The sequence below is a fragment of the Gemmobacter nectariphilus DSM 15620 genome (assembly GCF_000429765.1).
GTDB classification, from domain to species: domain Bacteria; phylum Pseudomonadota; class Alphaproteobacteria; order Rhodobacterales; family Rhodobacteraceae; genus Wagnerdoeblera; species Wagnerdoeblera nectariphila.
Genome location: NZ_AUCM01000003.1, coordinates 565,946 through 621,505, shown reverse-complemented (window position 1 = coordinate 621,505; position 55,560 = coordinate 565,946). Strand labels below are relative to the sequence as shown.

General features: G+C 66.8%; 55 protein-coding genes and 1 tRNA gene (2 of these 56 only partly in view). 31 read left to right on the top strand and 25 right to left on the bottom strand.

Annotated features, from left to right (window positions below):
- A protein-coding gene (locus G481_RS0102980; protein ID WP_028028682.1) for an ABC transporter substrate-binding protein crosses the window boundary here: on the bottom strand, positions 1–716 show its start. 886 nt of this gene lie to the left of the window's left edge; 716 of the gene's 1,602 nt are visible here — the first part of the coding sequence; it begins with the start codon at positions 714–716; its stop codon lies off the left edge, out of view.
- A gap of 38 nt (positions 717–754) precedes the next feature.
- Positions 755–1,354, bottom strand: coding sequence for a helix-turn-helix domain-containing protein (locus tag G481_RS0102975; protein ID WP_028028681.1), 600 nt, complete (start codon positions 1,352–1,354; stop codon positions 755–757).
- Between the two features lie 97 nt (positions 1,355–1,451).
- Here G481_RS0102975 and G481_RS0102970 point away from each other — a divergent pair, with 97 nt between their 5' ends.
- From G481_RS0102970 to G481_RS0102955, 4 genes are read left to right on the top strand one after another with little or no spacing between them, the layout of a single operon-like run.
- Positions 1,452–2,474 (top strand): ABC transporter permease, encoded by a 1,023-nt coding sequence (locus tag G481_RS0102970; protein WP_051294257.1) that lies wholly within the window; start codon positions 1,452–1,454, stop codon positions 2,472–2,474.
- On the top strand, positions 2,471–3,373 hold the full coding sequence (locus G481_RS0102965; protein WP_028028679.1) for an ABC transporter permease: 903 nt from the start codon (positions 2,471–2,473) through the stop codon (positions 3,371–3,373). Before G481_RS0102970 ends, G481_RS0102965 begins: the two co-directional genes overlap by 4 nt.
- Positions 3,370–4,203, top strand: a complete 834-nt coding sequence (locus G481_RS0102960) for an ABC transporter ATP-binding protein (protein WP_028028678.1) — start codon at positions 3,370–3,372, stop codon at positions 4,201–4,203. Before G481_RS0102965 ends, G481_RS0102960 begins: the two co-directional genes overlap by 4 nt.
- Positions 4,194–4,925 (top strand): ABC transporter ATP-binding protein, encoded by a 732-nt coding sequence (locus G481_RS0102955; protein WP_028028677.1) that lies wholly within the window; start codon positions 4,194–4,196, stop codon positions 4,923–4,925. The genes G481_RS0102960 and G481_RS0102955 overlap by 10 nt, the downstream gene beginning before the upstream one ends.
- A 310-nt stretch (positions 4,926–5,235) precedes the next feature.
- On the opposite strand, the gene G481_RS0102950 is transcribed toward G481_RS0102955, so the two are convergent.
- Complete coding sequence (locus G481_RS0102950; protein ID WP_028028676.1) at positions 5,236–6,378, bottom strand: polysaccharide biosynthesis/export family protein; 1,143 nt, start codon at positions 6,376–6,378, stop codon at positions 5,236–5,238.
- 89 nt (positions 6,379–6,467) lie between these two features.
- Positions 6,468–7,769, bottom strand: coding sequence for a capsule biosynthesis protein (locus tag G481_RS0102945; protein WP_028028675.1), 1,302 nt, complete (start codon positions 7,767–7,769; stop codon positions 6,468–6,470).
- A 224-nt stretch (positions 7,770–7,993) separates the two neighbouring features.
- Here G481_RS0102945 and G481_RS0102940 point away from each other — a divergent pair, with 224 nt between their 5' ends.
- The 4 genes from G481_RS0102940 to G481_RS0102925 all read left to right on the top strand — a co-directional run bounded on the left by G481_RS0102940 (position 7,994) and on the right by G481_RS0102925 (position 11,504).
- Entirely contained in the window at positions 7,994–8,605 is a 612-nt protein-coding gene (locus G481_RS0102940; protein WP_028028674.1) for a riboflavin synthase, read from the top strand.
- The gene (prfA, locus tag G481_RS0102935; protein ID WP_028028673.1) at positions 8,605–9,660 is read left to right on the top strand and encodes a peptide chain release factor 1; all 1,056 of its coding nucleotides are present in this window, start codon (positions 8,605–8,607) and stop codon (positions 9,658–9,660) included. Before G481_RS0102940 ends, prfA begins: the two co-directional genes overlap by 1 nt.
- A complete protein-coding gene (prmC, locus tag G481_RS0102930) occupies positions 9,657–10,487 on the top strand; it encodes a peptide chain release factor N(5)-glutamine methyltransferase (RefSeq protein ID WP_028028672.1) in 831 nt (276 codons plus the stop codon). The genes prfA and prmC overlap by 4 nt, the downstream gene beginning before the upstream one ends.
- Before the next feature lie 228 nt (positions 10,488–10,715).
- Positions 10,716–11,504: a DUF4167 domain-containing protein gene (locus G481_RS0102925; protein ID WP_028028671.1), complete on the top strand. Its 789-nt coding sequence runs from the start codon at positions 10,716–10,718 to the stop codon at positions 11,502–11,504.
- Between the two features lie 55 nt (positions 11,505–11,559).
- Here G481_RS0102925 and rsmA read toward each other — a convergent pair whose 3' ends face one another.
- The 6 genes from rsmA to lptF form a co-directional block, all read right to left on the bottom strand.
- Positions 11,560–12,402, bottom strand: coding sequence for a 16S rRNA (adenine(1518)-N(6)/adenine(1519)-N(6))-dimethyltransferase RsmA (rsmA, locus tag G481_RS0102920; protein ID WP_028028670.1), 843 nt, complete (start codon positions 12,400–12,402; stop codon positions 11,560–11,562).
- A gap of 75 nt (positions 12,403–12,477) precedes the next feature.
- A complete protein-coding gene (gene pdxA / locus G481_RS0102915; RefSeq protein WP_028028669.1) occupies positions 12,478–13,455 on the bottom strand; it encodes a 4-hydroxythreonine-4-phosphate dehydrogenase PdxA in 978 nt (325 codons plus the stop codon).
- Between the two features lie 7 nt (positions 13,456–13,462).
- Entirely contained in the window at positions 13,463–14,656 is a 1,194-nt protein-coding gene (locus tag G481_RS0102910) for a peptidylprolyl isomerase (RefSeq protein ID WP_028028668.1), read from the bottom strand.
- A gap of 66 nt (positions 14,657–14,722) precedes the next feature.
- Positions 14,723–16,855 (bottom strand): LPS-assembly protein LptD, encoded by a 2,133-nt coding sequence (locus G481_RS0102905; RefSeq protein ID WP_051294256.1) that lies wholly within the window; start codon positions 16,853–16,855, stop codon positions 14,723–14,725.
- On the bottom strand, positions 16,855–17,955 hold the full coding sequence (lptG, locus tag G481_RS0102900) for an LPS export ABC transporter permease LptG (protein WP_028028666.1): 1,101 nt from the start codon (positions 17,953–17,955) through the stop codon (positions 16,855–16,857). Before lptG ends, G481_RS0102905 begins: the two co-directional genes overlap by 1 nt.
- Positions 17,952–19,073: an LPS export ABC transporter permease LptF gene (lptF, locus tag G481_RS0102895; RefSeq protein ID WP_028028665.1), complete on the bottom strand. Its 1,122-nt coding sequence runs from the start codon at positions 19,071–19,073 to the stop codon at positions 17,952–17,954. Before lptF ends, lptG begins: the two co-directional genes overlap by 4 nt.
- A 140-nt stretch (positions 19,074–19,213) precedes the next feature.
- On the opposite strand from lptF, the gene G481_RS0102890 reads away from it, so the two are divergent.
- Complete coding sequence (locus G481_RS0102890) at positions 19,214–20,677, top strand: leucyl aminopeptidase (RefSeq protein ID WP_028028664.1); 1,464 nt, start codon at positions 19,214–19,216, stop codon at positions 20,675–20,677.
- A complete protein-coding gene (locus G481_RS0102885; protein WP_028028663.1) occupies positions 20,677–21,144 on the top strand; it encodes a DNA polymerase III subunit chi in 468 nt (155 codons plus the stop codon). The genes G481_RS0102890 and G481_RS0102885 overlap by 1 nt, the downstream gene beginning before the upstream one ends.
- Before the next feature lie 195 nt (positions 21,145–21,339).
- On the opposite strand, the gene rpe is transcribed toward G481_RS0102885, so the two are convergent.
- From rpe to G481_RS0102870, 3 genes are all read right to left on the bottom strand, one after another.
- On the bottom strand, positions 21,340–22,032 hold the full coding sequence (gene rpe / locus G481_RS0102880; RefSeq protein WP_028028662.1) for a ribulose-phosphate 3-epimerase: 693 nt from the start codon (positions 22,030–22,032) through the stop codon (positions 21,340–21,342).
- 77 nt (positions 22,033–22,109) lie between these two features.
- Positions 22,110–22,826 carry a metallophosphoesterase gene (locus G481_RS22685; protein ID WP_211235172.1) on the bottom strand — a complete coding sequence of 239 codons (717 nt, stop codon included), beginning with the start codon at positions 22,824–22,826 and terminating at the stop codon, positions 22,110–22,112.
- A gap of 159 nt (positions 22,827–22,985) precedes the next feature.
- Positions 22,986–23,588, bottom strand: coding sequence for a superoxide dismutase (locus G481_RS0102870; protein ID WP_028028661.1), 603 nt, complete (start codon positions 23,586–23,588; stop codon positions 22,986–22,988).
- Positions 23,589–23,759: 171 nt separating this feature from the next.
- Here G481_RS0102870 and G481_RS0102865 point away from each other — a divergent pair, with 171 nt between their 5' ends.
- The 4 genes from G481_RS0102865 (at position 23,760) to G481_RS0102850 (ending at position 28,871) form a co-directional block, all read left to right on the top strand.
- On the top strand, positions 23,760–24,443 hold the full coding sequence (locus G481_RS0102865) for an NnrU family protein (RefSeq protein ID WP_028028660.1): 684 nt from the start codon (positions 23,760–23,762) through the stop codon (positions 24,441–24,443).
- Positions 24,444–24,500: 57 nt separating this feature from the next.
- Entirely contained in the window at positions 24,501–25,319 is an 819-nt protein-coding gene (locus G481_RS0102860; RefSeq protein ID WP_028028659.1) for a 2-keto-4-pentenoate hydratase, read from the top strand.
- Between the two features lie 27 nt (positions 25,320–25,346).
- Positions 25,347–26,324: a quinone oxidoreductase family protein gene (locus G481_RS0102855; RefSeq protein ID WP_028028658.1), complete on the top strand. Its 978-nt coding sequence runs from the start codon at positions 25,347–25,349 to the stop codon at positions 26,322–26,324.
- 684 nt (positions 26,325–27,008) lie between these two features.
- On the top strand, positions 27,009–28,871 hold the full coding sequence (locus G481_RS0102850; protein WP_028028657.1) for a Hint domain-containing protein: 1,863 nt from the start codon (positions 27,009–27,011) through the stop codon (positions 28,869–28,871).
- 49 nt (positions 28,872–28,920) lie between these two features.
- Here the strand turns inward: G481_RS0102850 and G481_RS0102845 are convergent, their stop codons facing one another.
- Positions 28,921–29,526: a nucleotidyltransferase family protein gene (locus G481_RS0102845; protein WP_028028656.1), complete on the bottom strand. Its 606-nt coding sequence runs from the start codon at positions 29,524–29,526 to the stop codon at positions 28,921–28,923.
- A 551-nt stretch (positions 29,527–30,077) separates the two neighbouring features.
- Between G481_RS0102845 and rpsB the strand changes: the two genes are divergently transcribed.
- Entirely contained in the window at positions 30,078–30,833 is a 756-nt protein-coding gene (rpsB, locus tag G481_RS0102840) for a 30S ribosomal protein S2 (protein WP_028028655.1), read from the top strand.
- A gap of 81 nt (positions 30,834–30,914) precedes the next feature.
- The gene (gene tsf, locus G481_RS0102835) at positions 30,915–31,823 is read left to right on the top strand and encodes a translation elongation factor Ts (RefSeq protein ID WP_028028654.1); all 909 of its coding nucleotides are present in this window, start codon (positions 30,915–30,917) and stop codon (positions 31,821–31,823) included.
- A 978-nt stretch (positions 31,824–32,801) separates the two neighbouring features.
- Here the strand turns inward: tsf and G481_RS22680 are convergent.
- A complete protein-coding gene (locus tag G481_RS22680) occupies positions 32,802–33,611 on the bottom strand; it encodes a helix-turn-helix transcriptional regulator (protein WP_161630503.1) in 810 nt (269 codons plus the stop codon).
- Positions 33,612–33,790: 179 nt separating this feature from the next.
- Between G481_RS22680 and G481_RS0102825 the strand changes: the two genes are divergently transcribed.
- On the top strand, positions 33,791–34,972 hold the full coding sequence (locus G481_RS0102825; RefSeq protein ID WP_245594912.1) for an NAD(P)/FAD-dependent oxidoreductase: 1,182 nt from the start codon (positions 33,791–33,793) through the stop codon (positions 34,970–34,972).
- A gap of 99 nt (positions 34,973–35,071) precedes the next feature.
- Here G481_RS0102825 and G481_RS0102820 read toward each other — a convergent pair whose 3' ends face one another.
- The 6 genes from G481_RS0102820 to G481_RS0102795 all read right to left on the bottom strand — a co-directional run bounded on the left by G481_RS0102820 (position 35,072) and on the right by G481_RS0102795 (position 40,748).
- Positions 35,072–35,278 carry a YgaP family membrane protein gene (locus tag G481_RS0102820; RefSeq protein ID WP_028028652.1) on the bottom strand — a complete coding sequence of 69 codons (207 nt, stop codon included), beginning with the start codon at positions 35,276–35,278 and terminating at the stop codon, positions 35,072–35,074.
- A gap of 83 nt (positions 35,279–35,361) precedes the next feature.
- A complete protein-coding gene (locus G481_RS0102815) occupies positions 35,362–36,006 on the bottom strand; it encodes a Crp/Fnr family transcriptional regulator (RefSeq protein WP_028028651.1) in 645 nt (214 codons plus the stop codon).
- Entirely contained in the window at positions 36,007–36,879 is an 873-nt protein-coding gene (mmsB, locus tag G481_RS0102810) for a 3-hydroxyisobutyrate dehydrogenase (RefSeq protein WP_028028650.1), read from the bottom strand. It lies immediately after the preceding gene.
- 37 nt (positions 36,880–36,916) lie between these two features.
- Positions 36,917–37,960 (bottom strand): enoyl-CoA hydratase/isomerase family protein, encoded by a 1,044-nt coding sequence (locus tag G481_RS0102805; protein ID WP_028028649.1) that lies wholly within the window; start codon positions 37,958–37,960, stop codon positions 36,917–36,919.
- Between the two features lies 1 nt (position 37,961).
- Positions 37,962–39,107, bottom strand: a complete 1,146-nt coding sequence (locus G481_RS0102800; RefSeq protein WP_028028648.1) for an acyl-CoA dehydrogenase family protein — start codon at positions 39,105–39,107, stop codon at positions 37,962–37,964.
- Positions 39,108–39,248: 141 nt separating this feature from the next.
- Positions 39,249–40,748 (bottom strand): CoA-acylating methylmalonate-semialdehyde dehydrogenase, encoded by a 1,500-nt coding sequence (locus G481_RS0102795; RefSeq protein WP_028028647.1) that lies wholly within the window; start codon positions 40,746–40,748, stop codon positions 39,249–39,251.
- 100 nt (positions 40,749–40,848) lie between these two features.
- On the opposite strand from G481_RS0102795, the gene G481_RS0102790 reads away from it, so the two are divergent.
- The 3 genes from G481_RS0102790 to coaD all read left to right on the top strand — a co-directional run bounded on the left by G481_RS0102790 (position 40,849) and on the right by coaD (position 42,892).
- Positions 40,849–41,757: a LysR family transcriptional regulator gene (locus tag G481_RS0102790; protein WP_028028646.1), complete on the top strand. Its 909-nt coding sequence runs from the start codon at positions 40,849–40,851 to the stop codon at positions 41,755–41,757.
- Positions 41,758–41,843: 86 nt separating this feature from the next.
- Entirely contained in the window at positions 41,844–42,278 is a 435-nt protein-coding gene (locus G481_RS0102785) for a CBS domain-containing protein (RefSeq protein WP_028028645.1), read from the top strand.
- Positions 42,279–42,385: 107 nt separating this feature from the next.
- Entirely contained in the window at positions 42,386–42,892 is a 507-nt protein-coding gene (gene coaD / locus G481_RS0102780) for a pantetheine-phosphate adenylyltransferase (protein WP_028028644.1), read from the top strand.
- Positions 42,893–43,529: 637 nt separating this feature from the next.
- Here coaD and G481_RS0102775 read toward each other — a convergent pair.
- Positions 43,530–43,604 (bottom strand) — tRNA-Gln (locus tag G481_RS0102775).
- 85 nt (positions 43,605–43,689) lie between these two features.
- Between G481_RS0102775 and G481_RS0102770 the strand changes: the two genes are divergently transcribed.
- On the top strand, positions 43,690–44,904 hold the full coding sequence (locus G481_RS0102770) for a BaiN/RdsA family NAD(P)/FAD-dependent oxidoreductase (RefSeq protein WP_281171635.1): 1,215 nt from the start codon (positions 43,690–43,692) through the stop codon (positions 44,902–44,904).
- Positions 44,905–44,907: 3 nt separating this feature from the next.
- Here G481_RS0102770 and G481_RS0102765 read toward each other — a convergent pair whose 3' ends face one another.
- A complete protein-coding gene (locus tag G481_RS0102765; RefSeq protein ID WP_035024815.1) occupies positions 44,908–45,342 on the bottom strand; it encodes a c-type cytochrome in 435 nt (144 codons plus the stop codon).
- A 285-nt stretch (positions 45,343–45,627) separates the two neighbouring features.
- On the opposite strand from G481_RS0102765, the gene G481_RS0102760 reads away from it, so the two are divergent.
- The 7 genes from G481_RS0102760 to G481_RS0102730 all read left to right on the top strand — a co-directional run bounded on the left by G481_RS0102760 (position 45,628) and on the right by G481_RS0102730 (position 51,735).
- Positions 45,628–46,497: an SPOR domain-containing protein gene (locus tag G481_RS0102760; protein ID WP_028028641.1), complete on the top strand. Its 870-nt coding sequence runs from the start codon at positions 45,628–45,630 to the stop codon at positions 46,495–46,497.
- 40 nt (positions 46,498–46,537) lie between these two features.
- Positions 46,538–47,701, top strand: a complete 1,164-nt coding sequence (locus tag G481_RS0102755; protein ID WP_028028640.1) for a D-alanyl-D-alanine carboxypeptidase family protein — start codon at positions 46,538–46,540, stop codon at positions 47,699–47,701.
- A 93-nt stretch (positions 47,702–47,794) separates the two neighbouring features.
- Positions 47,795–48,409 carry a dTMP kinase gene (gene tmk / locus G481_RS0102750; protein WP_154664505.1) on the top strand — a complete coding sequence of 205 codons (615 nt, stop codon included), beginning with the start codon at positions 47,795–47,797 and terminating at the stop codon, positions 48,407–48,409.
- Positions 48,410–48,458: 49 nt separating this feature from the next.
- The gene (msrA, locus tag G481_RS0102745) at positions 48,459–49,109 is read left to right on the top strand and encodes a peptide-methionine (S)-S-oxide reductase MsrA (protein WP_028028638.1); all 651 of its coding nucleotides are present in this window, start codon (positions 48,459–48,461) and stop codon (positions 49,107–49,109) included.
- Positions 49,110–49,117: 8 nt separating this feature from the next.
- Entirely contained in the window at positions 49,118–50,287 is a 1,170-nt protein-coding gene (locus G481_RS0102740) for a geranylgeranyl reductase family protein (RefSeq protein WP_035024964.1), read from the top strand.
- A 106-nt stretch (positions 50,288–50,393) separates the two neighbouring features.
- On the top strand, positions 50,394–51,266 hold the full coding sequence (locus tag G481_RS0102735) for a 50S ribosomal protein L11 methyltransferase (RefSeq protein ID WP_028028636.1): 873 nt from the start codon (positions 50,394–50,396) through the stop codon (positions 51,264–51,266).
- 130 nt (positions 51,267–51,396) lie between these two features.
- Positions 51,397–51,735: a hypothetical protein gene (locus G481_RS0102730; protein WP_028028635.1), complete on the top strand. Its 339-nt coding sequence runs from the start codon at positions 51,397–51,399 to the stop codon at positions 51,733–51,735.
- 88 nt (positions 51,736–51,823) lie between these two features.
- On the opposite strand, the gene G481_RS0102725 is transcribed toward G481_RS0102730, so the two are convergent.
- A complete protein-coding gene (locus G481_RS0102725) occupies positions 51,824–52,030 on the bottom strand; it encodes a DUF1127 domain-containing protein (protein ID WP_028028634.1) in 207 nt (68 codons plus the stop codon).
- A 311-nt stretch (positions 52,031–52,341) separates the two neighbouring features.
- Between G481_RS0102725 and ruvC the strand changes: the two genes are divergently transcribed.
- The 3 genes from ruvC (at position 52,342) to htpX (ending at position 54,530) form a co-directional block, all read left to right on the top strand.
- Positions 52,342–52,848 (top strand): crossover junction endodeoxyribonuclease RuvC, encoded by a 507-nt coding sequence (gene ruvC, locus G481_RS0102720; protein WP_028028633.1) that lies wholly within the window; start codon positions 52,342–52,344, stop codon positions 52,846–52,848.
- On the top strand, positions 52,845–53,528 hold the full coding sequence (gene ruvA, locus G481_RS0102715) for a Holliday junction branch migration protein RuvA (protein ID WP_028028632.1): 684 nt from the start codon (positions 52,845–52,847) through the stop codon (positions 53,526–53,528). The genes ruvC and ruvA overlap by 4 nt, the downstream gene beginning before the upstream one ends.
- Before the next feature lie 96 nt (positions 53,529–53,624).
- Positions 53,625–54,530, top strand: coding sequence for a zinc metalloprotease HtpX (gene htpX, locus G481_RS0102710; protein ID WP_035024812.1), 906 nt, complete (start codon positions 53,625–53,627; stop codon positions 54,528–54,530).
- A gap of 91 nt (positions 54,531–54,621) precedes the next feature.
- Here the strand turns inward: htpX and rlmN are convergent, their stop codons facing one another.
- A protein-coding gene (gene rlmN / locus G481_RS0102705; protein ID WP_028028630.1) for a dual-specificity RNA methyltransferase RlmN crosses the window boundary here: on the bottom strand, positions 54,622–55,560 show its 3' portion. The gene runs 243 nt beyond the window's last position; 939 of the gene's 1,182 nt are visible here — the last part of the coding sequence; its start codon lies off the right edge, out of view — the gene reads right to left on this strand; the stop codon is at positions 54,622–54,624.

The following is a 55,560-nucleotide window of genomic DNA, read 5'->3' as shown; positions in this document are numbered from 1 at the left end:
ATCACGCGCTGGATCGCCGGGGCACCGTTGAAATAGGCCTTGTTCGCCTCGAGCACCATCGCCTCGCCGGGGCGGTAGTTGACCAGCTTGAACGGGCCGGTGCCGGCGCTGTTCTGGTTCAGCCAGGCATGGCCCAGATCGCCATCCTTCTCATTGGCCATCACGGTTTCCATGTCGACGATGGCGCCGACACCCGCCGCCAGCACGTTCAGCACGAACGAGGGTGCGAATTCGCCGGTCCATTTCACCGTGACGCTGTCGCCATCGGCCGTCACCATCTGCTCGACGTTGTCAGCCTTCCAGCCCAGGTTGCCCAGGATGAAGGCCGGCGCCTTGTTCAGCACCAGAACGCGCTTGAAGCTGCCGACCACATCGGCCCCGCGCAGCGGGTTGCCGGAATGAAACGTCACGCCAGGGCGCAGCTTGAAGGTGATGGTCTTGGCCGGCACGTCCACCGTCCAGCTTTCGGCCAGCTGGCCGACCAGCTTTTCGGGATCGGTCGCATCATAGGCGACCAGCTTGTCATAGGCATTGGTGACGAATTCGCCCGAGCTGAATTCATAGGCGGTCGCCGGGTCGATGGTGACGATGTCGTCGATGTTCTGCGCGATCACCAGCGCGTTGTCGGGCGTCGCCGCCAGCGCGGGCGCACTGGCCAGCGCGATCAGGCTGACCGCCAGCGCGGTCGTCAGGGCTTTGGGGGCAAGAATGGTCATGGCCTCTCCTGTCTGTTGAATGCCGCAGCTTGTCCCCGCTACGGGCGTTCGGGGGATCGTCCGATCAGGCGGGGCGAGGTTCCGGTCCAGAGCATCCGGGCCGGGCCATCCCCGATATTGGCAAAGGAATGGGGCGTATCGCCCATGAAATGCAGGCTGTCGCCCGCATGCAGCACCAGCACCGCATCGCCCAGCGTCTGCCGGATCGTGCCGTCAAGGATCACCAGCAGCTCCTCGCCGACATGCGAGACGATTTCCGACGTATAGCCCTGCGGCACATGCACGATCAGCGAGGTCAGCGTGCCGCCGGGCAGGGTGGTCGTCACCCGCTCATAGGCGAGCGAGCTGTCGGCAATGGCAAAGCGCGTGCGCTCGCCGGCCCGTGTCACCGCATCGGCGGGCCTGGGGGCCGCGATGAACACGTCGATTTCCACCCCCAGCGCACTGGCAAGGCTGGCCAGCGTGCCAAGGCTGGGCGTCGCCTTGTCGCGTTCCACCTGGCTGAGGAACCCGACCGAGATGCCCGCCTGATCGGCCAGTGTCTGCAAGGTCAGACCGGCCTTGCGGCGCAATTCGCGGATGCGGCCACCAAAGGCAGGCGGCTGCACGGGCTCGGTCTGACGCAAGGGTTCCGACATCGGGCTCTCCTTCGGCTCGAGTCAGAGGCTAGTAAAAAAATTTTGATCTGTCAAAAATTCTTTGCTAGCCTTTCACGAACCCGGAGGTGCTGCGCCGATGATCCTGACCCGACGATTGCTGCCGCCTGTCCAGTTCCTGCTGACAGTCGCCCTGACCTTTCTTGGCCTGCTGGCGATCACCTTCGTGATCGGCCGCGTGGTGCCGATCGACCCGGTGATCGCCGTGGTGGGTGACCGGGCCAGCAAGGAAACCTATGAGGCGACGCGCCTCGCCATGGGGCTGGACGATCCGCTGATCGTGCAATTCGCCCGCTATGTCGGCGCGGTCGTGCAGGGCGATCTGGGCAATTCCATCAGCACCGGGCGCGCGGTGGTCGACGATCTGGCGCGCGTCTTTCCGGCGACGCTGGAAATGGCAACCATCGGCATCCTGATCGGCGTCGTTCTGGGCGTGCCGATGGGGGTCTGGGCTGCCGCGCGGCAAGGGTCGTGGCTGGATCAGGTGATCCGCGTTGTCGGTCTTGCAGGCTATGCCATTCCGGCCTTCTGGCTGGGGCTGGTCGGGCTGGTGCTGTTCTATGCGAAACTGCGCTGGGTGGGCGGTCCGGGGCGGATCGACCTGTTCCTTGATGGCATTGTGCCGGTGCGCACGGGGCTTTTGCTGGTGGATTCGCTGCTGGCGGGCGATCTGGACAGCTTCCGATCTGCCCTGTCGCATATCGTGCTGCCGGCCTCGATCCTTGGGTTCTTTTCGCTGGCCTATATCGCGCGGATGACCCGGTCCTTCATGCTGGAACAGCTGGGGCAGGAATTCATCACCACCGCCCGCGTCAAGGGCGCGCCGGAACGGGTGATCCTGTGGCGCCACGGCTTTCGGCCGATCCGGGTGCAGCTGCTGACCGTCATTGGCCTGTCCTATGCTGGGCTGCTCGAGGGCTCGGTGATGATCGAAACCGTGTTCAGCTGGCCCGGTATCGGCAATTACCTGACCACCGCGCTTCTGAACGCCGACATGAACGCCGTTCTTGGCGCCACGCTGGTCGTGGGGGCGGTGTTCGTTGGCATCAACAAGGGCTCCGATGCGCTGTATCGGCTGCTTGACCCGAGGGCACGCGCATGATCACCCGCGACTGGCTTTTGTCCGACGACCCGGAAACGCGGCTGCAGGCGCGGCTGGGGCAGGCCTATCGGCTGGCCCGCGCGCTGGCGCGCAACCCGCTGGCGATGGTCGGCCTTGTGGTGATCGTGGCGCTGTTGGTGATGGCGGCGCTGGCGCCCTGGATCGCGCCCTATTCCCCGCTGGAAGGGATGCTGTCCAACCGCCTGCAACCGCCTTCGGCCCTGCACTGGATGGGCACGGACGAGCTGGGCCGCGACATCTTTTCCCGCGTCGTCCATGGCTCGCGCATCACGCTGATGATCGTGATCCTGGTCGCGGTGATCGCGGCGCCCCTGGGGCTGATCGTCGGCACCGTGGCGGGCTATTACGGCGGCTGGGTCGACAAGGCGCTTATGGGCGTGACCGATGTGTTCCTGTCGCTGCCCCGCCTGATCCTGGCGCTGGCCTTTGTCGCCGCCTTGGGGCCGGGGATCGAAAATGCGGTGATTGCGATCGCCATCACCGCCTGGCCGGTCTATGCCCGCATCGCGCGAGCCGAAACGCTGACCTTCCGCCATTCCGAATTCATCGCGGCCGTGCGGATGCAGGGCGCCAGCGGGCTGCGGGTGATCGGGCTGCATGTCATTCCGCTGTGCATGTCCTCGACCATCGTGCGGGTGACGCTGGACATGGCGGGCATCATCCTGACGGCGGCGGGCCTTGGCTTTCTGGGTCTTGGCGCCCAGCCGCCCTTGCCGGAATGGGGCGCGATGATTTCCAAGGGCCGGGCCTTCATCCTGGATCAATGGTGGGTCGCCACCATGCCGGGCTTTGCCATCGTCGTCGTCTCGCTGGGGTTCTGCCTGTTCGGCGATGGGTTGCGCGATGTGCTCGACCCCAAGCAAAGGACCAAGGGATGAGCCTGCTGAGCGTTGAAAACCTGCGCGTTGCCTTCCCGTCGGATCATGGGCCGGTCGAGGTGGTCAAGGGCCTGTCCTTCGACCTTGGCCGCGAGCGGCTGGGAATCGTGGGCGAATCCGGGTCCGGCAAGTCGATGACCGGCCGCGCCGTGATGGGCCTGATCGGCAAGCCCGCCCGCGTCACCGCCGACCGGCTGGAGTTCGAGGGCCAGGATCTGCGCGCCCTGTCCGAACGCCAGTTTCGCCGCCTGCGGGGCGCCCGCATGTCGATGGTGCTGCAAGACCCCAAGTTCAGCCTGAACCCGGTGATCCGCATTGGCGAGCAGATCGCCGAGGCGCTGGAGTTTCACACGGGCCTCACCGCCCGCCAGCGCCGCGTCAAGGTGCTCGAGGCGCTGGAGGCGGTGCGGATCGACGACCCCGAACGCGTCGCGCGGCTTTTCCCGCACGAGGTCTCGGGCGGCATGGGCCAGCGGGTGATGATCGCCATGATGGTCGTCATGGAACCCGCGCTGATGATCGCCGATGAACCCACCTCGGCGCTGGATGTCAGCGTGCGGGGGCAAGTCCTTGACATCATGGACGATCTGGTGCGTCGGCGCGGCATGGGCCTGATGCTGATCTCGCATGATCTGAACATGGTGGCGCGCTGGTGCGACCGGATTCTGGTGATGTATCAGGGCCGCATCGTCGAGGAACTGGGCGCCGGGCAGCTTGGCGCCGCGCAGCACCCCTATACCCGTGGCCTCCTCGCCTCGGTTCCGCGCATCGACGAGGACCGCGACCGCCTGCCGGTCCTGGACCGCGCCGCACTGGGGGCATGCCAATGATCGGGATCGAAAACCTGACCGTCCGCTTCGGCCCGACCACCGTTCTGCACGGCGTGTCCTTTGAGGTCGCCAATGGCGAAAGCTTTGCACTGGTCGGCGAAAGCGGATCGGGAAAATCCACCATCCTCAAGGCGCTGGCCGGACAAGTTGAGGACTGGTCAGGCCGGATGACCCTGGACGGCACGGCGATGAAGCGCGGCGACGCGCCCCATGCCCGGCAGGTCCAGATGGTGTTCCAGGACCCCTATGGCAGCTTGCATCCGCGCCGGTCGGTGGATGATACGCTGGCCGAGCCGCTGGCGATCCACGGGATCAAGGGCCGCGATGCGCGGGTGCTGGCCATGCTGGACGCCGTCGGCCTGCCGCGCCGCTTCCGCTTTCGCCTGCCGCATCAGCTGTCGGGCGGACAGCGCCAGCGCGTCGCCATCGCCCGTGCCCTGATGCTGGAACCGCCCGTCCTGTTGCTGGACGAGCCGACCAGCGCGCTCGATGTATCGGTCCAGGCGGAAATCCTGAACCTTCTGAAAGGCTTGCGGCAGGAAAAGCATCTGACCTATCTGCTGGTCACCCATGACCTGCCGGTGGTCAGCTTCCTGTGCGACCGGCTGGCGATCCTGCGTCAAGGCCGGATCGAGGAACAGGCGCCAGTTGCCGCCCTGCGCCTTGGCCAGCTGACCAGCGCCTATGGCCAGGAACTCTACCGCCGCTCGACCGAGGGCTGACAAGGCAGGGGCGTCCGCGAACCGGCAGCCTCATCATCTTGCCCCAAAATACCCCGGGGTCCGGGGCAGCGCCCCGGTCCTGCGCTGGCCGCCCCAGGCCGCCGGTCGGACTCGGGCCCGGACGGCGCGGCCCCGCGGCGACGGGCACATCGCAGGTGATGACTGCGCGGCTTGCCTTGACCAGCTCGCGCGGCGAAAAACCCTCGCCCGTGCCAAGGCAGGCCATGCGGCTGCCTTGGCCATCCATCAGCCAGCACCGCCCGTCATCCGCAGCGGATACGGCCACAGTCACCGACGGGCGCCTTTCCCGTCAGTTGGTCGTTGTGCCAAGCGAGCCGAACGTATTCGCCGCCGTCGCCGTGCCGGTGATCGCGCTGATGGTCTTGGTCCACTGCACATAGGGCGCTTCGGTCACATAGACGGTATCGCCATCGCGGATCACGAAGTCGCGGGCATGGAACATGCCCATCGGCTGGGTCAGGTCCAGCACATAGACCATGCGCTGATCGCCGGTCAGATCGGTGCGGCCCAGCACCTTGTTGGCGATCACATCGGGTTCATTGCGGAAGACGAACACGCCGGTCGGATCGGCCAGGTTGGTGTTCAGCCCGCCGACCTGGGCGATCGCCTCCAGCGCCGAAAGCGTCTGGGTGTCGAACGGCACACGCGTCTGGGTGCCGGTCGCCCCCAAAGCGACATAGGCGCGGCGATCCTCTTCGACGATGATCTTGTCGCCAGGGCGCAGCGCGATGTCGGCGCCGGGGTTTTCATAAAGATCCTGCAGCCAGATCTTGCGGGTGGTCTTGCCCCGCGTGACGCGCACCTGCGCAACCGCCGGCTCAATGGCAACACCGCCCGCGCGGGCCAGCATCCCCGACAGGGTGCGGCTGGGCCGCTCGATCGGATAGACGCCCTGCGCCGATACCCCGCCCGAAACCGAAACGGTCGAGCCATCGCCCGCCGCGCGGGCCACCATGACCTGCGGGTCAGGGGTCTGGGTGTCGAGTTCCTTGGTGATCGCCGCGCGCAGCTGGTCGGTGGTGCGGCCTGCCGCCTTCACCCGTCCGGCATAGGGCACGAAGATATAGCCCTTGTCGTCGACCTGCACATCGGTCAGCACCGAGACCCGCTCGCCCGCGACGGACAGCAGGGGCTCGTCCTTGACGTTCTCGAAGATTTGCAGGTTCAGCACATCGCCAGGGCTGATGGTATCGGCGCTGACGCGGCCGGCACCGGCATAGGACTGCGGAAAGCTCAGATCCGGCACCACAGAGGTGGCACGGGTCACGCGGTCATTCACGGTAACGACAAAGGCGTCGCCTTGCTGCAGCACGCTGCTGGCGAAAATCTCGCGCTTGTTCGGGCCGGATCGCGGCAAGCCACAGGCCGATACGGCTGCGACACAGGACACGAGAACCAGAAACCTGGCCCCGCGGGAGGTCATGACGTTCACTGCTCGGGCTCCTTTTCGGAACTGCCTTATGGTATTTTTCCGACACGCTACAGGAATTTTCCCGCGCGATAAAGCCCTTGGCGAATCGTTCAGTTCACCAGCCGCAACTGTTGCCGTGGTGCCGCGCATCCTTGGCGCAGCGCGTCATAGGGGTCTTGCGGGGCCAGCATCATGTCCACGACCTGGCGCAGCAGCTCGCGCCGGCCACGGGCCGAATAGAAGCCGCCAACGATCTGGCTGGTTTCCAGCAGAAAGCGGCGATAGTCACGATAGCCGCGCGCATCGGGGCGGCGCGGATGGGCGAAGAAGTCGGGCAGCGGCTGGTCCGACACGAATTCCGGCAGGTTATAGACCGCGCGCCCGAACGCCTTGAGCGGCAGCCCGCGCCATAGCGCCTGTTGGGCCGCGGTGGAATTGACCGTGACGGCCGTGCGGGCATGGTTCAAAAGCCCCGCCAGCTTGCCGCCGCTGACATAATGCACCCGCGCCGCCACGCCAGTCTTGCGGGCCTGATCGGCAATCGTCGCCTCGATCGCCGCGCGGCCGTCTTCCAGCGGGTGGGCCTTGAATACCAGGTGGTGATGCGAGGGGGCACCGCGCGCGAACCCTTCGATCACCAGGGCGATGAAGTCGGTCATCGAGTCAAAGGACGAATGCATCCGGAAACTGGAATCATGTTCCAGCTGCAACAGCACCAGATGATAGGGAAAACCGCCGCGCCGGATGCGCCGGGTGGCCCACCAGCGTTCCATCCGGTGGACCGGCATCAACAGCAACCGCTTGAGATACAGACGGAATTCCGCCACCACCGGCAGCGCGCGGTGCGGGCGGAAGTTGCGATAGCCATGGTTCGCCACCATCACGAAGAAATGGTAGAGCGCGCCATAGAAGATGTGCTGGCGCAGATCGCCCCAGACCGCCGGGGCATCCGGCACCTCATCGTCGGCGTTTTCAAGGGCGGCGCGCATCTCGGCCAGGGTCATCTTCATCAGGCGCGAATGGCCGTTCGACCCGCCCCGTTCATAGGTGACCCAATAGGGGCGCAGATAGCCTTCCTCGAACACATGGACCATGATGCCGCAGGCGCGTGCCAGCTCGACCGCCTGGGCGTGGATCGGGCGGGTGTCGCCATAAAGCACCAGATCGGTGATCCCGTGGCGGTCCATCAGATCGGCGCAGCCGGCGGGCCAATCCTCGGGCGTGCCGGTCCAGGGGATATAGCTGTCGCCATCGTTCCAGAAGGCGCGGTCGCCCATGTTGAACCCCACCCGCAGCACATCGGCCCCTGCCGCGCGCAGCATCGCGGCAAGATGCGCGAAAAAGGGCCCGTGCGGGCCTTGCAGCATCAGGAACCGGCGCCCGGCGCCCGGAGAGGTAAGGGTATGGTGCATGAGGTATCTCTGTCCGGTGTGTGCCTGCCCGCCAACGTGCTGCGCAAGAGCAAATATCCGATTGATATGGCGAAATGGCAGGCGGTCTGTGGCGGAACTGCGGCGGTTGCGCCTGTGGCGGGCCGGGCAGGGGTATTTGCGGCAAGATGATGCGGGCAGGGCGGTGCCTTCCATCGCCGGTCCAGTTGCGCTAGGGGTTGGCCACACACAAGCGAGGACGGGTCATGTTCACCGGCATCATCACCGATATTGGCGAGGTTCTGGAAATCGAGCGGCGCGGGGATATCCGCGCCCGGATCGGCACGGCCTATGACGTGGCGGGGATCGAACTGGGCGCCTCGATCGCCTGTGATGGCATCTGCCTGACGGTGATCGCCAAGGGCACCGCGCCGCGCGGCTGGTTCGATGTGGAAATCTCGGCCGAGACGGTCAGCAAGACCAATATCGGCGCGAATGGCTGGCCTGCCGGGCACCGGCTGAACCTGGAACGCGCGCTGAAGGTCGGGGACGAGCTGGGCGGCCATATCGTTTCGGGCCATGTCGATGGTGTGGCCGAGGTGATCGGCCTGCGGCGCGAAGGCGACAGCCTGCGCCTGACCTTCCGCGCGCCGCGCGATCTGGCCGGGTTCATCGCGCCCAAGGGATCGGTCGCGCTGAACGGCACCTCGCTGACGGTGAACGAGGTGGATGGCACCGATTTCGGCGTCAACCTGATCCCGCATACCCAATCCGTGACCACCTGGGGCGGGGTGAAGCTGGGCGACCGGGTCAATCTGGAAATCGACACGATGGCCCGCTATGTCGCCCGCCTGCGCGACTGGGCCGCGAGCGCCTGATGCTGCCGGTCGACAAGCTAGACCAGATCGTCCAGCGGTTTGAATTCCTCGAGGCAAAGCTGTCCGCCGGCGCCCCGCCGTCGGAGATTGCCAGCCTCAGCCGGGAATATTCCGACCTCAAGCCCGTCGTGACCACGATTGCCGACTGGAAACAGGCGCTGGCCGATATTGCCGAGGCCGAGGCGATGCTGTCCGACCCGGAAATGCGCGCCCTCGCCGAGGATGAATTGCCCGGCCTGCGCGAGCGTCTGCCGCAGATGGAACAGGCGCTGCGCATCGCGCTGTTGCCGAAAGATGCCGCCGATGCGCGCCCGGCGATCCTGGAAATCCGGCCCGGCACGGGGGGCGAAGAGGCGGCGCTGTTCGCGGGCGATCTGCTGCGCATGTATCAGCGCCATGCCGAACGCATGGGCTGGGATTTCCAGCTGCTTGACCTGACCCCCACCGATCTGGGCGGCGTCAAGGAGGCGACAGCGCGGATCGTGGGCGAGGGGGTCTTTGCCCGGCTGAAATACGAATCCGGCGTTCACCGTGTCCAGCGTGTGCCCGAGACGGAATCGGGCGGGCGTATCCATACCTCGGCCGCCACCGTGGCCGTCCTGCCCGAGGCCGAGGATGTCGATATCGACATTCCCGCCAGCGACATCCGCATCGACACGATGCGGTCCAGCGGGGCAGGCGGGCAGCATGTGAACACCACCGACTCGGCGGTGCGGATCACCCATATTCCCACCGGGATCGTGGTGACCTCGTCCGAGAAATCCCAGCATCAGAACCGCGCCAATGCCATGGCCGTGCTGCGCGCCCGGCTTTACGACATGGAGCGCGCCGCCAAGGATGCCGCCCGCGCCGCCGACCGCAAGGCGCAGGTCGGCAGCGGCGATCGCAGCGAGCGGATCCGCACCTACAACTTTCCCCAAGGCCGGATGACCGATCACCGCATCAACCTGACGCTGTACGCGCTGGCGCAGATCATGGATGGCGATCTGGCGCAGGTGATCGACGCGCTGGTCGCCTTTGACCAGGCCGCGCGCCTTGCGGAGCTGGAGGGGTGAGCTGGCAGCCGGCCCTGCGCGCGGCGGCTGACCAGCTGGATGCGGCCGGCGTGCCCGATGCCATGCGCGATGCCCGCCTGTTGCTGGCCCATGCTCTGGGGATCGGATCCGACCGGCTGACGCTGCATCTGCGCGACGCCCCTCAGGCCGAGCAGCTGGCACGGTTTCAGGCGCTGGTCGCCGCCCGCGCGGCGCGTGCGCCGCTATCGCATCTGACCGGGCAGCGGCTGTTCTGGGGCCGCCCGTTCCGCGTGACCCCCGATGTGCTGGACCCGCGGCCCGAGACCGAAACGCTGGTCGCCCTCGCCTTGGCCGAACCCTTTGCCCGCGTCCTGGATCTGGGCACCGGCAGCGGGGCGATCCTGCTCAGCCTGCTGGCTGATCGGCCGACCGCCACGGGGACCGGCGCCGATGTCTCGCCGGCCGCGCTTGCAGTGGCACGGGGCAATGCCCAAGCGCTGGGGGTGGCGGCGCGCGCCGATTTCGTGCTGTCCGACTGGTGCGCGCAGATCAGCGGCGCCTATGACCTTATCGTCTCGAACCCGCCCTATATCGCGCTGAGCGAGATGGCCGCCCTTTCCCCCGAGGTGCGCGAGCACGAGCCGCATCTTGCACTGACCGACGGGGGCGACGGGCTGGCCGCCTATCGGGCCATCGCCGCACAGGCCCCCGCCCACCTGGCACCCGGCGGGCGGCTGCTGGTCGAGATCGGCGCGAGCCAAGGCCAGGCTGTCGCAGCGATCCTGGCCTCGGCCGGCTTCACGGATGTGACGATCCACCCCGATCTGGATGGTCGTGACCGGGTTGTCGCCGCACGCGCCGCCTGAACGCATCACGCTTTGCGGAAAATGCGCGCCATGGCTGCGCGGACGAAAGAATCTGCTTGCCCTGCCGGACCGGACATGGTTTGAGGTCTTCAGCGAAGGTCGGGGCGTTCTGCCCCGCATCGCGTTACAGCCGCAAAGCTTCGACCCGATCCGCCTGATTTTCAGGGCACATGCCCCCGCTTGGCGCTGGTCTGGACGAAGCAAGATCAAGGCCGGAATACAGGACACATGAGATCCTCCAAGTCCCGCTCGCGTTCGAAGCAGAACCGCCCGCGCTCCATTGGCAATATCGTGAACCGGGTGTTCGACAGCTCGGGGCCCGAAGGCAAGGTGCGCGGAACGCCGCAGCAGATCATCGAGAAATATCAGGCGCTGGCGCGTGACGCCCAGCTGTCCAACGACCGCGTTGCGGCCGAGAATTTCCTGCAGCACGCCGAACACTATACCCGGATGCTGGGCGAGGCGATGCGCGAGCTTGCCGCCGAACAGGAAGCCCGCCGCCAGCAGCATGGTGGCCAGCAGGGCGGCAACGGCAATGCGGGGGGCAACGGCCAGCCGCAAGGTGGCCAGGATCGCCCGCCCTATCAGCCGCGCCGCGACGAACGCGAAGACGACCAGCCCGAGATCAGCGGCACCGCCTTTGCGCTGGCCGTCGCGGACGAAGGCGACAGCGGCCTTGTCGAAACCCCCGAGGCCCGCGCCGAACGCAGCCCCGCCCAGGAGCCGCGCCGCGAGGAGACGCGCCGCGAGGATCAGCCAGATCGCCGCGAAGACCGCCGCTCGCAGGAACGCCGGTCGTCGGACCGCAAGCCCTCGGAAAAGCGGCCCGATCCGCGCAAGGCCGATGCTCCGGCCGCCGACCCTGTTGCCATCACCGAGGCCGCGCCGGTTGCCGCCGAAACCGCCGAGGCGCCCAGCAAGCCGCGCCGCAGCCGCAGCCCGCGCAAGCCGCGCGCCAGCGACGATGGCGCCGGCACCCCGGCCGAGGGCAGCAGCAGCGAAACCATCGTCGAATGAATGAACAAGGGCGGCGCTTCAGCCGCCCTTTTTCACAGGCCCTCGCAAGGCCGCGCTAGGTGCGGGCCAGTTCCCTCGCCAGCGCGCAGAACCCTTCCAGCGATATTTCCTCGGCCCGCCGCGTCGGTTCGATCCCGGCCGCCGTCAGCCGCGCCTCGATATCCGGGGCCAGCCCCTTGAGGGCCGAGCGCAGCATCTTGCGCCGCTGGTTGAAGGCCGCGGCAACCACCCGCTCCAGCACCTTGGCATCCGCCGGATAACGCGGCTGGGGCAGCGCTGTCAGCTGGACCACCGCCGAATGCACCTTGGGCGCTGGCACAAAGGCCTCGGGCGGCAAGGTCAGCACGATCCTCGCATCGCACCGCCACTGCGCCAGCAGGGCCAGCCGCCCATAGGCCGAACTGCCGGGCTTGGCCACGATCCGTTCGGCGACTTCCTTCTGGAACATCAGCGTCAGGCTCTGCCAGAACGGCGGCCATTCGGGCGGCGTCAGCCAGCGCACCAGCAATTCGGTCCCGACGTTATAGGGCAGGTTGGCGATGATCTTCACCGGCGCCTGCAACCGCGCCGCCGCGTCCACCTCCAGCGCGTCGCCATTCACGACCTCGAGCCGCCCGGGATAGGCTTCGGCAATCTCGGCCAGCGCCGGCAGACAGCGGGCATCTTTCTCGACCGCCAGCACATGGCGCGCGCCTTCCGCCAGCAGCCCGCGCGTCAGCCCGCCTGGCCCCGGCCCCACCTCCAGCACATCCGAGCCACTCAGATCCCCCGCCGACCGGGCGATCCGCGCGGTCAGGTTCAGATCCAGCAGGAAGTTCTGCCCCAGCTGCTTCTTTGCCACCAGCCCATGCGCCGCGATCACCTCGCGCAGGGGGGGCAGACCATCGATGGCCGCCATGCCGACCGCTCCTGTCTTTGCCTTTTCTCAAATACCCCACGGGGGTCCGGGGGTGTGAAACCCCCGGTCCCGCCCTTACCGCCCGCGCGCCGCTGCCATGCGTGCCGCCATCCGCAAGGCCGCCACCACCGACTCCGGCTTGGCAATGCCCTTGCCGGCAATGTCAAACGCCGTGCCATGATCCGGCGAGGTGCGGATGAACGGCAGCCCCAGCGTGACGTTCACGCCCTCGTCAAAGGCCAGCGTCTTGATCGGGATCAGCGCCTGATCGTGATAGGCGCAGACCGCCACGTCATAGCCGGCCCGCGCCCTTGCGTGGAACATCGTATCGGCAGGCAGGGGGCCGTAAACCGCCAGCCCTTCGGCCGCCAGCCGGGCCACCAGGGGGGCGATCCAGTCGACCTCTTCGCGGCCCATGTTGCCGCCCTCGCCGGCATGGGGGTTCAGCCCGGCGACGGCGATCCGTGGGCCGATGATGCCAAAGTCCCGCTCCATGCCTGCGGCGGTCAGGCGGATCACCCGCTCCAGCCGCGCCGGGGTCAGGGCGCGCGGCACCTCGGACAGCGGAATGTGGATCGTCGCCGGAACCACCTTCAGCCTGTCCGAGGCCAGGCACATCACCACATCCACACCGCCGGCAAGATGGGCCAGAAATTCGGTATGGCCCGGAAAGCCAAAGCCTGCGCCGTCCTGCAAGACCTTCTTGTTGATCGGCAGGGTGCAGACCGCCGCCGCCTTGCCGGCCATGGTCAGCGCAACCGCCTGCTCGATCGCGGCCACCACCCCGGCCGCATTCGCCGGGTCGGGCTGACCGGGAACCGCAACGCCTGCAAATTCCTGCGCCAGCACGGGCAATACGTCGCCATGCACCGACAGCGCGGCCTCGGGCCGGTCGATCTGGGCAATGCGCGCCCCGCGCGGCAGATGCGCCGGATCGCCGATCCAGAAGAACGGCACCTCGGATCCCAGCTGCGCCCGGGCCTTGACCACAAGCTCTGCGCCGATCCCGGCTGGCTCGCCGCAGCTGACCGCGATGGGCAGGATATCGGGCATCCTGCGCTCAGGGCCGCCGGATATTCGCGTTCGAGCGAAGCTGCTGCAGATACATCTCGGATTCGCTGTTGACCCGCTGTTCGGCAAGGCGCGCGCGCACCGTGTCGCGATCCGGCTCACCCTCGCCCGCCACGCGGCGCGAGCACAGCATCAGCACCATCTGCGTGCCACCCGAGGCATAGACGACCATCTCATTGGCATCCAGCCCGGCCAGACGCGGCGCCAGATCGCGCGGCAGCGCGCTTTGGGCCACCGTTTCCTGCGTGACCGTGCCCCAGGCATTCAGATCGTTGCAGGTGTCGACCCGGGCGCGGATGCTGGCCACCGACGCCTCGGTTGCCGGGGTTCCGGCGCCGGGCAGGGCAAGGCGGGCATAGGTCACGGCCGTGGTCTGCGGGGTCAGCTTGTCGCGCTGTTCGACCTGACGCAGCAGATAGACGGCATAATGCCCGTCGGGCAGCCGCACGGGGGCCGAAACCTGGCCAGGGGTCATCCCTTCCAGCACCGCCATGACCTGTTGCGGCAACACGGCGGCGTTGCGCCAGTCGACGCGCCCGCCCTGGGCCGCGGTCGGCCCCGTCGAATGGGTGCGCGCGGCAGCGGCAAAGGCGCCCTCGCCCTTCAGGCTGGCCGACAATTCGCTGGCCAGGTTTTTCTTCGAGGCCGGGATCAGGATCTCGGACAGCAGAACGCGGGTGGTCGCCTTCTGGGTCAGCGCCGACATGGCGCGGTCGATCTCGGGCTCATAGATCGAGGCAAGCGCCCTCGGGCCGAATTTCTGGCGCACCACTTCGCGCCAGGCCAGACCCGCATGGACGAAATCGCGGAAGGTCGCGGCGGCAACGCCATTCTGTTCCAGAATGGTCACGAATTCCTCGGGCTGCATTTCAAAACGGCCCGCGAATTCGGCCATGCCGGCCTTGATCTGATCGGGCGTCACGCGGATTTTCATCCGGTCGGCGGCGATCAGGCGCAGCCGATCCTCGATCAGCGACTTCTCGGCCTCGAGGCGCAGATCGCCTGGGGCGTTCAGCAGCGTCATGAAGCGCAGGCGCTGGTCATATTCGTAATGGGTGATGACCCTGCCATCGACCTGAACCCTTGGCGAGAACGCCGAGCTCTGGGCAGCAGCAGGCCCTGGCAGGGCCACGGCAAGCGTGACAGCCAGCAGGGCAGTGGCGGCAACGAGGGTCTGGCGCATCGGGTCGTCTTCCGTTCCGTCTTGTCGTTCCAACACTTGCGTCAAACGCGCGAAAAAGGCCAGCCCCTAGTAGCGGCAGGACTTGCCGGCGGCGGTTCCCGCCGATCGCGCATTGCCAAAGCCCAGCAGATCAACCGACAGGCCGATGCTGGTCGAGGGCTGCACCGTGGTGGACGAGGTGAAGCTGCGTTTGACCGTCACGTCCATGCGCAGGCATTCGTTGACGAATTCCAGCGCAAGGGCGGCGGCGGTGGTGCGGCGCGCGCGATAGTCATGGCGCGCCAGGGCCTTGGCATTCCAGCTGTCGGACAGCTTGATCCGGCCGTCGAACACCCATTCCGCCGTATCGGTCAGCCGGTTTTCCGCGGCATCTGCCTCGGCCCACAGCCAGCCGGCGGCCAGGCCGAAGCGGTCGCGCTCCATCGCCAGGCGCATTTCGCCGCGGGCGAGGGTCAGGCGGTCGTCGAACACGGCGCGGCCCTGGAACAGCGTGCCGTTCGGCGCGGCAAGATGCAGCGCGGTCACCCAATCGGATTTGCGCCCCGCAAGGCCCGAGGCCGCGGTGAACTGGCCGGTGCCCGACAGACGGTAGACGCGCCCCGCGCTGGCCACGACATTCCAGCCGCTGGCGCTTTGACGCGTCCATTGCAGCCCGGCATTGACCCGGGTGCCGCCTTCGCGCCGGTCGGCGCCGGAAAACCGCGAAAAGCCGAACAGGTTGCCTTCGTCGAATTCGATCAGCGTGCTGTCTTCGTTCGGCACGTTGTTGGTCTGGGCAAGGCGCGACCAGACCAGCTGCATCACCGGCTCGATCACATCGGCATTGCCCGCGCCATCGGTGCGCGCCCAGGGCCAGCGCAGCTCGACGAGGGCCGCGGGGGTCACGGTGGTGATCTGGCTGGGCCAGGTCGAATCTTGCGAGATCTTGTGCAGGTCGATCGTGGCGCCGGTCTCGACGGCCGCCAGTATGCCGGCAGGCCCCACCCAGTCGCGCCGCCAGAAGGCCGACAAGGTGCCGCGCGCGACGTCGCGCCCGAGGATGTCCGCATCCGACGAGCGCCGGTGCGCGTGGCTTTCGAAGCTGAGCGTTGCCGTGCCGCCAAGGCCGGGCAGGGCAAGGCGCCGGGTCCAGCCGACATCGGCCGACAGCTGCGGCAGCGTGGCGTTCACCTCGCCCGAACGGATCGAATGCACATGCACCAGCCGCCCGCCGATATGTTCGCCCACCCGCGTGCGGCTGACCACCAGCGAGCTTTCCAGCCGGTCCTTGTCAGACAGGCCATAGTCGCGGAAATAGGCCGGATCGCTGATCGTCTCGCCGGCAAAGCGCAATTCGAACCCGTCGGGCAGCGAAAAGCGCCCCTCGGCGGCCAGCCAGCCGCGCCGGCCGGTGACCTCGCGGTCATGGCTGAGGGCGCCGGTGATGGCAATTTCGCCCGTGCGGAACGCCTGGCGATAGCGGATCCCCAGCGAGCGCACGTCCTTGGAGGCCAGGAACGGCGTCAGCGTCAGATCGCGGCTTTGCCCAAGCCGGATGAAGTAGGGCACCTGAATGCCGGTTCCCAGACGCGAGGTGCTGACCAGGCTGGGCATCAGGAACCCGGTCGCCCGCGTCAGGGTTGGGTCGGGCATGCGCAGATGCGGCACCCAGTAGATCGGCACCCCGGCCACGCGCAGCTGGGCACTGTCGAAATAGAGCTGGCGTTCCTGCTGGTCATGGATCACCCGGCGGGCCCGGATTTCCCAAAGCGGCGTGGGATGCTTGGCGCAAACTTCGCACGAAGAGGCGACAGCGCGCGACAGCACGGTATAGCGCCCGCCCAGCCGCTGCATCTCCGCCGCCGCAATCTGCATCTGGCGGTCCATCACCATGCGCGCCGAGGTCAGGATCCCGTCGCGCATATCGTCCGACAGCTGCGCGGAATCGGCCAGAACCACGCTGCCCCTGTCATCGGTCAGCACGATCGGCCCTTCGATCGTCAGCGCGCCACTGGTGCGGTCATAGCTGACACCGGCCGCCCTCAGGCGTGTCGCGCGATACAGGATCTCGACATTGCCGCGCGCGATCAGGGTGCGGTTGCCGGCAATGCGGACGCTGTCGGCCACCAGCGTGGCCGCCCCGGCGTCCTGGGCGCGGGCCGCCGGTGCCAGGGCCAGCCCCAGCGCCAGAATCATCGCGGCAAGGCGGGGGGCGCGCATCAGCCATCCTCCAGGTGCAGCAGCAAGCCAAGCGAGGCCATCAGCGCCACGGCAGGCGGCGCCCAGGCGGCCATCGCCACCGGGATTTGTCCGTTTTCCCCAAGAACTTGCGCGAAGTTGCGCAGGAAGAACATTGCGAACCCCGCCAGAACCGCCATCAGAACCATCGTGCCCGACCGTCCGAACCGGACATGCCGCATGGTGAAGCCTGCCGCAAGCAGCACCATGACCGCAAGGGTCAAGGGCAGCGCAAGTTCGCGCTGCAGCCAGACCCGGTGCTTTTGCGCCGAAAAGCCCGCGCGTTCCAGCCCTGCGATGAAGCCCGGCAGATCCCAGATCGCCACCGCATCGGGGGCCGAGAAGCTTTCCCGGATCTTGCTGGCGGTCAGATCGGTGGGCAGCATCTCGGTTTCGGCATGGATCGCGGCGGTCTCGGGGTTGGGGGTGTCCAGCTGCCAGCTCTTGACCGTGTTCAGCGTCCAGGCCCCGGGCGAGAGCACCGCCTCGGCCGCCTCCAGGCGCGAGACGGGCTGACCGCTGGCGTCAAAATTCAGGAAGGTCACGGTGAACAGATGCGTGCCATCCAGGTTGGCGCGCGCGGCGCGGATCACGGTCTGGCCATCGGGGTTGCCCTGGCGCAGCCACAGCCCTTCCTGGCTGACCGACAGCACCGACTGGCTGCCATCGCGGGCCAGCGACGAGGCCACATCGTCAGCCACCCGGCTGGTGGCCACCACCATGGGATTGATCAGCGCGACCGCGACCAGCCCCAGCAGGAAGGCTGTCAGCGCGGGCGCGACCAGCGCCCGGATGGCCGAGCGTCCTGCGGCCCGGATCACCACCAGCTCGGACGATCGGGCCAGCGCCAGGAACATCGCGACCGCCCCCAGCATGACGACCAGCGGCAAGATGCGATAGAGGCCCCCCGGCAGGTTCAGCGCCGCGATCTGGAATGCCTGCCCCAGCCCGACATTGGGATTGCCGGCAAAGCGCCGGATCTGTTCCACCATCTCGATCAGCAGCAAGATCCCCCCGAACACCGCCGCCACGATGGCAACCGAGATCAGGAAGCGCCGCGCCAGATACAGCCCCAGCTTCATGCCGGCCTCCGCCGCCGGAACAGCCCATGCGGGCGCTGCGACAGCCATAGCAGCACGAGCGACAGCCCCGCACCCACCAGGGGCGCCGCCCAGACCAGCGGCCACAGCCGTTCATCGCGCACGGCCAGGGTTTCGGTGCTGTTCGCGACCATCTGCACCAGCACCAGCCCCAGCGCACCGCCCAGCAGCTGCTTCCACAGCCCGAACCGGCTGAAGGCGCCAACCATCAGCGAGGAAAACCCGATCAGGGCAGCGGCCGTCGCAAGGAAGGGCTGCGCGATCCGGTAGTGCCCTTCATAGAGCAGAAGGGCGCGGGACTTGCGGGTCAGCGCCTGTTCCTCGGGCCCGGCACGCAGCAGTGCGGCGGTGGACAGCGAGGCCTCGTCCCGCAGACCCAGCGCTGTGGGTGACAGCACGGCGCCCAGATCATAGGTGAAATTTTCGAACCGGGTGACCGCCAGCCGCAGATCGTCCAGCGTCAGGGTTTGCGCCATGCCCTCGAACAGCACCAGCTTGGGCCCGCTGGGTGAGCGCGCCAGCAGCGCCCGCTTGGCGGTATAGCTGGTGCGGCTGGTGCTGGACCGCGCATCCGACAGGAAGATGTCGCGCAGCTCCCCGGTCTCGGTGATCTCGCGGATATAGAAGGTCACGCCATCGGCCGGGAACTGGAACACCCCGTCGCGCAGGAAGCGGGCGGTGACATTTTCCGAAATCGCGGCCTGCCGCACGTCCAGCGCCACGCGGCTGGCCGGGACCAGCACGTTGACCAGCACCGCCATCATCGCCGCCACGATCAGGCCAAAGGCCAGCACCGGCCGCGCCAGCCGGAACGCCGAAAAGCCGGTCGCCTGCATGACGACCAGCTCGGATTCCGTGCTCAGCCGGTTGGTCACATAGGCCGAGGCCGCAAAGGCCGCCACCGGCAGCACCAGACGGATCACATTGGGCAGTGTCAGCGCCGTCAGTTCCAGAAAGACCAGCGCCGTCTGCCCGTCGCCGATCAGCCGGTCGAACAGCGTCACCGCCCGGTTCACCCAATAGACCGCCACCAGCACAAGCGAGAAGAAGCCGAACAGCATCAGCAGCTGCGACAGCAGGTATCTGTCGAATCGCGACAGCAAGACCTTCCCCCAAAGGTAGCAAACGCCCTGTCCTAGACCGGAACGCCCCGCGCGAAAACCCGGATTCGTCCGTCGGCGGCCTCTGGCCAAGGTCTCGCCGCACCGCTAGGCTTCGGCCAAATCTCAGGGAGACCGCCATGACCAGCCCCGTCGCGATTCAGTTCCTGCCGCTTGATACCGCATCGCTTGCCACCCAGACCGGGCGGCTGGTGCTGCTGACGGCCGGGCAGGGCAAGGGGGCCGTGACGCGCGCGCTCTCGCGGCTGACCAAGGGGGCGGTGGATCGGGCACTGGCCTCGCCGGCCTTCGACAAGCTCAAACCGGGCGAAGCGCTGGACCTGGCCTGGCCCGCGGGCCTTGCGGCCGAGGCGCTGCAGATCGTCAAGCTGGACCCCCGCGCCGACACCGCCACCGCGCGCAAGGCCGGCGCCACGATCGGCGCCCGGCTGGGCGAGGCGGACACGCTGGTCCTTGCCGCCGGCATCAACCGCGCTGCCGAAGTGGCCTTTGGTCTTGCGCTGCGGGCCTATCGCTTCTCGGATCGCAAATCCGAGGCGGCAAAGCCCTTTGGCGCCGTGCGCATGATGGTGTCGGACCCCGAGGCGGTCGCGGCCAAGGCCGGCCCGATGGCGGCGGTGGCCGAAGGCGTGTTCTTCACCCGCGATCTGGTGTCCGAGCCGTCGAACATCCTGAACACCTTTGATTTCGCCGCCCGACTGGCCGCCATGCAGGAACTGGGGCTGGACGTCGAGATCCTGGAAGAAGAGGATCTGGAAAAGCTGGGCATGCGCACCCTGCTGGCGGTGGGCATGGGGTCCGAAAGCCCGTCCAAGGTGGTTGTCATGCGCTGGAACGGCGGCGGCGACGAAGCCCCGCTTGCGCTGGTCGGCAAGGGCGTTTGCTTCGATTCGGGCGGCATCTCGCTGAAGCCGGCCGCAGGGATGGAGGACATGACCATGGACATGGGCGGCGCTGCCGTCGTGGCCGGGGTCATGCGCACGCTGGCGCTGCGCAAGGCGAAATCGAATGTCGTCGGTCTGGTCGGGCTGGTGGAAAACATGCCCTCGGGCCGGGCGCAGCGTCCGGGCGATGTCGTGACCTCGATGAAGGGCGACACGATCCAGGTGACGAATACCGATGCCGAAGGCCGCCTCGTGCTGGCCGATGTGCTGTGGTACGCGCAAGAGCGCTTCAAACCCTCGGGGATCATCGACCTGGCCACGCTGACCGGCGCCGTCATCATCGCGCTGGGGCATGAAAATACCGGCGTGTTCTCGAATGACGATGCATTCTGCGACGAATTCCTGAAGGCGGCGCGGCACGAGTCCGAAGGCGCCTGGCGCCTGCCGCTGGGCGAGGCCTATGACGCCAAGCTGAAATCCGACATTGCCGATATCCGCAACTCGACCGGAGCGCGCGATGCGGGGTCCATCGTCGCGGCCTGCTTCCTGCAACGCTTCGTCAGGCCGGACATGCCGTGGATCCATCTTGATATTGCCGGCACCGCCCTGACCAAGGCGGACACCGCCTTTGCGCCCAAGGGGGCGACCGGCTGGGGCGTGCGCGCGATCAACCACCTGATCGCCGCGCGCGAGGGTTGATGGGCCACGCGCTGTTCTTTCACCTGACGCGATCCTCGCCCGAGGATGTGGTGCGGCTGAACGTGACCCGCGCGCTGGGAATGGGCTGGCGCGTGGTGATCCGCGGTGCAAACCGCGCCGCGCTCGAGCGGCTGGACGAACGGCTGTGGCTCGACCCCGAGGACAGCTTCCTGCCCCATGGTCTGGCCGGCGGGCCGCATGATGCCGACCAGCCGGTTTTGCTGACCCAAGGGACAGCCATGCCGAACGGTGCCCGCGCCTTGCTGGCGCTGGACGGCGCCGATGTCAGCGCCGACGAGGTGGCGGCGCTGGAACGGGCCTGGATCGTGTTTGACGGCTCGGATCCGGCTGCGGTGGAAACGGCCCGCGTCCAATGGCGCACCCTGACCGGCGCCGGGGCCGACGCCGAATACTGGTCCGAGGCTTCGGGGCGCTGGCAGATGCAGACGGCAAAACGCAAGACCTGACGCCGCGGCCGCGCCCCCGACCCGATCGCGCGCGGGGCGGCGATGTCAGAGGGTATTTGCAGAAAGGTGAAGGGGCAGGCGCGCGCGATCTGGCAGCGGCAGCCCGCTGTCTGCACACATCACCTTCCCCAAATACCCCAGGGGGTGAATTGGCCCGGCACGGGCCAAGAGGGGGACTGGTCCCCCTCTCTGTGTTCAGCCGGCCAGCGCGCCGGTCGCCGCCGCGCGAATCGCGGCAATGTTGGCACCATAGACATCCGCCCGCTCGACCGAGCCGCCCTTGAACACCGCCGAGCCTGCCACCAGCACATCAGCCCCAGCGGCCACCAGCCCCGGCGCGGTGCCCGGATCGACGCCGCCGTCGATCTCGATATGCACGGGCCGATCGCCGATCATCGCGCGCAGCTGGCGCACCTTGCCGGTCATGTCGATGAACTTCTGCCCGCCGAAGCCGGGGTTGACCGTCATCACGCAGATCAGGTCCGCCAGGTCCAGCAGATGCGCGACCGAGTCGGCCGGGGTGCCCGGGTTCAGTGCGACACCTGCCTTTTTCCCTGTCGCGCGAATGGCTTGCAGGGTGCGGTGAATGTGCGGGCCTGCCTCGACATGGGCGGTGATGATATCGGCCCCGGCCTTGGCAAAGGCCTCGATATAGGGATCGACGGGCGCGATCATCAGATGCACGTCCATCACCGTCTTCACATGCTTGCGAAAGGCCGCAACCGCCGGGGGGCCGAAGGTCAGGTTCGGGACGAAATGTCCGTCCATCACGTCGACATGCACCCAGTCGGCGCCCTGATCCTCGATCGCGCGGATCTCGCGCCCGAAATCGGCGAAATCGGCGGACAGGATCGACGGCGCGATCTTGATGGAACGGTCAAAGGCCATGGCGGCATCCCCCGGATGATTCCCTGTGGCGCTTTTCCCAAGGATCGGGCGGGGGGGAAAGCGAAAAGGCAGGCGCGTCAGGCAAGATCGACCACGGTGATTTCGGGCGGGCTGCCAAGGCGCACCGGCAGGATCGAACAGCCGATGCCGCCCGAAACGACCAGATCGCGCCCGTCTTCCTGGACATGACCATAGGCAAAGCGGTTGCCATAGCGTGACGGCACCACGGGGGACCAGCCGAACAGCCGCACCTGGCCGCCATGCGTATGGCCTGACAGCGTCAGCGCCACCCGGGCCGGAACCTGCACGAAGATGTCAGGCTCATGCGCCATCAGGATCACCGGCGTATCGTCGGTCACTTGCGCCAGCGTGCCGGGCAGGTCGTCCAGTCCGGTGAACCGTCCCTTGCCCCCGAAGATCGCCAATTGATCCTCGACCCCGGCCAGCCAGAAGCCATCCAGCCTGACCGCACGGTTTGACAGGACCGGAATGCCCGCGCGTTCCAGTGCTGTGGCATGAAGGTTGGGCCCGCCCCCCTGGCGCTGTGCGGTGAGGTCGTCCCACCAGTCGTGATTGCCCAGCACCGCATAACGGCCCATCCGCCCACGCGCCCGCGCAATGATCGGGGCGGCACCGGCAATACGGACCGGCACGGTCACGAACCGGTGCCCAGCCGCATGATCCCCCAGATACAGCACAAGATCGGGCTCCAGCGCATGGGCGGCCGCGACGATCCGCTCCAGCCGCCCAAGCCCGACAGGGGGCCTGCCCAGATGCAGGGCCGACAAGATCACCAGCCGCAGCGGCCCGGCTGTCCAGCCCCGGGGCGTGATCTGCCAGCGCGCGATGCGCAGGCGCAGACCAGGCTAGATGCCAAAGGCATAGCCCCCCATGACATGACCTGCCAGGGTCACCCCCGGCAGGCCTTTCAGAACTCCCCTTCGGGAAATCACTTACAGCTTGGCCGCGACCGCTTCCCAGTTGACCAGCTTGTCGAGGAAGTTCGACAGATAGGCCGGGCGACGGTTGCGGAAGTCGATGTAGTAGGAATGTTCCCACACGTCGCAGCCCAGCAGGGCGGTCTGGCCAAAGCACAGCGGGTTGACGCCGTTTTCGGTCTTGGTGACCTTCAGCGCGCCGTCCTTGTCCTTGACCAGCCAGGCCCAGCCCGAGCCGAACTGGCCGGCGCCGGCGGCGGCGAAATCTTCCTTGAACTTGGCGACCGAACCAAAGGCCTCGGTCAGGGCCTTTTCCAGCTCGGGCGGCATTTTCTTGTCATCGCCCGGGCCCATGATTTCCCAGAACAGGCAGTGGTTCCAGTGCTGCGAGGCATTGTTGAAGATGCCGTTCTGCGCGACCGCACCGGCCTGATAGGTGCCCACGACGATCTCTTCGACCGATTTGTTTTCCCACTCGGTGCCGGCGATCAGCTTGTTGCCGTTGTCGACATAGGCCTTGTGGTGCAGGTCGTGGTGGAACTCCATGGTTTCCATCGACATGCCCAGCAGTTCGAGGGCGTTGTACTTGTAGGGAAGATCGGGGAGCTTGAAGGTCATGGCGCTTTCCTTTCGGGTTGGTCGGCTGCCCCGAATAAGGGCTTTCCGCGCACCGAGGTCAAGGGCGAGGCGCTGGGGCAGGGGGGTGTCGGCCAGTGCTTGCACGTCTTGACGGGGCGATTTCAGCGGTTTGGCCTTGCCCGATCATCGGGGCAGGCGCAGGAGAGGGCAATGGACTGGATCGAATTCACCCTTGCCATGCTGGTGTTTCTCGCCTCGCACCGGGTGCCTGCGGCGCTGGGGCTGCGGCAGGCGCTGGTCCTGCGCCTGGGCATGGCGGGCTATGTCACTGTTTTTTCGCTGGTCTCGCTGGGGCTGTTCTGGTGGCTGATCGTGGCGGCCGGGCGGGCGCCCTTTGTCCCGATCTGGGATCAGGCGCCGTGGCATCGCTGGGTGGTCAACCTTGCCGTGCCGGGGGCGATTCTGCTGGCAACGCTTGGCATCGGGGCGCCGAACCCCTTTGCCTTCGAGGGGCGCGCCCCGGGCTTTGATCCTGCGCGTCCCGGAATTGCCGGGCTGACGCGCCAGCCGCTGTTGTGGGCGCTGGCGCTGTGGGCAGGGGCGCATCTGCTGGCCAATGGCGATCTGGCGCATGTGCTTTTGTTCGGAACCTTCCTGGCGATGGCGCTGGCCGGACTGCCGCTGGTCGAGCGGCGCAAGCGCCGTGCCCTTGGCGATGCCGCGTGGCATCGGCTTGCGGCGCGAACCGCGCTGGTGCCCTTTGGCGCGCTGCTGTCCGGGCGCTGGCATCCGCGGGCTGCGCCGCCCTGGCGCAGGCTGATCCTGGCCGTGGCGATCTGGGCGTTGCTTTGGCACCTGCATCTGCCGGTGATCGGCGTGACGCCAGCCCCCTAGGCTTGCTGCCGGGCGCGGGCGCGACTATCACCCGAAAGCGCCGTCAGGGGGGGGAAGATGACCGAGGACCGCATCCGTGACCATGCGTCGGCCCTGCTGGACGCCTTCGACACTGCCGCGCCTCTTGCACCGCTGACAGCATCCGAACCCGCGTTGACGGTCCCTGATGCCTATCGCATCGCCTTTGACCTGATGGGCCGCCGCATCGCGCGGGGCGAGCGGCCGATCGGCTGGAAGATCGGCTTTACCAACCGAACCATCTGGGACGAATACGATGTGCATGCGCCGATCTGGGGCGTGATGTATGACAGCGGGCTGACGATTGCCACGGGGGCGCAAGCCGACTGCCGCATCGCCCATCTGCACGAGCCGCGGATCGAGCCCGAGATCGCCTTTCGCATCAGCCGCACGCCCACGCCGGGGATGGACGAGGCCGCGCTATTGGGCTGCTTCGACGCCGTGGCGCATGGGGTCGAGATCGTGCAGTCGCCCTATCCCGGCTGGGTCTTTCGGCCGGTGGATACGATGGCGGCGGGCGCGTTGCATGGGGCCTATGTGCTGGGGCCGTGGCTAGGGCTGGCCGGACAGGCGCCCGCGCCGCTGCTGAGGGATCTGGCCAGCTTTACGCTGACCCTGCGCTGCGATGACGGGACCGAGGACCGGGGCCATGCGGCCAATGTGCTGGACAGCCCGCTTTCGGCGCTGCGCCACTTTGTCGACGGGATTTCCGAATGCCCGTTCGGGCGGGGGATCTTGCCGGGTGACATCATCACCACCGGCACGGTCACCCGGGCCTTTCCGGTTGTCCCGGGCCAGATCTGGACCACCCATCTTCAAGGGCTGGCGCTGCCGGGCCTGACCCTGCGCTTTCTCTGACGTCCCAGCTTTGAAAGGATCCCCGCCATGACCATGCAGGCCATCGTTCTGAACGACTTCGGCGGGCCCGGTGTGCTGAAGCTGTCGCTAACCGCGCGCCCCGCGCCTGGGCCAGGCGAGATTTTGCTGCGCCATACCGCCATCGGGGTGAATTTCCACGACTGCTATGTCCGCTCGGGCCTTTACCGCACCCTGGCCTTGCCCGGCATTCCGGGGATCGAGGCGGTCGGCGTCATCGAGGCCTTGGGCGAGGGGGTCACCGGCCTGCGCCTTGGCCAGCGGGTCGGCTGGGTCAGCGGGCGGTATGGCGGCTATGCCACCCATCGCGTCTTGCGGGCGGCCGAGGCGATCGCGCTGCCCGATGCGATCCCCGATGCCGAGCTGGCTGCAACGCTGATGAAGGCGCTGACGGTCAGCGTGCTGGTCAGCCGCGCCCACCGGGTCACGGCGGGTCAGACCGTGCTGGTCCATGCGGCGGCCGGCGGGGTGGGGCAGCTGCTGTGCAGCTGGTGCCGCCATCTGGGCGCCACGGTCATCGGCACTGTCGGCACGCGCGAAAAGGCCGCGGTGGCCGAGCGGGCCGGGGCGCATCATACGATCCTTTACCGCGAGGAAGATTTCGTTGCCCGCGTGCGCCAGATCACCGGCGGGGCCGGGGTGGCCGCGGCCTATGATGCGGTCGGCAAGGAGACTTTTCGCGGCTCGCTCGACTGTCTGGATTTCGAAGGCACGCTGGTGAACTATGGTCAGGCCTCGGGGCCGGTCGATCCGCTGACACCTTCGGATCTGGCGGTGCGCTCGGTCTCGCTCGTGCGGCCCATCGTGTTCCACTATATCCGCAGCGATGATCGTCTGGCCGCCCTGTCGGCCCAGGTGTTCGAGGCGTTCCGCGCCGGCGTGATCCGCCCGATCACCCCCCTGACCCTGCCGCTGGCCGATGCGGCCCGGGCCCATGAGGTGCTGGAGGCGCAGCGCAGCCCGGGCGGCGTGGTCCTGCTGCCCTGACCGGCGCGGTCCTGGATCGTCCCGATTCGCGCCCTGCGTCCGGGGGGACATCGCCGATCGTCAACAAACCGGCCTTGCCGCACAGATTCTGCACCGTCTGGAAACGGCGCCCCGGCCTTTGTGGCAAGATCATGCAGTCGTGGTAAATGACCCTGGTCAGCTTCTGCGCGAGCGGCATTGTTTCCCGGAGGCTGCGAATACGATCGCGGCGCAGGGCAGGTTCTGCAAGGTTTGCCCTGATTTTGCCACAATTTGTCCCGTCCGGGGCCTGCAAGTATTTCCAGCCAGGAAACAGCGCCTTTTGTCAAAGCCTTGCGCAGTTCGCGTTCCGGTTGCGCCCCAAGGCCTATGTGCCTCAGTCCTGACACTTTTTCGCTTTTGCCACCAGGTCGGGGGCGTTAGTAATTCCTTAGCCTTGCTGGGGCGTACGAGTGGACCGTGGGGGCGGTCGTGGTGGTGAAATCGGGGCAGGTCTGCGCCCCACTGGAATCGGACATGTCGTCAGACAGTCCGGGCCGCTTGCGGCCCGGCAGGACAATCATGCGCCGAACTCCTCTCCACCCGATGGTCCGACGGGGGCCTCTGATCGGGGGCTCTCGCCTGAACGGTTGTCCATTCGGACAGTCGCTGGTGAAACGGGCGGTTGTCGGCGTTGTGGCCGAGGCCGGATGAGAGGAAAGAGCGATGCCGGTTTTCGCGCTGTATAATTTCAATGATACGGATACTTCCATCCGGGATGCGGCGCTGGACAACGGCGCGCAGGATGGGCTTTACATGAATGGCGCCTACGCCTCGGGCGGGGTTGTCAACTTGGACGGTGTCAACGACATCGCCAAGATCTATACCTCGGACACGTTCCAGATGGATCGTGGCACGCTGGGGATCAAGTTCACCCAGACCGAACATGTCGGCACCGGCGCAAACACCGTGCTGTCGCGCGACAGCGAAGGTCTGGCCGATGGCGGCGGCTTCCGGGTCGAGGTGCAGGCCGATGGCTCGATCCTGATCAGCCATGAAACGGCCACCGAAACCGTGACCTATGCGACCGATGCCGGCTTCCTGAGCCCCGGCGATGTGGTCGAGCTGTCCTATTCGTGGAATTACGGCGGCGCCGAGCCTGGCAAGCTGGTGATCGTCAACCATACCCAGGGCACCCTGTTCAGCGATGACGTGCCGAACACCCTGACCATGGACATGGGCGGCGAGAACCAGAACTGGATGGTTGGCGGCGGGCAGTCGAATTCCCCGCCCAACACGCTGGCCGGGATCGACACGCATTTCAACGGGACGGCGGAATATCTGTCGTTCTCGGACACGATCGACAACACCGGCGGCGGCGAGCGTGATGGCATCGTCTGGGGCACGGCGGGTGGCGATCTGATCGACACCAGCTATACCGGCGACAACGACGGCGACATGATCGACAACGGCGATGCGCTGCTGTCGGGGGCCGCGCCGAACGATGACTTCGTGATTGCGGGCGATGGCGACGATACCGTTCATGCCGGCGAAGGCGATGATGCGGTGTTCGGCGGAACCGGCAACGACGAGGTCTATGGCGGCAATGGCGCCGACACGCTGAGCGGCGGGGCTGGTGACGACACGCTCTATGGCGGTGCGGGTGATGACACGCTCTTGGGCGATGTGGGCAATGACAGCCTGTCGGGCGGCGAGGGCAATGACCTGCTGACGGGCGATGCGGGCAATGACACGCTGTCGGGCGGTGCCGGTGCCGATACCATGCTGGGCGGCGATGACCGCGACACCTTTACCAGCATTTCCGCCGGGGACTATATCGACGGCGGCGAAGGCGGCGACGATTACGACGTCCTCGATCTGACCGGCGCAGGCCCGCTGCGTGTGAGCTACGACTCGGACAACCCCGAGAACGGCACCGTCACCTTCCTTGATGGCGACCGAAATGTCGTCGGAACCACGCGGTTCGTGAATATCGAACATGTCATCCCCTGCTTCACGCCGGGCACGCTGATCGCCACCCCGCGCGGCGAGGTTCGGGTGGAAGAACTGCAGATCGGTGATCGGGTGATCACGCGCGACAACGGCATCCAGGAAATCCGCTGGACGGGTCGGCGCGACATGTCGGCGGCGGATTTCGCGCTGGCGCCGCACCTGCGCCCGGTTCTGGTGCGCAAGGGCAGCCTGGGGCATGGCCTGCCCGAGCGTGACATGATGGTCAGCCCGAACCACCGCCTGCTGGTGGCGAACGACCGCACCGCGCTGTATTTCGACGAGCACGAGGTTCTGGTCGCTGCCAAGCATCTGGTTGGCGAGGGGATCCAGTCGGTTGCCTCGGCCGGGACGGCCTATATCCACTTCATGTGCGACCGCCACGAGGTGGTGCTGTCGAACGGCGCCTGGACCGAGACGTTCCAGCCGGGCGATCAGACGCTGAAGGGCATGGGCAATGCGCAGCGGACCGAAATTTTCGAGCTGTTCCCCGACCTGAAACAGCCCGAAGGGATCGAGGCCTATTCGGCCGCGCGCCGCACCCTGAAACGGCATGAGGCGCTGCTGCTGGCGCGCTGACAAGGTTATGCAGCGGAAGCGGGGCTTGCCGGGGGGGCAGGCCCCGTTTCTATGTCTGGTGCGCCGCGCGCCAAGCGGCCCAGGCCTCGGGCGTATCCAGATCGGTCAGCGCGTGATCGCCGGGCAGGGTGACCAGCTGCACAGGGTCCCGATGTCGGGCCAGCACGGACCGCGCGCCTTCATCGCCGCTCAGCGCCGCAAGGTCGGGGAACAGATCGGCGGGGAACAGAACGGGGTGTCCCGGCGTTCCATCGCTGGCCGCGCCGCGCAGGATCGCGGCTGGCGCGCTGTCATGGCGTGCCAGCATCCGCGCCAGATCCTTCGCGTCAAGATCGGGCATGTCGGCAGGCAGGATCATCAGCCCCGAGGCCCCCGCCGCCCACCGCGCGCCGTGCCGGATCGACGCCGCCATCCCTTCGGCCGCATCGGCAAGGATCGCCGTCTCGACCGGCAGACCCTGCAGCGCGGCCAGCCGCAACGGGCGATCCGGGGGCAGGGTGACAAGCACGCGCTGCGCTGCACCTTGGGCAGTCATGGTCTGCCGGCGCAGCAGGGGCATGCCCGCGACAGGCTCGAGCAATTTGTCACGCCCTTGCATCCGGCGGCTGGCTCCGGCCGCAAGAACAAGGATCCTGACGTCGCTGCCATGCGGCATCTGTGCGCAAAGCCCCGAGACTGGGCAAGGCCAGTGCGTTTGCACCAGGCCTGCCGCAGGTGTTCCGTGTCAACTATCCCGCATGCGGCCGGCAAAGCTGGATCATGGCGGCCTTGACCATCCTTGGTGGCGCCAGGGGGCCTGGGCTGAACGCCGTGATCCTGACATGTCCAGGACGCGATCCCCTTTTTGTCGCGGCACAAGATGAATCGCAAGGTTCTTGGCCGTTGGATCGGGATCGGCCCTTGACCTCTCGTCATGGCCAGCTGCCCCAGGGCGGTGCACCCCGTGCGGCCAAGAGACGGCGGGGACAGGCCGGCCGATCCGCCGATCCGGGCTGGCAGGGCGGCGCACAGTCCGGTTTTGCATCCATGGCGGCCCCGTGTGGTGCGGCTTTGTGTTTCGCGCTTGCATCCTCGGCCGATCCGGGCTAATCGCGCGGCACTTCACAGGCAAGGGCGGGCCTTGCGGGGGAGACATCCCCGCAGGTCCACCGGTTGGGGCACTGGCCCTGAATCCCTTGCTCAGGCGCAAACCGGAAAGGAACCACCATGGCGCTTCCCGATTTCTCCATGCGTCAGCTGCTCGAAGCTGGCGTTCACTACGGTCACCAGACTCAGCGCTGGAACCCGCGGATGGCCGAATACATCTACGGCGACCGCAACGGCATCCACATCCTTGACCTGACGCAGACCGTTCCGATGCTGGATCAGGCGCTGAAAGTCGTGCGCGACACCGTCGCCCGTGGCGGCCGCATCCTGTTCGTCGGCACCAAGCGCCAGGCGCAGAAGTCGGTTGCCGAAGCTGCCGAGAAATGCGCGCAGTATTACATGAACCACCGCTGGCTGGGTGGCACGCTGACCAACTGGAAGACCGTCTCCCAGTCGATCCAGCGCCTGAAAGCCATTGACGAGCAGCTTGCTCAGGGCGCCGAAGGCCTGACCAAGAAAGAGCGCCTGAACATGGAGCGCGAGCAGGCCAAGCTGACCGCCTCGCTGGGCGGGATCCGCGACATGGGCGGCGTGCCGGACCTGCTGTTCGTGATCGATGTGGGCAAGGAAGATCTGGCCGTTCTGGAAGCCAACAAGCTGGGCATTCCGGTCGTCGCCGTGGTCGACACCAACTGCTCGCCCAAGGGCGTCACCCATGTGATCCCGGGCAACGATGACGCGGCCCGCGCCATTGCGCTGTACTGCGATCTGGTCGCCCGCGCGGCTCTGGACGGCATGACCGCCCAGATGGGCGCTGCCGGCATCGACCTTGGCGCGCTGGACGAAGCGCCCGAGGAAGAAGCCGTCGAAGGCTGATCGGGTCCGCCCGTCACCGGATTGTTGCCGGGCGGGGGTATTCCCCGCCCGATTCCGTAATTCAGACAAGGGAGAAGCCGCATGACGATCACGGCTCAGATGGTTAAGGAACTGCGCGAAGTGACCGGCGCAGGCATGATGGACGCCAAGAAGGCGCTGACCGAGGTTGCTGGCGACTTCGAAGCCGCCATCGACTGGCTGCGCACCAAGGGTCTGGCCAAGGCTGCGAAAAAGGCGGACCGCGTGGCCGCCGAAGGTCTGATCGGCGTTGCCGTCTCGGACGGCAAGGGCGTCGCGATCGAGATCAACTCGGAAACCGACTTCGTCGCCAAGAACGCCGACTTCCAGCAACTGGTGCGCGAAGTGACCAAGGTTGCCCTGGAAACCGGCGACTCGGTCGAGGTGGTCAAGGCGGCCGACCTGAACGGCCAGACCGTCGAGCAGGTCATCACCGATGCCATCGCCCGCATCGGCGAGAACATGACCTTCCGCCGCATGCACGTTCTGGAAGGCGACACCGTCGTGTCCTATGTCCACAATGCCGCGACCGAAGGCATGGGCAAGATCGGCGTGCTGGTCGCCCTGAAAGGCCCGGCCGACAAGGCGCAGGAAATCGGCAAGCAGTTCGCGATGCACATCGCTGCAACCGCGCCGCTGTCGCTGTCGGAAGCCACCCTTGACCCGGCCGTGGTCGAGCGCGAGCTGCAGGTCCAGACCGCCAAGGCGCTGGAAGAAAACGCGGCCTCGGCCAAGCCCAAGCCCGAACAGGTGATCCACAACAACATCATCCCGGGCCGGATGAAGAAGTTCCTGGCGGAAAACACCCTGCTGGGTCAGGCTTTCGTGATCAACCCGGACCTGACCGTCGAACAGGCGGCCAAGGAAGCCGGCGTCGAGATCACCGGCTATGCCCGTGTGGCTGTCGGCGAAGGCGTCGAGAAGAAAGAAGAAGACTTCGCCGCCGAAGTCGCGAAGATGAACGCCCGCTGAGCCTTTCAGGCCTTCGGCCCCAGTCAGTGTGACGAACGGGGCCCTGCAGTGTCGTGCTGCAGGGCCCTTTTCCTTGGGCGAGGTCTGTCATCACCAGGCGCAGATTTCATGGGAACGGTTGCCCCAGCATCCGGGCTTTCCAGACGCGCCCTCTGGATAACGTGTTCCCATCTGAACCGGGAGGCGCTTGCCCGAAGCGTCCTGATGCCAACGACTGATCCAGGGTCTTGACGTTGCTGGCGCGCGCGGCGTCGCTGCCGTCCGTCATGGCGGCCATTGCGCAGGGGGCTGACGCTGCATGGGCCTGCTGTGATGGCAAGGCCAGAGGCATGGATCTTGCATCCCGCATCCTTTGCCTGCGCGGTGGCCGGCGGGCCCCGCGTGCAAAGCAGTCCAGGGGCAAGCGCTCTTATCCCTGTTTGCGCCTTCATCACCCTGTCTGTCACCAGCGACAGAATGCGATCAAAGGGGGCGTGAATATGGCAGCCTTGGCCTGCCATCCAAGCGCCGTTCCGGCGGGCAGAGCGATGGTCCAACAGAAAACGGAGCAGCCCGCAAGGGCTGCTCCGTTTCCTTTGCGCCCTCATCTGGGGATGAGCAGGGCGCGAGCGGGAGCCGGGAATGCCGGCCGGGGACCCCGCCTGAAATACGCGCGGGGACAAGGCAGTTTTGACTGGATGCCGCCAAAGACTGAATGCAGGTGGTTTAGGGGCAATCATGCCGTCGGGATAGTCTGGAAATCCTTACCCGACACATGAAAAATACCAAGTAATTCATTGATTTATATGCGTTATCTGGATTTTTAGGATGGGTCGGCAGGCTTGAAATGCACCTGCCGACCCGATCACCGGTTGCCCGGCTTGCAGGAGACCGGCCTTGAAATACGCCGACCCGATCTGCCGTCCCTGGCTTTCGCCACCACTCATGGAACATGAACAGGGTGTCATATTACCTTGCGTCACGATAGTCAGGGAAACCCTACCTGTCCATCTGGTCAGCTTCGGGCCGGGGGCCCAGCTTGCCCGCCTCGGTCACATTTCCGGCGAACAGATGGTTGAGCAAGGCGGCCTTGGCCACCGCATGGGCGGTGGTGTCGACATCCAGCACCTCGCGCGCAAGGCGCAGGTGCTTTTCCACCATGGCAGGCGAGATGCCCATGATCGTGGCGATATCCAGCGTGGTCTTGCCTTCGGCCACCCATTCCAGCGCCTCGCGCTGGCGGGGCGACAGCGGGCGGCGCTGGATCGGAAACGGCATGCCCTGCATCTTGAGATGCATCATCAGGCAGATCGCATGGATCTCATCGCCGCGCTCGCGCCAAAGCGCGTCGATATCGTCCTGCGTCAGCCCCTCGCGCGCGGCGAGGCCCATGGCGGCGCGGTTGCGGGGCAGCGGGTCGGGAAAGCTGATCGAATATCCGGCGACCATGCCTGCGCTCCGCCCCATGTCCTGGGCGGCGATCTCTTCGGCCGACAGGCGGCCTGCGCGCCGCTCTTCCTCGGCCCAACGCCAGGAACAGGCGCCGGTGTGGGTGGTCACCCAGCGAAACATCGGGGTGCGCATGAAGAACCCCATGTCGAAATAGTCCGACATCGAGTTGCGCGGATGGTTCGACAGAAAGACCGCATCCAGCATGTCCCCCAGCGAGTCGGCCCGGCCTTGCCGGGTCGCGCCGTAATTCACCCGGTCGAAGCCGTATTCCGCCAGCGCCACCAGAAGATGGGCCCACAATTCTTCCGGCGTGTGGGCGCTGGCAATTCGTTGCATATGAGCCAAGGCGTTGCTCAAATGAAGACCTCCCCCTGCCGGCAATGCCTGCAGAACATCAGCAGCCGGCTGCTGCCGATATTGATTGTGCGCAAGGCTTGTCGTGCTCATCCCGTTTCCCCTAATACAGGGGTCGGACCGCCCCTGTCCATGCGGCGGCGGCCTGGATTGGCGGCCTGACCGTCGTGATGGAGAGAACCTTGCAGAACAGCCGTGATGTGATCGTGATCGGAGGGGCCGTCCATGGCGCCTCGGTGGCCTGGTGGCTGACGAAATTCTCGCCAGGGTTGCGCGTAACCGTGATCGAGCGTGATCCGAGCTATGCCAAGGCCGCAACGGCGCTGTCGGTCGCCTCGGTGCGTAGCCAGTTTTCGAATCCGGTGAATGTGGCGATCTCGCGATTCGGGGTCGATTTCATCCGCAACTTCGGCGAGGAGCTGGCGCTGGAGCCTGGGCAGGGCGATCTGGGGCTCAAGGAAAACGGCTATCTGTTCCTGGGCGCAACGCCCGATGCGCCGGCGGTGATGGAAGAAATCGCCGCCATGCAGCGCGGCATGGGCGCGGTGACAGAGGTTCTGCCGCCCGAAGGCGTGGCCCAGCTGTTTCCCTGGATGAATGTCGAGGACCTGACGGCGGGCAGCTATGGCGCGCGTGACGAGGGCTGGTTCGACAACATGGGCCTGCTGGGCGGCTTTCGCACCGCCGCGCGGCGCCAGGGGGTCGAGTTCGTGCACGACGAGGCGGTCGGCTTCGAGATGGCGGGCGACCGGATCACGGCGGTCAGGCTGGCCTCGGGCAAGGTGCTGTCCTGCGGGTCGGTGATCAACGCTGCCGGCACGCGCGGGGCGCGGGTGATGGATTGGGCAGGCGTGCCGATCCCGGTCGAGCCGCGCAAGCGCACGGTCTTTGTGATCGACGCACCGAACGCGCGGCACCCGGATGCGCCACTGATCATCGACCATCTGGGCTATTACATGCGCCCCGAGCATGAAGGCTGGATCTGCGCGACGGTGCCCGAAGGCGATGGCCCTTGCGATGTCGACGATTTCGAGCCCGAGGCCCATCTGTTCGAGGATGTGATCTGGCCGATGCTGTATCAGCGCTCCGAAGGGTTCGACGCCTGCAAGGTGCAAAGGCTTTGGGTCGGGCATTACGACTATAACACGCTGGACCAGAACGCGATCGTCGGCCGCCATCCGGCGCGGGCGAACCTTTATGTGCTGAACGGCTTTTCGGGGCACGGCTTGCAGCAGGCGCCGGCCATCGGGCGCGGCATGGCGGAACTGGTGCTGCATGGCGCCTACCGCAGCCTCGATCTGTCCGAGCTGGGCGTCGAGCGGGTGCTGGAAGGGCGGCCGTTCCTTGAGCGTGCCATCGTCTGAGGCAAGACCGGCGGCCCCGTCTAGGGGTGGCAGGCGCCGGAACCGGGGGGCTGTCTGCCCCCCGGACCCCCCGAGGATATTTGCCTCAAGGCGAAAGGATCAGGACTTTTTCATCGGGCAGGTGTTCAGCCCGAAGATCGAATAAAGCGGGCAGGTGGAAAACAGGCCTGTCAGCAGCGGCACAAGGCCGATCAGATACAGCCAGCGCATGGATGCGCCGGGATTGAGGAAAAAGCCTGCAAGCAACGCGACGCCCACGACAATGCGCAGGATACGGTCGATGCCGCCGACATTGGTCTTGAACATGAGGGTGTCCTTTCCCCGATACCTGCCGGATCTGGCAGTCGTATCCAGTCTAGCGCCGCAGACGGGCGCTGTCTGTGACAAGATCACGCGGGATTGGCCAGCCGTTCCAGCCCGGCGCGGTCGATCAGCCGGATACGGCCGCGATCGGTTTGCAGAAGGCCCTGCCGGGCCATGGCGTCCAGCCGGCGCGATACCACCTCGCGCGCGGTGCCGATCCGGGCGGCCAGGTCGGCCTGGGTGACATGGGCGGTGCCGCCCTGTTCCAGGTCCAGCAGCGCGGCGGCCAGGCGAGGATCGACGCGGGTAAAGGCGACCCGTTCGAGCAGTGCCGTCATGTCGGCCATCCGCGCCGCGAAACTGCCAAAGACAAAGCGGCGAAACGGGCGGGCGCGGTCCATCAGGTCGTGGAACTGCGCGGCCGGGATCTGCACCACGCGGCAATCGGTGGCGGCATGGGCCTCGGCTGTGTAGGGGGCATCGCCCAACAGGCCCAGCGTCGTCTGCACGCAGCTTTGGCCCGGCTCGACGGCATAAAGCAGGATCTCGCGCCCCGACGGGCCAGTCAGATGCACATCCACCCGACCGCTGAGCACTACGGCAAAGCTGCGGGCGCTGTCGCCAGCGGCAAAAAGCCGGGTGCCGCGCGCGATGTCGTGAACCGGCAGCGCATCCAGCCAGGCGCGGTCGGCCGCGTCCAGATCGGGAAGCGCGCTGCCGGTCCAGCCCATTCAGCCGCGCCCGCGCTTTTCGAACCGGGGCAGCATGGCGGAAAAGTCCATGCCCTTGCCGTCTTCGGATTCGACAAACTGGGTGTAAAGCGCAGTGGCCAGCTGACCCATCGGCGTGTCGGCATCGGCCGATTCCGCCGCCTGCTGCGACAGGCGCAGGTCTTTCAGCATCAGTTCCGAGGCAAAGCCGGGCTTGTAGGCATTGTCGGCCGGCGATTTCGGCCCGACGCCCGGTGCCGGGCAATAGGCGTTCATCGACCAGCTGTACCCCGACGAGGTCGAGACCACATCGAACATCTTCTGCCGGTCAAGGCCCAGCTTGTCGGCCAGCGCAAAAGCCTCGCAGGTGGCGATCATGGTGACGCCAAGGATCATGTTGTTGCAGATCTTGGCCGACTGGCCGGCCCCGGCCGCACCGCAATGCACGGCCTTTTGCCCCATGATGTCAAAGAGCGGCTTGACCTTGGCAAAGGCGTCGTCCGAGCCGCCGACCATGAAGGTCAGCGTGCCAGCCGAGGCCCCGCCGATCCCGCCCGAGACCGGCGCATCCAGCGCGCCCAGCCCGGCGGCGGCGGCCTGATCCGCGACGGCGCGGGCGCTGTCGACATCGACCGTCGAGCAATCGCACAGCACCGCGCCTGCCGTCATCGCCGGGATCACCTCGGCCGCGACCGAGCGCAGGATCGCGCCATTGGGCAGCATGGTGATGACGACATCGGCGCCCGTGGCGGCCGCAGCGGCGGTTGCGGCCTTGGCGACGCCCTCGGGCATCGGGGCGGCAAGGTCAAAGCCTGTCACCTCATGCCCGGCCTTGACCAGGTTCAGCGCCATCGGGCCACCCATGTTGCCCAGTCCGATAAATCCGATTTTCATGTATCCTCCCAGCGCCTTGCGGCGCACCCTTGATGTATCATTCGAAGCTCAGGTCCTGACCCTCGGGCAGGGGGGCCAGCAGGCGGGCCACCACCGCGCCCGGCAGGTTGTCCAGCCGGTATTGCCACTGCGGGTTGCGGTCCTTGTCGATGATCTGCGCCCGCACGCCTTCGAGGAATTCGGCATGTTCCAGCGCGCGCGAGGTAAAGCGGAATTCGTTCGACAGGGCCGAGCGGATATCCGGCGTCTCGCGCGTCATGCGCACGAGTTGCAGGGTGCATTCCTCGGACAGGGCGGAGTTGCGGCGGATCACCTTGAGCGTTTCGGCGGCGAATTCGGTGCCGCTGGCTTCCAGCGCTGCTGCGATGGCAGAAACGCTGCCGGCGGAAAATGCGGCGTCGATCTCGCCCCGCAGGGGCGCCAGCCGCGACGGCGCCTGAGGCGCCAGATCCACCGGGATCACCCCCACATCGCCGGTTTCCGCCAGCCGGTCCTTGAGCGCGGGCCAGTCGGCCTCGGGGACATAGGCATCGGCAAAGCCGGTCAGCAGCGCATCTGCCGCGCCGAACCGGCTGCCGGTGACGCCCAGATATTCCCCAAGCCGCCCCGGCGCGCGGGCCAGCAGCAGCGTGCCGCCCACATCCGGGATCAGGCCGATTCCGGTTTCCGGCATGGCGATCTGCGTGCTGTCGCCCACCACCCGATGACTGGTCAGCCCGCCGACCCCGACGCCGCCGCCCATGACGAAGCCCTGCATGAAGGCGACGATGGGCTTGGGATATTCCTTGATCTTGGCGTTCATGCGGTATTCGTCGCGCCAGAACGCCGGGCCCGAGGTGAAATCCCCCGCCCGGCCCGCGTGATAGATCGCGGCAATGTCGCCGCCCGCGCAGAACGCCCGATCCCCGGCGGCGTCGATGATGACCAGCTTCACCTCGGGGTCGTCGCGCCAGTCGTCCAGCGCGGCTTCCAGCACCTCGGCCATGTCGTGGTCCAGCGCGTTCAGCGCCTTGGGACGGTTGAAGGTCAGCCAGCCCGCATGTCCCTGCTTGCGGGCGATCATCGTTGCATCGTCGGTCATGTCACGCCTTTCCTGCCAACATGCCGCGCGCCACGATCACGCGCATGATTTCATTGGTGCCTTCAAGGATCTGGTGAACGCGCAGATCGCGCACGATCTTCTCGATCCCGTAGTCGGCCAGATAGCCATAGCCACCATGCAGTTGCAGACACTGGTTGGCCACGTCAAAGGCCACGTCGGTGACATACATCTTGGCCATGGCGCAGAATTTGGTGGCATCCGGCGCGGCATTGTCCAGCTTCCACGCCGCCTGGCGCAGGAAGGTACGGGCCGATTGCAGCTTGACCTCGCACTCTGCCAGCCGGAACTGCAGCCCCTGGAACTGGTCGATGGATTTGCCAAAGGCCTTGCGCTCGGCCATGTAGGTGACGGTGGCATCCAGCGCCGCCTGCGCGCCGCCCAGGGCGCTGGCCGCAATGTTCAGCCGCCCGCCATCAAGGCCGACCATGGCATAGACAAAGCCGCGGCCTTCCTGGCCGACAAGGTTTTCGTGCGGCACAAGGCAATCGTCGAACTGCACCTGGGCGGTCGGTTGCGCGCGCCAGCCCATCTTGTCTTCCAGCCCGCCAAAGGACAGCCCGCCCGCGCCATTCGGCACGATGACGGTGGAAATCCCCTTCGGCCCATCCTCACCGGTGCGGCACATCACGACATAGGCATCGGAATAGCCACCGCCCGAGATGAAGGCCTTGGTGCCATTCAGCTTGTAGCCCTCGTTGGTCTTTTCCGCGCGGGTGCGCAGCGCGGCCGCGTCCGACCCTGACCCAGGTTCGGTCAGGCAATAGGAGAACACCTTCTCCATGCTGCACAGCGCGGGAAGCCATGCGGCCTTGACCTCGTCGCTGGCGAACTTGTCGATCATGCCGCCGCACATGTTGTGGATCGACAGGAACGACCCGACCGAGGGGCAGGCCATCGCCAGCGCCTCGAACACCAGCGTCGCATCCAGCCGCGACAGGCCCGAGCCGCCGAACTCTTCCGAGACATAAATCCCGCCCAGCCCCAGTTCGGCCACCTTGGCCCACAGTTCGCGCGGGATGGTGCCCGCCACTTCCCACTCGCGCGCGAAAGGCGCGATATGTTCCTGCCCAAAGGCATGGGCCATGTCGAAGATGGCCTGCTGTTCCTCGCTCAACCCGAAATCCATCGCGCCCTCCTCCGCCACGACCGACCGATCAGCAGGCAGGCCCTGAGCGCCCGCGCTGCATCATCTTGCTTCAAATACCCTCGGGGGGTGAATTGGCCAAAGGCCAAGAGGGGGGCAGACTGCCCCCCTGCGCCATAGACGTCAGTCCATGGCCTTGAAGTTGAACTCGCCGCCTTCCTTGATCCCCGAAGGCCAGCGCGAGGTGATCGTCTTGGTCCGGGTATAGAACCGGAACGCGTCGGTTCCATGCTGGTTCAGGTCACCAAAGGCCGATTTCTTCCACCCGCCAAAGGTGTGATAGGCCAGCGGAACCGGGATCGGCACGTTGATGCCGATCATGCCGATGTTCACACGGTTGGCAAAGTCGCGCGCCGTGTCCCCATCGCGGGTGAAGATCGCGGTGCCGTTGCCGTATTCGTGGTCCATCGCCAGTTTCAGCGCCTCTTCATAGGTCTTGGCGCGGACAGTCGACAGGACGGGCCCGAAGATTTCCTTCTTGTAGATGTCCATGTCGGGGGTGACATGGTCAAAGAGGTGCGGGCCGACGAAGAAGCCGTCCTCATAGCCTTGCAGGCTGAAATCGCGGCCATCGACCACCAGTTTCGCGCCTTGCTGAACGCCCGATTCCACCAGGTTCAGGATGTTCTGCTTGGCGGCGGCGGTCACGACCGGGCCATAGTCCACATCGTTGCCGGCGGTATAGGGGCCAACCTTCAGCTTCTCGATGCGCGGAACCAGCTTTTCGATCAGCGCATCGGCGGTTTTCTCGCCCACCGGCACCGCGACCGAGATCGCCATGCAACGCTCGCCCGCCGCGCCATAGCCGGCACCGACCAGCGCGTCGGCGGCCTGATCCAGGTCGGCGTCGGGCATGATGATCATGTGGTTCTTGGCGCCGCCGAAGCACTGCACGCGCTTGCCGTTCGCGCAGCCGCGCGAATAGATGTAATGCGCGATCGGGGTCGAGCCGACAAAGCCGATCGCCTGGATCGTCTCGTTGTCAAGGATCGCGTCGACCGATTCCTTGTCGCCGTTCACCACCTGCAGCACGCCATCGGGCAGGCCGGCTTCCTTGAACAGTTCCGCCAGCATCATCGGGACCGAGGGGTCACGTTCCGACGGCTTGAGGATCATCGCGTTCCCGGCGGCCAGGGCAGGGCCCATCTTCCACAGGGGGATCATGGCGGGGAAGTTGAACGGCGTGATGCCCGACACGACGCCCAGCGGCTGGCGCATCGAATACATGTCGATGCCGGGGCCGGCGCTGTCGGTGAACTCGCCCTTCAGCAGGTGGGCGGCGCCGATGCAGAATTCGATCACTTCCAGACCGCGCTGCACATCGCCCTTGGCGTCGGGAATGGTCTTGCCATGCTCGCGGCTCAGCGCCTCGGCCAGCTTGTCCATGTCGCGGTTCAGCAGATCGACCATCTTCATCATGACGCGGCCGCGGCGCTGCGGGTTGGTCGCGCCCCAGGCGATCTGTGCCTTGGCCGCGTCTGCAACAGCCGCGTCCAGCTCGGCCTTGGTGGCCAGTGCCAGCTTGCCCTGAACCTCGCCGGTGTGCGGGTTGAAGATGTCGGCAAAGCGGCCCGAAGTTCCGGCAACGCGCTTGCCGTTGATCCAGTGTCCAATCTCGTACATGGGTATCCTCCCGTGAAACTGGGCGCACCTTAGTCTTGCAGAACTGCCGGGTGAAGGGGCAATCTGGCAAAAGGGTTTTGCACTTCTGCAAAGGGTGACGATGGACTGGGATGATCTTCGGGTGTTCCTTGCGGTGGCGCGGGCCGAAAGCCTGTCAGGCGCGGGCAGGGTGCTGAAATGCGATGCGGCGACGGTCGGGCGGCGCATCGCGCGGCTCGAGGAAGGGCTGGGCGCCAAGCTGTTCGTCAAGTCGCCGCAAGGCTATGCGCTGACCGATGCGGGCGCGCGGCTGATGCCTCATGCCGAACAGGCCGAACAGGCGATGGCGGCGGCGACCGAGGATCTGGGCGGGGCCGCCGGGCAGCTGACCGGGCAGCTGCGCATCGGCGCGCCCGATGGCTGCGCGAACTACCTGCTCCCGCAGGTCTGCGCCGCGCTGTGCGATGCCAATCCAGGGCTGGAGATCCACATCGTTGCGCTGCCCCGCGTCTTCAACCTGTCGCGGCGCGAGGCGGATATGGCGATTGGCGTCTCGCCACCGGCGGCCGGGCGGCTGACGGTGCAGAAGCTGAGCGACTATCACCTGCACCTTGCCGCGCACCGTGACTATCTTGCCGCACACCCGCCCATTCGCAGCCGCAGCGATCTGCGCGGGCACCGGATGATCGGCTATATCCCGGACATGATCTTTGACAAGGAACTGGATTATCTGTCGGTCACGGGGGCCGAGACGGTGGGCCTTGGGTCGAATTCGGTCTCGGTGCAGATGCAGATGGTGCGCGCAGGCGCCGGCCTTGGCATCGTGCATGACTTTGCCATTCCCGCCTGTCCGGGCGTCGTCAAGGTGCTGGCCGATGACATCGCGCTGACCCGCAGCTTCTGGCTGATCCGCCATGCCGATGACCGCCGCTCGGACCGGCTGAACCGGCTGGCCGGCGCGCTGGCCGACGGCTTTCGGCGCGAGGTTGCGCGGCTGGAAACGCAGGCGCGTCACGACAGCCAGGGCTGATGGCGGCAATGAATCGTTGACAGGTTTCGGCCCCCCGTGTCCGATGGACTCAGGGGAGTGCGCTGTCAGTGCAGGAGGACCAAGCCATGCTGGTGCAACAGATTCTGAATGCCAAGCCCGAGCAGACGGTCGTGACCGTGCCGCCGGGATCGACCGTGCGCGAGGCGGTCGAGGTGCTGGCCGCGCGCCGGATCGGGGCCGTGGTGGTCTCGTCCGACGGGTCGCGCATCGCCGGGATCCTGTCCGAGCGCGACATCGTGCGCGAGCTTGGGCGCCAGGGGCCGGGTATCCTTGACAAGCCCGTCGATGCGCTGATGACCGCGACCATCGTCACCTGCACCCGGTCCGACACCGCGCTTCAGGTGATCGAGCGCATGACACAGGGCCGCTTTCGCCACATGCCGGTGATGGATGACGGGCGCATGATCGGCATGATCTCCATCGGCGATGTGGTCAAGGCGCGCCTGGACGAGCTGGTGATGGAAAAGGACGCGCTGGAAGGCATGATCAAAGGCCACTGATTCCAAGGTGCCTGCTGTTCAATCTTCGCTTGCATTGGCCTGCGCAATAATGTTGCGTATGCAGCATTGCAGCGAGGGATGCGCTGCGTGACAGCAGGGAGGTGGCCATGCGGATTGGTCTTTACCCAGGAACCTTCGACCCGGTGACCCTGGGACATATGGACATCATCGAGCGGGCCACGTTGTTCCTTGATCGGCTGGTGATCGGCGTGGCGATCAACCGGGACAAGGGGCCGCTGTTCTCGCTGGAGGAACGGGTGTCGATGATCGAGACCGAGGTCTCGGCGCTGCGCGAGCGCACCGGAATCGAGATCGTCGTTCATCCGTTCGAGAATCTGCTGATCGACTGCGCCCATGATGTCGGTGCCAGCGTGATCGTGCGCGGCCTGCGCGCGGTGGCGGATTTCGAATACGAATTCCAGATGGTCGGCATGAACCGTGCCCTCGACAGCTCGATCGAGACGGTGTTCCTGATGGCCGATGCGCGCCGGCAGGCGATAGCCTCGAAACTGGTCAAGGAAATCGCCCGGCTGGGCGGTGATGTCGTCAAGTTCGTCCCCAGCCGGGTGAACGAGCAGCTGCGCGAACGATTCGGTCCGGTCAATCCGCGCTGATCGCTTTCCGGCGCGGCCTCATCGGGCCCGCGCCGGTTCCGGCCAGATCGTTTTGGCCCCTGTCCGTCCCGGATCCTGCGTTGGCTTTGGCAGTCAGATTGACTGCAAGACCATAGGGAGGGGCCCTGAACCGACCAGGCTTTATCGCCAATGGTCAAACCGCCTTGCGGTTCCCTGGTCGCGGGCCTGTCTGGCGTCAGACAGAGGCGGCGCTGGCAGCTGTCGCATCTCCGGTCTCGGTCGGAGCGGAAAACCACGGACAAAACGCCCGAACCCTGCTCAGAACGCCCGAACCACCACTTTTGGGCCCGTCCCGGCCGGTATTTGCCCGGTCAAGCCCTTTCGACAGACAGAAGGGGGGCTCCTTGGCGCGTTCATGGCCTGACTGGCTTGCGATCAGTCGGTGAGAGCGCGGGCAGGCACACCATCAACCCCGCCATGGCATGGCCGGTTCTGCGGTTCGCGTGCGTGCTGTTACCGTTGAAGCTCAGTAGGCCGGGGCAGGAAGAAAGCTGCGCGCCTTTGATCTGGACGAGTCGACCGAGGCGCGCCCCGGCCCTTGCAGAACATCGCAATGAGTTAAGCGATCGGCTGAACAGTACCGCGCATTATCTTGATTTTTCAGGGAGATTTCTTTTGGCTGGGGCGCCAGGATTCGAACCTGGGAATGGCGGTACCAAAAACCGCTGCCTTACCACTTGGCGACGCCCCAACCGTGAGGGGGTGTTTAGCCAAGCTCGCGGGGGGCTGCAAGAGGCAAAATCCGACTTTCTTTGCGTTGATCGCGCGCCCGGTTTCTGACAGGAGCGAAAGTTCAACAGGGCAAGGAAAAGACCATGGAACGGGTGGATGTTGCCGTGCTGGGGGCCGGGGCTGCCGGGCTTTATGCCGCGATCGAGGCGGCACGTCGCGGCCGCAAAGTGCTGGTGATCGACCATGCCGCCAAGCCTGCCGAGAAGATTCGCATCTCGGGGGGCGGTCGGTGCAACTTCACCAATCTCGGAATCGCCCCGGAACGTTTCCTTTCGGAAAATCCGCGCTTTGCGCTGTCGGCGCTGCGGCGGCACACCCAGCATGATTTCATCGCGCGGATGAAGGACTGGGGAATCGCCTGGCATGAAAAGACGCTGGGGCAGCTGTTTTGCGACGGGCCGGCGACTCAGGTGGTCGATGCCCTGTGCCGCGATCTGCGGCAGGCGGGGGGGCAGTTGTGGCTGGGCTGTGCGGTGGCCGGTGTCACCCATGACGGCGCGTTCCGGCTGGATACGGCGCGCGGGCAGGTCGCGGCCGAGTCGCTGGTGGTGGCGACTGGCGGGCGGTCGATCCCCAAGATGGGGGCCACGGGGTTTGGCCATGATCTGGCGCGCCAGTTCGGTCTGCGCCTGGTCGAGCCGCGCCCGGGGCTTGTGCCGCTGACCTTCTCGGATGCGCTGCGCGAGAGCATGGCGGGACTGGCCGGGCTGTCGGTCGAGGCGGTGGTCGCGTTCGGCAAGACGCGGTTCCGCGAGGGCCTTTTGTTCACCCATCGTGGCCTTTCGGGGCCGTCGATCCTGCAAATCTCCAGCTATTGGCGGGAAGGGGCGCCGATTCGGGTGGATCTGATGCCGGACCGCGATGCGGCGGGCGAACTTGCGGATCTGCGGCGCAAGGCGGGGGGGCAGCTCGTGGGCAATGCGCTGGCGGCGCTGGTGCCCGAACGGCTGGCCCGTCAGGTGGCGGTCTGGGCCAATACGCCGGGCCGGCTGGCCGATCTGAAGGCGCCCGATCTGCAACGGCTGGCCAATGTGCTGAACGGCTGGGAGGTGCTGCCCATGGGCACCGAGGGCTGGCGCACCGCCGAGGTCACGCTGGGCGGCGTGGACACCCGCGATCTGGATGCCCGCACGATGGAGGCGCGAGGGGTGCCCGGCCTCTATTTCATCGGCGAGGTGGTCGATGTCACCGGCTGGCTGGGCGGCTACAACTTTCAGTGGGCCTGGTCGTCGGGCTGGGCGGCCGGACAGGTGGCCTGAGGGTCAGTTCCGCCCCAGCCGCTCGACATGCTCGGCCAGCGCGACCAGCTTTTCGGGGGTCGGGGTCATCACGCCAGGTGCGGTTTCCACAAGGACGGTCGGCCCTTCCAGCAGCGGGCCGAATTCGGGCATCGGGCCGATGCCGCCCTTGCCCTGATGATAGCCATAGACCTTGGCCATCACCGCGACCTGCGGGAACTTGCCGCCATTCGCCGCCGCGAGGCCGGTCAGATCAGCCGGGCGGGGTTTCACGCCTTCGGCGGCCGGGCCATCGCCCTTGCCGGTGGCGCCATGGCAGGCGGCGCAATAATCGGCATAGAGGCGTGCGCCATTCGCCCCCGGATCGCGTTGCGGCAGGCCGGGCAGGCAGGCGGCCAGTGCGGCGGCCGTAACGGTCAGGGCGGCGGCGAGTGCGGCCTTGCGGGATGCCTCGGTCATTGCGCGCTCCTGAACATGCGAACCTTGACCTAGAATGCCCCGGCGGCCGCGCGGCTGCAACCGGGCACCGCTGCGGCTGCGGCGCTCGGGCGCGGGCAGGTGGCGCAATCGTGTTCGGGCGAAATCCGCCAGCGGGCGCAGGCGGCCTTTCCAGCGCTGGCAAGCGTGGTTATGATGCGCCGCGATGTGGCCCCTGAGGGGGGCACGCCAAGAATGGGGCAGCGGGCGGCCGGGCAGGGTCGACCCGAACGGCAGGCGGGGCTGGGGCCTTGCCAAGGGGGCAGGATGACGAACGGGCGCAAGACCCTGATCCGGGTGCTGGCGGCAGGCGCGGTGCTGACGCTTGCAGGCTGCGACGGCGGGATGCCGCTGTTTGCAAAGAAACCGGCCGAGGACGTCGCGGCAGAGGCCGCGGTTCCGGCAGGGACCACGCGCCTTGTGGAACGCGATGTCGAGGCGCCGGATGTGTTCAATGTCTCGGAATCCGGGCTTTGGGACGGGCGCCCCTCGCTGGGCGGGGTCTGGGTGGCCTATCCGACCGTGAAAGACCCCGAACGCGTGATCATCCGCAACCCGGCGAACGGCAAGTTCGTGATCGGCGCGCTGTTCCGGCGCGAGCGGGAAATGCCGGGGCCGAAGCTTCAGGTTTCCTCCGATGCGGCGGCGGCGCTGGGGCTGCTGGCGGGTCAGCCGGGCAAGCTGGACGTGACGGCGCTACGCCGCGAAGAAGTGGCCGAGGAACCGGCGCTGCCGCCTGCCAAGCCGGTGCTGGATGCGCCGGAAACCATAGCAACCGAAACGCTGGATGCGCTGAAGACCGCGCCGAGCGCGCCGGCCGTCAAGCCGGCCGAACCCGCGCAGGGCGCGCAGCCCGCAGCCAAGCCCGAGACCGCGAAGCCCGCGGCTGCCAAACCCGCAGCCGGTGGGCGCACCCTGATCCAGATCGGGATTTTCAGCGTCGAGGCAAACGCCAAGGGCGCCGCCGCGCAGCTGACCAAGGCCGGCGCGCAGACCCAGATCAAGAAAGAGGAAAGCCAGGGCAAGACCTTCTGGCGCGTGCTGGCCGGGCCGGCCGCCGATGTCGCCGGGCGCGATGCGCTGATGGCCAAGGTCAAGGGCGCTGGCTTCAAGGATGCCTATTTCGTCTCGCGCTAAGGCGCGGGGCGGGGCGAGAGACCAAGGAAAGGACGCTGCGATGCTGCATGATCGGCGGCTGACCCGAACGATGCTGGCCCTGGGGCTGGCGCTGCTGACTGCGCTGCCCGTGCAGGCCTTCGAGACGCGCGCGCGCGCAGCCTGGGTCTATGACATGACGACCGCGTCGGTGCTCTTGGAAAAGGACGCCGACCTTGCGCTGCCGCCGGCCTCGATGTCCAAGCTGATGACGCTGCTGATGCTGTTCGAAGCCGTGCGCGATGGCCGGGTGACGATGGAGACGGAATTCACCGTCTCCTCGCGTGCCAAGGCGATGGGCGGCTCGACCATGTTCCTCAATGAGGGCGACCGGCCCACGGTGCGCGAGCTGATCCAGGGGATCATCGTCAATTCGGGCAATGATGCCTGCGTCGTCGTGGCCGAAGGGCTTGCCGGCAGCGAAGAGGCCTTTGCCCGTCTGGCCACCCAGCGCGCCCATGCGCTGGGGATGGCGAACACGACGCTGGCCAATGCCTCGGGCTGGCCCGATCCGCGCCATCGCATGTCGGTGCGCGACCTGGGGATCCTGGCCCGCCATCTGATCGAGGATTTCCCGCAGCACTACGAATTCTTCAGCCGCACCGAGTTCGATTACAAGAACCGCGCCCCGGCCAACAGCCGCAACCGCAACCCGCTGCTGGCGCTCAATGTCGGGGCGGACGGGCTGAAGACCGGCCATACCGAGGAAGCTGGCTATGGGCTGGTGGGATCGGCCATGCAGGGCGATCGGCGGGTGATCTTCGTGATCACCGGTCTTGCCAGCGATGTCGACCGGGCACAGGAATCGGAACGCATCGTCAACTGGGCGTTTCGCCAGTTCAGCCTGCGCACCATCGCACCCGCCGGCGTGAAGCTGGCCGATGCGCCGGTCTGGATGGGCGAGCAGCCTGTGGTCGGGCTGGTGCCCGAGCGCGAGGTCAAGGTGCTGGTGCCCTCGCTGCATGGCGATGGCGTGTCTGCGCGGGTCGACTGGCAGGGACCGCTTCAGGCGCCGCTGGCCGCCGGGCAGGCGGTGGGCGAGCTGGTCGTGACAGTGCCCGAGATGCCCGAGGTGCGGGTGCCCGTTCTGGTCGCCGCCGATGTGCCCCCTGCGGGGTTCCTGCGCCGGGTCGGCACCGCGGCGCGGGTGCTGGCCGGGCGCGCCTCGTCCTTGCTGGCGTTCTAGCGGCGGGCCGGGCAGGGGGCCGTCTGCCCCCTCTGCGCGCCAGGGCGCGCATTCACCCCCGAGGATATTTGGATCAAGGCGAAAGGCGGCAGCTTGCAGGGGCGTTTCCTGAGTTTCGAAGGGATCGACGGGTCGGGCAAGTCGACCCAGGCGCGGCTGCTGGCCGAGGCCTTGCGCCAGGCTGGCCATGAGGTGGTGCTGACCCGCGAGCCGGGCGGCAGCCCCGGCGCCGAGGAAATCCGCCGGCTGGTGCTGGAGGGCGATCCGGCCCGCTGGTCGCCCGAGACCGAGGCGCTGCTGTTCACCGCCGCGCGGCGCGATCATCTGGAGCGCACGATCCGCCCGGCGCTGGCGCGCGGTGCGGTGGTGATCTGTGATCGCTTCGCCGATTCAACCCGCGTCTATCAGGGCGTCACGCGCGGCGATCTGCGCGATTTGGTCGATGCCTTGCACAATCTGGTGATCGAGGTCGAGCCCGACCTGACGCTTTTGATCGACATCGACCCGGCCGAGGGGCTGGGCCGGGCCAAGGCGCGGGCGGGGGCCGAGCAGCGCTTTGAGGACATGGGATTGGGAATGCAGGAACGGATGCGGGCCGCCTTTCTGGCGCTGGCCGCTGCGGCGCCCGGGCGGTTCCGGGTGATCGACGGTGCCGGGCGCCCCGAGACGGTCGCCGCGCGTGTGATGTCAGCCGTGCAGGCAGGCTAGCGGCGCGCGTCTTGGGCGCCTATATTGGCGCAACCCTTGGGAGGATCCGATGTCGCTGTTCACCCGCAAGCCCTTGACCATGATTTCTGCCGCCGAGGCGCTGCCGGGCCGCCCCGTCCCGATCCCGACCGCCGAGCGGCATTTCCTGTCGGGCATCCCGCTGAAATCCCCGGTGCCCGACGGCATGGCCGAGGCGACGTTCGGCATGGGCTGTTTCTGGGGCGTCGAGCGGTTGTTCTGGCAGGTGCCGGGCGTCTGGCTGACCATGGCGGGCTATGCGGCGGGTCACACCCCGAACCCGACCTATCAAGAGGTCTGCACCGGCCTGACCGGCCATAACGAGGTGGTGCGGGTGATCTACGATCCGGCGGTGGTGTCCTATGAGGGGCTGCTGCGCGCCTTCTGGGAAAACCACGATCCCACGCAAGGCATGCGGCAGGGCAACGATATCGGCACCCAGTATCGCAGCGGGATCTATACCTATGGCCCTGCTCAGCAAGACGTGGCCGAGGCCAGCCGCGCGCTGTTCCAGCATCGCCTGATGCGGGCCGGGCGCGGTGTCGTCAGCACCGAAATCCTGCCGGCCCCGGCCTTTTACTATGCCGAGGATTACCATCAGCAATATCTGGCCAAGAACCCCGGCGGCTATTGCGGGCTGGCGGGCACCGGGGTCAGCTGCCCGATCGGGCTGGGCGTCTGACTCTTGCCATGTCGCAGACGCGCCGGTTCGATCTGATCGTGATCGGCGCGGGTCCGGCCGGATCTGCGGCGGCGCTGGTGGCGGCGCAGGGCGGGCTGTCGGTCGCGCTGGTGGATCGTGCAGCCTTTCCGCGGGACAAGCTGTGCGGCGGCGGCATATCGGGCCGGGCGCAGGGCCATCTGGACCGCGTGTTTGGCGCCTTGCCGGGTGGCCTTTTGCATCCGGTCAGCCAGATCCGGCTGCGCCATCGCGGCGCCGATCTGGGTGTGCAGATTTGCGATCCGCCCTTTCACACCACGATGCGCCGCGCCTTCGATGCAGTTCTGGCTGGCCGTGCGCTGGGGGCCGGGGCGGCCGATCATACCGGCCAGCGCGTGCGCGGGATTGACCCCGACGCAGCCGCAATCACCCTGACCTGCGGCACGCAGCTTGAGGCGCCGCTGCTGATCGGCGCCGATGGGGTCAACAGCATCGTCGCGCGGCGCCTTTGGGGGCGGGCGCATGATCCGGCCCGCATCGCCTTTGCGCTCGAGGTCGAGGCACCTGCACCGCCCGGCCCCGAGGTGCTGGAGATCGACCTGGGCGCAGCGCATTGGGGCTATGGCTGGTCCTTTCCCAAGGCGGGCGGGCTCACGCTGGGGGTGGGCGGGCTGGCCGCGCGCAATCCCGCGCTTGGTGCCAGCATGGCCGATTACCTTGCGCGCGCCGGGGCGCCTGACGGGCTGCGGATCCGGGGCCATCACCTGCCCTTTGGCGACTTTCCGGCGATCGCGGGCGAAGGGCGGGTTCTGCTGGCAGGCGATGCGGCCGGGCTGGTCGATCCGATCACCGGCGAGGGGATCGGCTGGGCTGTGCATTCTGGCGCGCTCGCCGGTGCAGCAGCGGTGCGGGCGCTGGCCGAGGATGCGCCGGGGGCGGCGCTGCGCCACTACATGGCAGGGCTTGCGCCGGTTCATGCCGAACTGCGCCGGGCGCGTATGCTGCGGCGCCTGATCTATGCAAGGCCGCTTCAGGGCCGGTTTGCCCGCGCCATCGCCCGCAATGCGGCGATCCAGCGCCGCTATGTCCAGCTGCTTCAGGGCGAACGCGACTATGCCGACCTGGGCGCAGGATCGGTCCTGCGTCTGCTGCGCCGGCTTGTCCTTCCTGCCCTTGACCCGTTGGGGCCTCGCCGCTAAGCCCCACCCAAGGCTGCTTCGCCTTGAAGCAAATATCCTGCGGGGGGTCCGGGGGGCGCAAAGCCCCCCGGCGCATCCATCCCGCGACCCCGCAAAGGACGACGCCATGACCACCTATTCCGCCCTGACGACCCTGCCGGGCCAGGACACTGCCGAAGCCCTGGCCGAAGCGATGGAGAACATGTCGCCCGAACCCTATGGCGTCGGCGTCTTTGAAATCGAGGATGGCTCGGGCCTGTGGGAGGTCGGCGGCTATTTCCTTGAACAGCCCGATGATGCGGTGCTTCTGCTGCTGTCCACCGCCTTTGGCGCCAAGCCCTTTGTCGTCTCGGAACTGCCTGATATCGACTGGGTCGCCAAGGTGCGCCGCGATCTGGCCCCGGTCGAGGCCGGGCGGTTCTGGCTCTATGGCAGCCACGATGCCGACAAGGTGCCTGCGGGTGTCGTGCCGCTGCAGATCGAGGCGACGGTTGCCTTTGGCACCGGCCACCATGGCACCACGCTGGGCTGCCTGCGGGCGGTCGACCGGCTGGAGGCAGGCGGGCTGACCTGCCAGAACGTGGCCGATATCGGCTCTGGCACCGGCGTTCTGGCGATGGCCGCCGCGCGGCTCTGGCCCGATGCCCAGGTGATCGCCTCGGACATCGACCAGGTGGCGGTGGATGTCGCCATCGCCAATGCCGAAATCAACGATCTGACCGACCGGGTGCCCTGCGTCGAGGCGGCGGGCTTTGATCACCCGGATCTGGCGGCCCGCGCGCCCTATGACCTGATCTTTGCCAATATCCTTAAGGGGCCGCTGATCGAACTGGCGCCTGACATGGCCGCCCATGCGGCGCCGGGCGGGCATCTGATCCTGTCGGGCCTGCTGGTCGTTCAGGCCGAAGATGTGCTGGCGGCCTATGTCAAGGCGGGCTTCACGCTGGTTGACCGCGAGGACATCGGCGAATGGTCCACGCTGGTGCTGCGCAAGGGCTGACCGGGCGGTCAGGGCACTTGGCTGCGGGGCAACAGTCTGTTTCCCGCAGGCCGGTTCCCTTGCCACGATCTTGCCGCAATCCGGGCTGAAAATCGCTCGGGTGTGGGGGCCGTGACGAGGTGCTAGGTCCATGGCCGATCAGAATTTGCTCGATTTCAACAAGCGCGTGACCCGGATCCGCAAGGCGCATGTCGATGGCTTCGGGTTCGAGGCGGTCGGAACGCTGGGCCGATCGTCCTATCGACCGCGCAGGCGCCTGCGTTTGCCGGTGACCGGCCCCGTGTTGGTCGTGGTGTCGGTGACGGTGATCCTCAAGGCTGCCATCCTCGCGCAGCTTGGGGGCGATCACTACCAGTCCAAGGTGGATCGCCTGTGGTCTGGCAATCTGCTGGAACAGGCCGGGGCGGTGCTGATGCAGCCCGATCCGCTGACGCTATGGGTTGCGGACAGGCTGTCCCCGCTGGTCTGACGCAATCCGGGGTCGCTGAAAAAGGCAAAGGCCGCCGGGGGCAACCCCTGCGGCCTGTCCTTTGTCCGGCGCTGGCCGGTGGTCCGGCTTAGTTGGCGCGGGCCGAGATCGACTCGATGTCGCCGCGGCACAGCCCGATGTCGTCCAGCTCACGATCCGAGAGCTTCGACAGGGCGTTGCGGGTCACGCGGGCATCATTCCATGCGGCAACAGCAGCCACGATGGAGACAACGAGGGAGCTCAGCCGGCCGCCGAAGAAGCCCTGAGCCGGGCGGGTGGTTTCGAAAGTGGCCATGACGAGTGTCCTTCACATACTGCCTGTTTGAAAAGCATTTCGCTTTCTGACGTGCCAGATAGATGTGCTGCAGGTGCAAAACAACCCGCAGTTCGGCAATTCCGTCTTGCGCCTGCCGCATGGCTCGCGCAGCGCGATTCGTGCAGCAAAACAAGGGGGATTCGCAAGGGACGCAGGGCGGGTGGCTCACCCTTGCGTGAATGCTGCGATGCAGAATGTGCGATCTGCCCGGCAAAGCGGCTGGCGCGTGTTCTCTTTTCGTGCTAGTGGGCGAAACGTGGGCAGGAAGCAACAGCAGGCGGTGCAGACGAATGCGGGTGGTCGGAATCGACCCGGGGCTGCGGAACCTCGGCTGGGGCATCATCGACGTGGACGGCAGCCGCCTGACCCATGTTGCCAACGGTATCTGCCATTCGGATTCGGGGGAACTGGCCGCACGGCTGCTGTCGCTGCACAGCCAGTTGACCGCGGTGCTGCATGAATTCCGCCCCGAGGCGGCCGCGGTCGAACATACCTTCGTCAACAAGGACGCGGTGGCCACGCTGAAACTGGGGCAGGCGCGCGGGATTGCGCTGCTGGTTCCGGCGCAGGCGGGGCTCGAGGTGGGCGAATACGCCCCGAACGCGGTGAAAAAGACCGTCGTGGGCGTGGGCCATGCGGCCAAGGTGCAGGTCGATCACATGGTGCGCCTGCATCTGCCCGGGGTGCGGATCGCAGGGCCGGATGCGGCTGACGCTTTGGCGGTGGCAATCTGCCACGCGCATCATGTGCAATCGTCGGGCCGCTTGCAGGCCGCGCTGAAAAGGGCCGCAGGATGATCGGGAAACTTTCGGGCATCGTCGACTGGAAGGGGGACGGGCTGGTGATCCTGGATGTGCGCGGGGTCGGCTATGAGGTGATGGTCTCGGACCGCACGCTGGCCGCGCTGCCGCCGCCGGGACAGGCGGCCGCGCTCTACACGGAAATCGTGGTGCGCGAGGATCTGTTGCAGCTGATCGGCTTTCCTTCGCTTTTGGACCGGGAATGGCATCGCCTGCTGACCACCGTGCAAGGGGTGGGCGCCAAGGCGGCGCTGGCCATCCTGGGCACGCTGGGGCCGGACGGGGTGGCACGCGCGATCGCGCTGGGGGATGCCCGCGCGATCCAGGCGGCGCCCGGCGTTGGCCCCAAGATCGCGCAGCGCGTGGCGATGGAGCTGAAATCCAAGGCGCCGATGCTGATGGCCCAAGGCGGGCGCATGGCGGCCCCGGCCAGCGGGGACGATGTGGTGATCGAGCCGGCCGAGACCCCGAAAGCCGTCACGCGCAAGCCCAAGGCCCCGCCGCCGCCCGATCCGGCCGCGATGGCCAGTTCCGATGCACTGTCGGCGCTGCTGAACCTTGGCTATGCGCAAGGCGATGCGGCAGCGGCGGTTGCCCAGGCGGCCTGCGAAGGTGCGGCAAGCGATCCGGCCACCCTGATCCGCGCGGCGCTGAAACTGCTTCAGCCCAAGGGCTGATCGCGGGCGCCAAGGCGCGCGGGGGAGGCCCCCCGCGACCCCCCTCTTGCCCCGGTCGCGAGGCTTGCCCATATCGCTGGGACGATGGAGGTGCAGATGGGCGGATATGCAAAGACAGCTCTGCTGATGGCGGCGATGACGGCCCTGTTCATGGGGCTGGGCGCGCTGATCGGCGGAAGTCAGGGGGCGATGATCGCGCTGGCGGTGGCGGCGGGCATGAACCTGATCGGCTACTGGAATGCCGACAAGGCGGTCCTGTCGATGGCCGGCGCCCGCGCGGTTGATGAACGGTCCGCCCCGGATTTCGTGCGGCTGGTGCATGAGCTGGCCGATGGCGCGGGAATGCCGCGCCCCAAGGTCTATGTGATCGAGACCGACCAGCCCAATGCCTTTGCCACTGGCCGCAACCCGGAAAACGCCGCCGTTGCCGCGACCACGGGCCTTTTGCGCGCCATGAGCCGCGAGGAAATCGCAGCGGTGATGGCGCATGAGCTGGCGCATATCCGCAACCGCGACACGCTGATCATGACGATCACCGCGACCATGGCGGGCGCCATTTCCATGCTGGCGAACTTTGCCCTTTTCTTTGGCGGCAGCGACCGCGATCGGCCGGGCGGCGCCATCGGGGCGATCCTGATGATGATCCTGGCGCCGCTGGCGGCCGCCTTGGTGCAGATGGCGATCTCGCGTTCGCGCGAATATGAGGCGGACCGGGTCGGCGCGCAGATCTGCGGCCATCCGCTGTGGCTCGCCTCGGCGCTGCAGCGCATCGAAGCGCTGGCGCAGCGCATCGACAATCCGGCAGCGGAACGCAACCCGGCGGTGGCGCATATGTTCATCATCAACCCGCTGCACGCCCATGCCCGCGACAAGCTGTTTTCCACCCACCCCAGCACGGCAAACCGGGTCGCCGCGCTGGAGGCGATGGCAGGCGCGGCCTCGCCGGCTGCGGCGCGGTCCTCCATTCCCAGGGTGGCCCGTCGGCGCGGGCCCTGGGCCTGAGGCGAGGCGGTGACCTGCTGACAGAATGCACAGGGGGCCAAAGCCTTGGCTGGCTTTGGCCCCCGATCATTCGATCCGGTGCAATCGGCCCTTACAGCCCGGCCTGAGCCGCAATCTCGCGCGCCGGCTTGCGGGCGCGTTCGGTGGCCGATTTCAGCTGGCCGCAGGCGGCCATGATGTCCTCGCCCCGCGGGGTGCGGATCGGGCTGGCATAGCCCGCCTTGTAGACGATGTCGGCAAAGGATTCGATCCGTTCCCAGTCCGACCGCTCATAGGGGGCGCCGGGCCATTCGTTGAACGGGATCAGGTTGATCTTGGCCGGGATCCCCGAGATCAGCCGGACCAGCCGCCGCGCATCGGCATCGCTGTCGTTCACGCCCTTGAGCATGACATATTCGAACGTGATCCGTTCCGAATTCGACAGGCGCGGATAGTCGCGCAGCGCGTTCAGAAGCGTCTCGATGTTCCACTTCTTGTTGATCGGCACCAGCTTGTCGCGCACCTCGTCGGTGGTGGCATGGAAGCTGATCGCCAGCTGGCAGCCGATTTCCTCGGCGCAGCGGGCGATTTCGGGCACGACGCCACTGGTCGACAGGGTGATGCGGCGGCGGCCAAGCGCGATGCCCTCGCCGTCCATCACGACCTTCATCGCGTCGCGCACATTGTCAAAGTTGTAAAGCGGCTCGCCCATGCCCATCAGCACGATGTTGCTGACCAGACGATCCCCCGTCGATCCTTCGCCCGGCTGCGGCCATTCGCCCAGATCGTCGCGCGCCAGCATGACCTGGCCGACGATTTCCCCGGCCGTCAGGTTGCGCACCAGCTTTTGCGTGCCGGTATGGCAGAAGGAACAGGTCAGCGTGCAGCCCACCTGGCTGGAGACGCACAGCGTGCCGCGGCCTTCCTCGGGGATATAGACGGCCTCGACCTCGTGCCCGCCGGCAATGCGCAGCAGGTATTTGCGCGTGCCATCGGCGCTGATCTGGCGGGTGACGATCTCGGGGACCGCGATTTCGAAATGCTCGGCCAG

Coding starts and splice junctions, on each gene's coding strand:
- G481_RS0102740 (WP_035024964.1), top strand. CDS start 49,118: ATGTCGCAGACGCGCCGGTTCGATCTGATCGTGATCGGCGCGGGTCCG.
- G481_RS0102805 (WP_028028649.1), bottom strand. CDS start 37,960: ATGACCGACGATGCAACGATGATCGCCCGCAAGCAGGGACATGCGGGC.
- mmsB (WP_028028650.1), bottom strand. CDS start 36,879: ATGAAAATCGGATTTATCGGACTGGGCAACATGGGTGGCCCGATGGCG.
- rpsB (WP_028028655.1), top strand. CDS start 30,078: ATGGCGCTTCCCGATTTCTCCATGCGTCAGCTGCTCGAAGCTGGCGTT.
- G481_RS0102910 (WP_028028668.1), bottom strand. CDS start 14,656: ATGCGCCAGACCCTCGTTGCCGCCACTGCCCTGCTGGCTGTCACGCTT.
- G481_RS0102785 (WP_028028645.1), top strand. CDS start 41,844: ATGCTGGTGCAACAGATTCTGAATGCCAAGCCCGAGCAGACGGTCGTG.
- G481_RS0102755 (WP_028028640.1), top strand. CDS start 46,538: ATGCTGCATGATCGGCGGCTGACCCGAACGATGCTGGCCCTGGGGCTG.
- tsf (WP_028028654.1), top strand. CDS start 30,915: ATGACGATCACGGCTCAGATGGTTAAGGAACTGCGCGAAGTGACCGGC.
- G481_RS0102975 (WP_028028681.1), bottom strand. CDS start 1,354: ATGTCGGAACCCTTGCGTCAGACCGAGCCCGTGCAGCCGCCTGCCTTT.
- G481_RS0102960 (WP_028028678.1), top strand. CDS start 3,370: ATGAGCCTGCTGAGCGTTGAAAACCTGCGCGTTGCCTTCCCGTCGGAT.
- prfA (WP_028028673.1), top strand. CDS start 8,605: ATGCTGCCGGTCGACAAGCTAGACCAGATCGTCCAGCGGTTTGAATTC.
- G481_RS0102955 (WP_028028677.1), top strand. CDS start 4,194: ATGCCAATGATCGGGATCGAAAACCTGACCGTCCGCTTCGGCCCGACC.
- G481_RS0102730 (WP_028028635.1), top strand. CDS start 51,397: ATGGCCGATCAGAATTTGCTCGATTTCAACAAGCGCGTGACCCGGATC.
- G481_RS0102860 (WP_028028659.1), top strand. CDS start 24,501: ATGACCGAGGACCGCATCCGTGACCATGCGTCGGCCCTGCTGGACGCC.
- rsmA (WP_028028670.1), bottom strand. CDS start 12,402: ATGGCGGCCATCGATGGTCTGCCCCCCCTGCGCGAGGTGATCGCGGCG.
- G481_RS0102820 (WP_028028652.1), bottom strand. CDS start 35,278: ATGTTCAAGACCAATGTCGGCGGCATCGACCGTATCCTGCGCATTGTC.
- G481_RS0102945 (WP_028028675.1), bottom strand. CDS start 7,769: ATGCACCATACCCTTACCTCTCCGGGCGCCGGGCGCCGGTTCCTGATG.
- G481_RS0102865 (WP_028028660.1), top strand. CDS start 23,760: ATGGACTGGATCGAATTCACCCTTGCCATGCTGGTGTTTCTCGCCTCG.
- G481_RS0102970 (WP_051294257.1), top strand. CDS start 1,452: ATGATCCTGACCCGACGATTGCTGCCGCCTGTCCAGTTCCTGCTGACA.
- ruvC (WP_028028633.1), top strand. CDS start 52,342: ATGCGGGTGGTCGGAATCGACCCGGGGCTGCGGAACCTCGGCTGGGGC.
- G481_RS0102850 (WP_028028657.1), top strand. CDS start 27,009: ATGCCGGTTTTCGCGCTGTATAATTTCAATGATACGGATACTTCCATC.
- G481_RS0102725 (WP_028028634.1), bottom strand. CDS start 52,030: ATGGCCACTTTCGAAACCACCCGCCCGGCTCAGGGCTTCTTCGGCGGC.
- G481_RS0102815 (WP_028028651.1), bottom strand. CDS start 36,006: ATGGGCTGGACCGGCAGCGCGCTTCCCGATCTGGACGCGGCCGACCGC.
- G481_RS0102965 (WP_028028679.1), top strand. CDS start 2,471: ATGATCACCCGCGACTGGCTTTTGTCCGACGACCCGGAAACGCGGCTG.
- G481_RS0102890 (WP_028028664.1), top strand. CDS start 19,214: ATGACCAGCCCCGTCGCGATTCAGTTCCTGCCGCTTGATACCGCATCG.
- G481_RS0102905 (WP_051294256.1), bottom strand. CDS start 16,855: ATGCGCGCCCCCCGCCTTGCCGCGATGATTCTGGCGCTGGGGCTGGCC.
- rpe (WP_028028662.1), bottom strand. CDS start 22,032: ATGGCCTTTGACCGTTCCATCAAGATCGCGCCGTCGATCCTGTCCGCC.
- G481_RS0102795 (WP_028028647.1), bottom strand. CDS start 40,748: ATGTACGAGATTGGACACTGGATCAACGGCAAGCGCGTTGCCGGAACT.
- G481_RS0102940 (WP_028028674.1), top strand. CDS start 7,994: ATGTTCACCGGCATCATCACCGATATTGGCGAGGTTCTGGAAATCGAG.
- G481_RS0102790 (WP_028028646.1), top strand. CDS start 40,849: ATGGACTGGGATGATCTTCGGGTGTTCCTTGCGGTGGCGCGGGCCGAA.
- G481_RS0102925 (WP_028028671.1), top strand. CDS start 10,716: ATGAGATCCTCCAAGTCCCGCTCGCGTTCGAAGCAGAACCGCCCGCGC.
- G481_RS0102800 (WP_028028648.1), bottom strand. CDS start 39,107: ATGGATTTCGGGTTGAGCGAGGAACAGCAGGCCATCTTCGACATGGCC.
- ruvA (WP_028028632.1), top strand. CDS start 52,845: ATGATCGGGAAACTTTCGGGCATCGTCGACTGGAAGGGGGACGGGCTG.
- G481_RS0102885 (WP_028028663.1), top strand. CDS start 20,677: ATGGGCCACGCGCTGTTCTTTCACCTGACGCGATCCTCGCCCGAGGAT.
- G481_RS0102855 (WP_028028658.1), top strand. CDS start 25,347: ATGACCATGCAGGCCATCGTTCTGAACGACTTCGGCGGGCCCGGTGTG.
- htpX (WP_035024812.1), top strand. CDS start 53,625: ATGGGCGGATATGCAAAGACAGCTCTGCTGATGGCGGCGATGACGGCC.
- G481_RS0102735 (WP_028028636.1), top strand. CDS start 50,394: ATGACCACCTATTCCGCCCTGACGACCCTGCCGGGCCAGGACACTGCC.
- coaD (WP_028028644.1), top strand. CDS start 42,386: ATGCGGATTGGTCTTTACCCAGGAACCTTCGACCCGGTGACCCTGGGA.
- msrA (WP_028028638.1), top strand. CDS start 48,459: ATGTCGCTGTTCACCCGCAAGCCCTTGACCATGATTTCTGCCGCCGAG.
- G481_RS0102765 (WP_035024815.1), bottom strand. CDS start 45,342: ATGACCGAGGCATCCCGCAAGGCCGCACTCGCCGCCGCCCTGACCGTT.
- pdxA (WP_028028669.1), bottom strand. CDS start 13,455: ATGCCCGATATCCTGCCCATCGCGGTCAGCTGCGGCGAGCCAGCCGGG.
- G481_RS0102870 (WP_028028661.1), bottom strand. CDS start 23,588: ATGACCTTCAAGCTCCCCGATCTTCCCTACAAGTACAACGCCCTCGAA.
- G481_RS0102845 (WP_028028656.1), bottom strand. CDS start 29,526: ATGCCGCATGGCAGCGACGTCAGGATCCTTGTTCTTGCGGCCGGAGCC.
- G481_RS0102760 (WP_028028641.1), top strand. CDS start 45,628: ATGACGAACGGGCGCAAGACCCTGATCCGGGTGCTGGCGGCAGGCGCG.
- lptG (WP_028028666.1), bottom strand. CDS start 17,955: ATGAAGCTGGGGCTGTATCTGGCGCGGCGCTTCCTGATCTCGGTTGCC.